The following is a 55086-nucleotide window of genomic DNA, read 5'->3' on the forward strand; positions in this document are numbered from 1 at the left end:
CGGGCACCTCGGCCAGGCGGCAGGCGATATCGACCGCCACCTGCTCGGGCAGCAGACCGCGGTCGACCGTGGATCGCAGACGGGGCAGCCGCCGGTGGATCTGCATCCCGGCCTTCACCAACCGCGCAGCGTGCCAACACGTGAGCTGACACGCCACCACGAGGTGATCGCGTGCCCGGGCCTCCGAATCCAGCCGGGCGTACGCGGGCCGACGCGACCCGGCGCCGGCGCCTCCCTCGTCCGCCTGGGCCTGGGCGGACCGGGCGAACTGGTCGACCAGGACGTGTGCCGCCTCGAGCCGCGTGGCCCCGGCACGGTTCTGCGCCAGCGTCGCGGCACGGGCCGCCTCGCTGACAGCCTCCATGTCGACCATGCCGAGGGGCTCGGGTACGGCGAACAGCGAACTCGTCGTCGTCACCATTCCACCCCCGCCCTGTCGGTGTCGAACTTACATTCGACGATACCCACGCAGGCGGACTAACACAAGGGTTCGATCACGTTCGAATGCTCACCCCAACCGGGTACCCACCCACTCCGCCAGGATCCGCGCGCAGGCGTCGACGCCCTCGACCCACGTGGTGCCCGCGGCCTCGTCGGCGGAGTCCGAGACGTGCTTGACCAGACGCGTCGGTACGCCCAGCATCGCTCCGGTCGCGGCCACCGCGTACCCCTCCATGTCCACCAGGTCGGCGATCCCGGCCAGGCGGTCGCGCACCGGACCGCCGGCAACGAAACTGTCGCCGGTCGCGAGGACGGGTGCGGCCGACCCCCCGGGCCCCGACGGCGCGGCGGCGTGCTCGGGGGTCACCGCGCGCGTGGCGGATAGGGCCAGCGGTGGGCCGTCGTGCCGGCCGGTGACGGCGTGCAGGGCGGGGTCGTCGAAGTCGTGCTGGAACACTGTCACGATCTCGTGCGTGCCCTCCATCCCCGGGTGCAGACCCCCGGCGGTGCCCACGTTGACGAGCTCACGCGGACGGGTCCCGCCACCGAGCGCGTGCGCGACGGCCACGGCCGCGCGCACCTTGCCGACGCCGGTGACGAGCACCGGGAAGTCGGTGACGAAGTGCCGCGCCTCCTGCTCCAGCGCGACGACGACGAGAGGGTGAGCCGGATCGACGGTCCCGATGAGTTCCACGGACCATACGGTAGCCGTCGCCCGGCCCGCCCGATTCAGCCCCCGGAAGGCCCGGTGAGACGATCCCCACCGCCCGGTAGATGACAAGTCCTTCCTCTGCTCTTCATCTCGGCCTCATGTCCCGCACCTACCGTGGAGTCGAACCCACCGAGCCGGAGCATGTGTCAGGGCCCCGGCGCCCCGAGCGAAAAGGTTGCTTTCCATGTCCGTCCACGCCACCACCCCCTCCGCACGACGTCGGGCCCTACTCGCCCTCCCGGTGGCCGTCCTGCTCGTCACCGCCGGGTGCACCTCCGGATCCGGTGACGAACCGGCCGCGGCAGACCAGACCGTCACGGCGACCGTGACCGCCCCGGCCGAGGCCACGCCCGACACGTCCCGGCAGCCCGCCGGGGATCGCCGGGACGCGGCGACCGACGTCGACCGCGCGAACTGCGACACCGAAGTCTCCGGGCAGGACGTCACCGGCGACGTCACCGTCCGTGACGGGCAGACGTGCGTCCTTTCGGACCTCACCGTCACCGGCGACATCGACGTCCTCGGTGGCGGCCGACTCGAGGTTACGAACGTCCGCGTCACCGAGGACATCGAGGCCGAGGGCCACGCCGCCGTCCTGGTCTCCGGCGGCGAGGTGTCCGGCTCGATCGAGCTGGGCTCCGGCGGCGAGGCGACCGTGGAGAACGTCCGCATCGGCGACAGCCTGGAGTCCGAGCGCAACTCCGGCCCGCAGCGGTACGAGGGCAACACGATCGGCGGGGATCTCGAGTGCGAGGCCAATGCCCAGGCCCCGACAGGTGGCGGCAACCAGGTCGGCGGCGAGCGCGAAGGCCAGTGCGCCACGCTCTGATCGGCTGGGTGTTCAACCCCCGGGAGGGTCCCACCAGCGTCGCTCGCCCGCACCCAGCGGTAACCGGGCCACGACCTCGTGGCGAGCTCGGCCCCGCAGCCCCTCGCCGAGGAACGAGTCGACGAGGGCGACCTCGGAGACCTCCCACTCGCTGCTCGAGAAGGTGTCGAGCACCCGCAGCCAGGCGGTCGCGTCGTCGCGGCCGCCGAGCCGGGCGAGCGTGAGGTGCGGACGGAACCGGGCGCCGTCCGGGGCGCAGCCCGACGCATTGGCGGCCGAGCGGACGCCCGCCGCCAGTGCGTTCAGCGGCCGATCCTCGGACTGATCGACCCCCGCCCACAACACCTTCGCCCGCTCGACGGACGGAAACGCCCCCGCGCCGGCCAGTCGTAGCGTGAACGGCTCGTGCTTCCGGGCGACCGCCTCCACCCGCTCGGTCAGCTCGTCGAGGCGCCAGTCGTCGACGTCGGGACAGAACGTCAGGGTGAGGTGCCACTGGGCGGGGTTCGTCCACGTCAGGCCCGGCCGCGGTTCGAGGAACCGCTCCAGTTCCTCGCGGACCCCGTCGGGTGGCATGACCGCGACGAACATCCGATGCCCCATCACTTCACCGCGCCCATCACTACACCGTGGCCCACCGCGCGCCCAGCCACAAGCCCAGCGCGGCGGCGATGATCGTGACGACCATCGTGCCCACCGCGTAGGCCAGCGCCATGCCGACCCGCCCCTCGCGGCCGAGGCGGAGCGTGTCGTAGCTCGCGGTGGAGAACGTCGTGTACCCGCCGAGCAGACCGGTGCCGATCACGGGGACCGCCAGTGACCAGCCCGGCCCTGCGGAGCCCGCGTAGAACCAGCCCACGAGCAGACCGAGGGCCAGTGAACCCGACACGTTGATGAGGAACGTCGCCAGGGGGAACGGGCGGCGCCAGCGCGACGACACCGCCACGTCCAGCACGTACCGCAGTGCCGCGCCGCCGCCCCCGCCCAGCGCGAGCCACCCGGCCAGGACGGCGTCGTCCCACGTCATGGGCACCAGGGTGATGTTCACGTGGCCGCCCGCGCCCGGTCCCGGCGCCCCCGGGACGCCAGAACGATCCCGAGCATCGTCGCCGCCGCGCCCAGAGCCAGCGTGGCGGCGGCGTAGAGGACGGCGACGGGCACATCGCCCCGTTGCATGAGCATCGCGGCCTCCAGGGCGACGAGGGAGTAGGTGGTGAATCCCCCGCAGAAGCCGGTGCCGAGCAGCAGCCGCGTACCTCGTCGTCGTCGTTCCCGGTCCCGACTCGCACCATCGGGTCCACCGGCGTCGGCGAACCGGGTCGCCACATACCCGAGGGCCAACGCACCCACCAGGTTCACGACCAGGGTCGCCACGAGCGCCGGGTCGGGGACCACCAGCGACACCGCGACACGCGCGTAGGTCCCGACGGCGCCACCGACCGCGACCAACGCCACCGCGGCGGGAAACCTCACTGCGTCGGCCCGCTCACGTGGACAGTCCGGCCTCCAGGGCGGCGTCGAGGCCGTCGCGGTCGCCGGTGATCTCCAGTCCTGCGGCGTCGGCACCGACGCGTCCCCACAGCAGCAGCGCGAGGGTCTCCGGCGGCCCCGCCACCTCGACCACGCCCGTGGAGTCGGGGCCCGCACCGTCCGTTGCGGGCAGCTCCCACTCCACCGCACCGAGGGACCCCGCCCCCAGCGGTTCTGCGCCCGTGGCGAGGCCTCCCGCGGCCGCCCCCTCCGGGCCGTGGGGTAGGGCGCGCAGCCGGATCGTCACCGCGAGCGGCGGCACGTGGGCGGCCATGTGCGGACGCATGACGGTGCAGAACTCGTCGACCGTGTCCACGGCGACGTCCTCCGGCACGGGCGTGGTGGCGGCGGCACCGTGCAGGGCGTTCTCGATGTCCCACCGGTGGACGAGGGTCTCGTGGAGCTGGCGCCGCGGCCAGAAGTCGGCGCGGCCCGGGCCGGAGAAGGTCCAGGCGGGGGCGTCGGGGGCCGTGTCGGTGAAGGTCCGGAGCATCTCGGCGGCGCGGCCCGAGTACCAGTCGACGAGCGCGGCGGACCCCTCGGTCGCCGGCGGCGCGGAGTGCTTCACCGGGCTCATCCCCCGGGTCCGCGAGTCGGGCGTGGCCTCGCGGACCGTGGCGCCGCCCCACCAGTTGACGGTGCCCAGGTGGACCACCAGGTCGTGCACGGTCCATCCCGGGCACGTGCCCACCGGGGCGGTGACGTCCACGACGGTCCCGGGCCCGTCCCCGGCCAGCGCGAACCGCACCAGCCCGACCTGCGCCTCGAGCGCGTCGAGCATCCTGGTCTGGCCGAGTCGGGCGGTCACACGCGGGTCGCCTCGTCGGAACCGGGGCGCGATTTACCGTCGGCCCGGCGGCGGGTGAAGTCGATCTGTCGCCCCGCGTTGGACACCGCCACCACGGTGCCGGTGCCGAACATCCCGTCGCGGTCGAACAGCGAGGCCGTGCCCACGGCGACGCCGTCCGAGCTGACGTGCTCGTCGGCCTCGATCCCGATGTCCCCGGACCTCGGCAGCCGGGCCAGTGCCACGGTGAGGTCGGCATTGATGAAGCCGATCCCCTCGTCCCCCCAGTGCGTCATGAGACTCGTGGACTCGGAGACGATGACGGCCCGCTGGAACGCGGACGCCGACTCCCCCACCACCACGTCCAACGGGTGGATCCAGAAGCGCTTGCGCTGGTCGTTCTGATGCGCACCCATGTCGCGGTCCCACGCGGGGCCGGGCTCGCCGCTACCGAAGAACACGTTGCTCCCCGGCCCGGACTCCCCGGGATCCGCGCCGGCCGGTGCCGCGAGCGCCCGTCCGGACCGCCACACTCTGCCCGGCGGCTGTTCACCGCGGCGCAGCTGGACGAACGTGGCGCGGGCGACGGCCTTGTCCCCCTGGATCAGCCGCGCGTCGGCCACGCGGATGCGGTTGCCGCTGCGGATCTCCTCGGTCTGCACGACCAGAGGTTCGTTGCGCACCGGCGCGAACAGGTCCACCGTGAGGCGGGCGGGCTGGAACTCCTCGGCACCGAATTCGTGCTCGAGCGTGCGGGCCGCGGCCACGACGACGGCGGGGCCGTTGACCATGCTGTCCGACCAGGCGCTACGTGCGAAGACGGTGGGGACATAGGCCCCGGACTCGTCGAGGGTGAAGAACGCGCGATCGGTCATCGGGCCACCCCGTCCGTGCCGGTGGCGCCGAGGCCGACCGCGCCGCCCGCCGACCCCGCCGCCCACGATCGCAGGATCGCCGCGAGCTGCGTCTCGAAGTACTGCTCCGCGCTGGGCGAGGACCGCCACACGCTCAGCTCCAGGGACACGACCCCGTGCAGCGACGCCCAGATCGTGGTGGCCGTCTCGTGCACGTCGACGGAGCGGAACACGCCCTCGTCCACGGCCGCGTCCACCACCTCGAGCAGCGGCTCACGCCACAGCGCGTCGACCGGCCCGTCCGCGTTCCCGGCGACACCTGCGCGCGGCGAGCGCACGGGCTCGCCCACGACCAGACCGTAGAGACCCTCGTTCTCCAGCGCCCACCGCCGGTACGCGCGGCACAGCGAGCGCATGTCGCCCTCGACGCTGCCGTGGCGCAGCGACTCGCGCAGGGCGGCGGCGAGTTGGCGGTCGGCCTCGTGCGCGACGGCCGCGAGCAGGCCGGCCTTGCCGCCGAACATCGTGTAGATCGCCGTGGTGGAGGTGCCCTGGGAGGCGGCGAGCGGCCGCAGCCCCAGCGACTCCGGCGCCGCGTCCCGGAGCCGACGCGTGGCCTCGTCGAGGATCCCCCGGCGCAGTGCCTCGTCGTACTGGGCGTGGTTGGGGGCGCGGGTGGCGGCGCGCGGCGAGGAAGGGGTCACCCCGGCAGGGTACGACGACGACGAGGAGATCGGTGTCATAGCGGTGTGGCGTGTCGCCGCAGACGCCGTGATGCCGTTGTCGTGGCTCCGCCATCACACCAGCGCCCCGCGTCGGGCAGGCGCCGCCGAGCACGCCGTGACAACGGTGTCCTACATGCTGTGACGGCGTTTCGAGCCCGGCCGCGGCCGCCTCGCGGAAGCGCGTCCCCACTGTCCTGCGCGTCCCCTCTGACCTGCGCGCCCGCTTCGCCCGATCCGGGCCTGGCTGTGCGCCGTCTTTGGTCGATTCCGGACGCACACCCCGGCGGAACCAGGACTTCGGACGTCGGCTCCGGGCCGGGCCGGGCGACTCCACAGAGCCGGCCGGGTCCCGCACGGTCAGCAGGCGAAGAGAAAGGCCCGCAGCCCCTTGCGGGGACTGCGGGCCCTACTTTCGTGCGCGATTCCGGTTCGCCGCCTCGTCGGGTGTCGGCGGGGTCAGTCGGCGTCCGTGTTCAGTTCGTATCCCCCGGTATCCGTATCAATTGGCCGCGGCGTAGGCGTCCATGATGTCGGACGGAATTCGACCGCGGTCGGAGACCTCGTATCCGTTGTTCCGTGCCCATTCGCGAATCGCCTTGGTATCACCCGAGGATGACGAGGACTTGGCGGCCGCCCGGCGTGCGGGCTTTGCCTTACCGCTCGACGAGACGCGATGTCCGTTCTCCACGTACGGCGCCATGGCCTCGCGGAACTTCTCAGCATTCTCATCACTGAGATCGATCGTGTATTCCTTACCGTCGAACGCGAACGAAATCGTATTGGCTTCGCTGCCGAGATCCGTTCCGTCGAGGTCGTCGATGTACTGCACCTGGAACTGCTGTGCCATGCTTTCTTCCCCCTGGGCCGGTCCTGCTCCGTCTATATGGAGACATTATGCACAGAGAAGTCGCAATACGCACATGTATGTTTTGGATAACACCTCCCGCCGATGTTTTCAGTACTGAACTCTCCGGGATATCCGACAACTGTTCAGTGGTCGATTGACGCGGAATTGTCCCGATATCTCCGGGCAATCAGATCAATGATCTCGGGGTGTGCGCCGAGTGGTGGAGAGACGATATCCCCGCCTGCCGCAGCCATCCGGTCGGCGAAGAAACCGGGGGCGAGAAGGTGGGTCGCCACCGCTATCCGCCGCAGTCCCCCGGCACGGAACCGCTCGACCGCCTCGGCGATGGTCGGGCTCGCCGCCGAGGCGAAACCGGAGGTCACCGGCACACCCAGCAGGTCGGAGAGCGTCCCGGCGAGCGTCCTCGTCTCCGCCAGCGACGACTCGTTCTTGCTGCCCGCCGCCCCCAGCACCACGGCGTCGGCGCCGAATGCCCCCACCGCACCGGACTCGGCGAGGCGCTGCATCAGCGCCCGGACGACCTCCGGCTCCGCGCCGAGGTGTGGTGTCTGGACGACCGGGCCCGGGGCTTCGCGGCAGGCCTGTCCGACGTCGTGCGTGACGTGGAACCCGCGGGCGAGAAACGCGGGCACCACCACGGTCGGCGCCGCGTCGGCGAGCACTCGGTCCGGCCCAGGTGACTGGACATCCACCCAGGCGAGCCGGCAGTCCACGCCGGGCAGCTGCTTACGCGTCTCGAGCAGGACGCGGCCCAGCACGCGGCGGCCGGCCGCCGACCGGGTGCCGTGGGCGACCAGCAGGAGGCGGGGATTCGTACCGAGAGTGCTCACCCCGTCGAGCATGCCGCAATCCGCCTGCGGCGCGGCATCCGCTCGGCGACACTGTGAACATGAACGCAGTCGGCAGGCGGGGTGCGCGGCCCGAGGTCACCGTGGCCAACTGGGAGGCCGTGTACGACTACTACGGGCCGGGGCGGCGCCGGAACGGGTTCACCTATCCGCTGCTGACCCTGGTCGACGCGATCTACCGTCCCCGGCTGCGGATCTCGCCTGACATCGTCTCCGAACTGCACCGTCTCCACGCCGACGGCGTCGGGATCGTGGTCGCTGTCAACCACCCGTCGGCACACGATCCGACGGTGCTGGCCGCCGTGCTGTTCGACAAGCGGATTCGCTTCCTCTGCGAAGGGACGGGCCTGACCAAGGACCCGCTGTTCCGCGGCCCGCTGCGCCCGGTCTTCGAGTACACGGGCACCGTGCCGGTCTTCCGCGCGAAGAACTACCAGGGCACGGCCGCCGACATCCACGACGCCGCCGCGGCCCGACTCATCGGCCTCTGCGTCGACCGGCTCGTCGACGGCGGCGTGGTCTTGACGTTCGTCGAGGGCACCAACTCCTCGGCCGACGACCTGAGGACGCTACGGCTCGACTCGGTGAAGAAGGGCGTCGGGATGATGGTGGCCGGCGCGCGCGAAGCGGGAGCCAGGGTTGCGGTGTTGCCTGTGGGCATCGTCTACCACGGCCGCGAACACGCCAGACTTCCTCCGCGTCACGCCGTCGCGGCCGCCGGCGAACCCGTGCTGTGGGACTCCGGGCCGCCGCCCTCGATCGACGAGGTGCGAAGCGCGGTGCGCGACGGGATCGACGACGCCCTCACCGCCGCCTGGGGTTAGACCGAACCTCTCAGACCACGCCCGGGACGACCTCGAACTCCACCCCGACGGCGTCGAGTTCGCGGGCCCGCGCGGCCAGGGTGGCCGCCGCCGCGATCCGCACGACCCCGTGCCCCGCGGCGAACCGCGTCGCCACCAGTTCGGCCACCCGCGCGGCGGGCAGGTCGGGTCCGGTCTCGATCACCTCGACGTCGTCGTCCAGTTCCGCGAGGAGGCCGGAATCGGCCGCGCCGTCGGTGACCAGGACGTCGGCGGCGTGGACGAGGCGCCGGGCGCGCACGGTGAGCAGGTCACCGTCGCCGGAGCCACCCACGAGCGCCACCCACCCGGTGGCCGGGCGGCGACGCGCGCGCAGTCCGGCCGGCGCGGTGGCCAGCGAGCGTGCCACGTGCCGCCCGACCCGCACGGACCGCCGGGGGTCGCCCGAGTCGACGGCGATGCGCACCATCCCGGCGGGCGTGGTGACGGCCGTGCGGGCGGGCACCCGCACCGAGCCGAGGGCGGCGTCACCCGCGGTGACGCACCAGATGCGGCGCTCCTCGCATAGCGCGGCGATCTCCGCGTCGACCCGGGGGTCGCCGGTGGCGACGTGCACCATCCAGGGAGTGTCCAGGTCGGATGGGGCGAACGGCCTGGTGACGACGACGAGGTGACCGCCCGCCCGCGCGGCCAGGTCCGCCATCGCCGGGTCGACGCGCGGGGCCACCACGCGGAGCTCCGCGCCGGCCTCGAGGAAAGCCACCGCCCGGCGGGCCGAGACCGGCCCGGCCCCGACGAGCAGCACCTCGCGCCCGGCCAGGCCCACGGTGAGCGGGAGCCCGTCCAGCGACGCCGCCGGTGCGGGACCGGCGGGCGGCGCCGAGAGCGCGCTGGTCACAGGTGGATGCCGCACTCGGTCTTGGACGACCCCGCCCAGCGACCCGAACGGGGATCCGCGCCGGCCTCGACGCGGCGGGTGCACGGCTCGCAGCCGATCGACGGGTAGCCGTCGTCGAGCAACGGGTTGAGCAGGCACCCGTGCTCGGCGGCGTAGTTGTGCACGCGCTCCAGGGTCCACGCGACCAGCGGGTTGATCTTGACCATCGAGTGCTTCTCGTCCCACTCGACCATGGCCGCACCGGCCCGGTGGTCCGTGTCCACGCGGCGCAGTCCGGTGATCCACGCCTCGTAGCCGGACAGGGCGGCGTCGAGGGGCTCCACCTTGCGCAGGCGGCAGCACAGCTCGGGGTCGGTCTCGAAGGGGCGCGGGCCGAGTGCGGCCTCGTGCTCGGCGCGGGTCGCCGGGCTGCGCACGTCCACCACGTTGAGTCCGGGCGTCGCCGCGAGGGCGTCGCGGACGCCGACGGTCTCGGAGAAGTGGTAGCTGGTGTCGAGGAACAGCACGTCCACGCCGGGCGCGTGGGGTGCGGTCATCTCCGGAACGACCGTGTTGGCCATCGAACAGGCCACCGCGAGTGCGTCACCGAACGTCTCGCCCGCCCAGGCCAGGACCTCGGCGGGGTCGATCTCGGCGTGGTTCCCGTAGAGGCCGCGGTCATCGAAGCGACGGCCGGCCTCCTCGGCGATCGCCTTGAGCTCGGAGGTGGTGCGCTTCCGGCCGGGGCCGGGGGTGAGGACCGTGCTGCGGGGCAGCAGTTCCAGGGCTACAGCTGTCATACGAGGACCTCCTCGTCTACCCGGTGGGCCCACTCGGCGAAGGTCTCGCCGCCGGCACCGGTCTCCATGTACTTGCGGATCACACGCTCGACATAGTTGGGCAGTTCCGCCGACGGCACGCGGAGTCCGCGGACCGTGCGTCCGAGCCCGCCCGACTCCTGGTCCTGGGACGCCAGACCGCCGCCCAGGTGGACCTGGAAGCCGGGGGTGTCACCGTCGAGCAGCTGACCCTTGAGTCCGATGTCGGCGGTCTGGATGCGGGCACAGCTGTTGGGGCAGCCGTTGAGGTGAATCGACAACGGCGTGCGCAGGGGCGCGTCGTCGGCGAAGCGCCGCTCCAACTCGTCGACCAGCGCGGTGGCCGTGTCCTTGGTGTCGACAAAGGCGAGCTTGCAGAACTCGATCCCGGTGCACGCCATGGTGGCGCGGCGGAACGAGCTCGGGCGGGCGTACATGCCGATCTCGGCCAGGCCGTCGACCAGCTGGTCGACCTTGTCCGGCTCGACGTCCAGCACCAGCAGCTTCTGGTGCGGCGTGAAGCGGACGCGGTGCGAACCGGCGGCCTCGGCCAGATCGGCGACCTGCGCCAGCTTCTCGCCGCCCACACGGCCGACGGTCGGGGCGGCGCCCACGTAGTAGCGGCCGTCCTTCTGCTCGAAGATGCCCACGTGGTCACCGGACCCGACGCCGCGCTTGGGTGCGGGGCCGTCCGGAAGTTCCCGGCCCAGGTACTCGTCCTGCATGATCTGGCGGAACTTCTCGGCGCCCCAGTCCTTGATGAGGAACTTGAGACGTGCGCGGGTGCGCATGCGGCGGTACCCGTAGTCGCGGAAGATGCCCACCACCGCGGCCCACACCTCGGCGGCCTCCTCCTGACGGACGAACACGCCGATTCGGGTCGCGAGCTGCGGGTTGGTGGACAGGCCGCCGCCCACCCACAGGTCGTAACCGGGTCCGAACTCGGGGTGCTCGACGCCCACCAGCGAGATGTCGTTGATCTCGTGGACCACGTCGAGGCTCGGGTGGCCGGTGATGGCGGACTTGAACTTGCGCGGCAGGTTCGAGAACTCCGGTGTGCCGATGTACTTGGCCTTGATCTCCTCGATCACCGGGGTCGGGTCGAGGATCTCGTTCTCCGCCACACCGGCGACCGGGCTGCCGAGGATCACTCGCGGGCAGTCGCCGCAGGCCTCGACGGTGTCGATCCCGACGTCCTCGAGCCGCTGCCAGACCTGCGGCACGTCCTCGATGGCGATCCAGTGGTACTGGATGTTCTGCCGGTCGGAGATGTCGGCGGTGCCGCGGGCGAAGTCGGTCGAGATGCCGGCCAGCACCCGCAGCTGGTCGGTGGTGACCGCGCCGCCGTCGGTACGGACGCGCATCATGAAGTACTCGTCCTGCAGCTCGTCGGCCTCGAGCTTCGAGGTGCGCGATCCGTCCAGGCCCTGCTTGCGCTGGGTGTACAGGCCCCACCAGCGCATACGGCCGGAGAGGTCGTCCGACGGGATCGAGCCGAAGCCCTCCTTGGAGTACGTGTCGAGGATCCGCTGCCGCACGTTGAGCGCGTCGTCCTCCAGCTTGAACTCCTCGTTGTGGTTCAGCGTGAGCTTGCCGTCGATCTTCCACTGCCCCTGAGGCTTGGGAGCCCGCGCAGGACGAGCGGGGCGGGGGGCGGCTGCAGTGTCGGTCATGCCCGCGACAATAGTCAGGACAGACTGGTCTGTCTATCAAGGGTGACCTAAGCTACCCACCCCCCCGCCCACCCGCCTACGCGGTCGCCGCCGGCCACTCCCCAGGGAGGGGCGGCCGACGGAGTGGTGTCAACGTGTCTTAGGTCTAAGTCCCTACCGCCGACCCGAGATCCCCGGCGATACCGAACAGGGTCCCCCAGAGAATCTGGACGACGTGGAACGGGAGGAACGTGGCCGAATCGACGAGCGTCGAGCCGGAATCCTGGACGAGACTTCCGGCCGCCCCGATCGACGACGCGGCGAGGTTTGCGAGGCTTCCCAACATGAGAGCACTCCATTCCGGAGCAGGCCTGGCGATCCGGCGGTTGCGAACCTGTGTCCCAGACGCCCCGCCAGCGAGCCTAGGCATTTATTCACAAACTCGGAACACTGCAGGATAATAGTTAGGTATTCACTTAAGGCGCGGCGGGGTCACGGCACAGCGGTGGCGTGGACCACGTCACCGGTCGTACCGTCTGAGACATGGCCCACATACCGTGGTGCCGCAGTCGAAAGGAAACAACATGGGCTCCTTCTCCAATTTCTGGGGCGACCTCGCTGACGGCTCGCTCGCCATCGCGCCGGGGCCGTTCGGTTCCGCTGCGATCGACGGACTGATCCGTCTCCCCTCGTACATTCTCGAGACCCTTGAGGGCGGAGCGAGGATCTTCGGCTCCTGATCCCGACTCGACACGCCCCGGTGGTTCGCCACCGGGGCGTCTCGCATTTCCGGGCGTGCGTCACATCCCGCAGAAGTCGAGCCAGGTGTCCACCTCACGCCGGGCCTGCTCGCGCCCGAGCACATACGCCTCGGCGAGTCGGTCGACCCGGCGTTCGTAGCTCCTGATCATCACCCGGTGCGGGCGGAAGACCAGCGCGTCACCCGAATCCTCCAGCGCCTCGATCTCGTCGAGCGTCTCGTTGTAGAGGGCCCAGCGGTGCATCAGAGCCTCGCCGACCGCAGGGAAACGGCGGAAATAGGAACGGTAGAACGGCGTCAGCCGACGGGGCGGGATCTTCCGGTACCCGCGCGGCTGGGTCAGCACCACCAGGAACTTGTCGTACCCCGCGTCGCGGGCCGCCGACAGTGGGATCCCCCCGTCGTGGCCCAGCGCCCCGTCGACGTAGTACTCGCCGTCGATGAGTACCGGCGGCATCCACACCGGCATCGTCGACGACGACCGCACCATCCGCATGAGGTCGCTCATCGACGCGACATCGTCCTCGGTCCAGAACACGGTCTCGCCGTCCGAGCAGCGGAATGTCCCGATCCGCGCAGCGGTACCGCTGGCGTCGAACGTCTCGAAGTCATACGGCAGCACCTGGTCCGGCAGGCCCGCCTGTTCATAGATGTATTCGGCGTTGAACAAACCCTTGCCGCGGGCGAAACTGCGCCAGTCGCCGAAATTAGGGTCCGCGGCCATCTCCACGAAACTCTTGCGCGCCCGCACCGCATCGCGGGACACGTAGTTGGCCAGGTGGGAGGCGCCCGCCGAGATCCCGGCGACCAGCCCGGTGTGGATGTCCGCCTCGATCAACGTCTCCACGACACCGGCGGTGTGCACCGCCCGCATGCCGCCGCCCTCGAACAGCAGGGCGACGTCCGGAGCGGTCGGCTCCAGGGTCGCCGGCCGCGCGGGCGCCTGCGCTGCACCCAGCGCGTCACCTGCCCCCGAAGTCATCACCCCTCCACCCTAGGAGGTTCACTGGCGGACCGGTGCATCCGTTACTAGGGTCGATCCGTGACCCAACTCACCGAGCTCGTCGCGAGCATCAACGACGTCTACTGGTACGGCGTCATCGCCCTGCTGGTTCTGGCCGGCCTCTACTTCTCCGTGACGACACTGATCGTCCAGATCCGGATGTTCCCGGAGATGCTCCGGACGATCGTCGAGAAGCCCTCCGACATCGAACCGGACAAGAAGGGCATCTCCGCCTTCCGGGCCTTCACCATCTCCGCCGCCTCCAGGGTGGGGACCGGAAACGTCGCAGGTGTGGCGATCGCCATCACCGTCGGCGGGCCCGGGGCGGTGTTCTGGATGTGGCTCATCGCGATCATCGGCGGCGCCACCGCGTTCATCGAGTCGACCCTCGCCCAGCTGTACAAGATCAAGGGCAAGGATTCCTACATCGGCGGGCCCGCCTACTACATCCGCGACGGGCTGGGCTGGAAGAAGATGGCCGTGGCGTTCGCGGTGATCATCACCGTCACGTACGGCTTCGTGTTCAACGCCGTCCAGGCCAACTCCATCTCGGAGTCCGTCCGAAACCAGTTCGACCTCGAGGGCACCGGTTCCGGCGTCGTCATCGGCGTGGTGCTGGCGATCGTGACGGGCCTCGTCATCTTCGGCGGCGTACGTCGCCTGTCGGCGGTCACCGAGATCCTGGTCCCGGTCATGGCTGCCGCCTACGTCGTCGTCGCCCTCATCGTCGTGGCCATCAACATCACCGAGGTCCCCGGGATGATCTCCCTCATCGTCGGCCACGCCCTCGGCTTCCGCGAGGTCGCGGGAGCCGCGATCGGCGCGGCGATCATGCAGGGCATGCGCCGCGGCCTCTTCTCCAACGAGGCCGGAATGGGCTCGGTCCCCAACGCCGCCGCCACCGCATCGGTCTCCCACCCCGTCAAGCAGGGCCTGGTCCAGGCACTGGGCGTCTACTTCGACACCCTCGTCGTGTGCTCGGCGACCGCGTTCATCATCCTGCTGGCGGACCCCGAGTTCGGTGGGGACAGGGAGGGCATCACCCTCACCCAGGACTCGCTCGCCTCGCAGGTCGGGGACTGGGGCGTGCCGTTCCTCATGGTGGTCATCTTCTTCCTGGCATTCTCTTCGATCCTCGGCAACTCCTACTACGGCGAGGCCAACATCAACTTCCTGCGCGAGAGTCCGCGCGCGATCAACGTCTTCCGGGGGCTCGTCCTGGTCGCCGTGGTCGGCGGGGCACTGGGGTCCGTCGACCTCGTGTGGGGGCTGGCGGATCTGTTCATGGGCTTCATGGCCACCATCAACCTCATCGCGATCATCCCGCTCGGCGGACTCGCCGTGGCGCTGCTGCAGCACTACCTGCAGCAGAAGGCAAAGGGACACAACCCGGTGTTCCACCGTGACGACCTGCCGCGGGCCAGGAACGTCACCGCCTGGGACGGCTCCGACCCCATGACCCACCAGCACGTCGCCGACGAGGCCCGCGACGTCGAGCCCAAGGCGTGACGGCACCGGCCCCTGCCGGTCGGCCCGACCTGTACGGCCGCTTCGCCGGGCTGCCCAAGGCGCACCTGCACGTGCATCTCGAGGCGGCGATGCGCGAGGCGACACTGCGCCAGTGGTGCGGTGAGGACGGGATCGAGGTGCCGCCGCTCGTCGAGTACGCGGACTTCACGGCGTTCCTCGATGCGTACGGCCTGCTCATCGCCCTGTTGCGCACCCCGGAGCGGGTCGAGCGGCTGCTGGATGAGGTGGTCGCCGATGCCGCGGCACAGGGCGTCGTGGCGCTCGAGTTCGCCTCGATCCCCGAGAAGGCGGTGGCGTTCGGATCCGCCGAGGAGGCGCTCGAGTTCGTCCTCCCGGCCGCGGCCGACGCAGGGCGTCGTCACGGAGTGTGGACCGGCTCCATCGTGAGCATCGACCGCGGTGCCGGCCCCGACCACGCGCTGGAGGCGGCCCGGTTGGCCGCGCGGTTCGCCGACCGCGGCGTGGTCGCGGTGGGCCTGGTCGCCGACGAGCGGGACAACCCGGTCGCGGAGGCCGCCGAGGCGTTCGCGATCGCCCGGGACGCCGGACTCGGGGTGGTGCCCCACGCCGGCGAGCTGGCCGGCCCGGAGGAGGTGCGGTCGGCGATCGAGCTGGGTGTGGACCGGATCCAGCACGGCGTCCGCGCGGTGGAGGACCCCCGGGTGCTGGAGCTGCTGGCCGAGCGCGGGACCTGCCTCGACGTATGCCCCACCTCGAACGTCGTGCTGGACGTGTACCCCTCGTTGGAGGAGCACCCGCTGGCGCAGCTGCTCCAGGCCGGGGTGCGCTGCTCGCTGGGCGCCGACGACCCGCTGCTGTTCGGTGTGGACGTCGTGGACGAGTACGTGGCCGCCCACGAGCGGATGGGCGTCTCGGTGGAGCGTCTCGTCCGGGTGGCGCGGGCGTCGATCGAGTCGTCGTTCGCGCCGGACGGCGTCAAGCGGGACGCGCTCGCCCGGATCGGGGCCTGGCGCCTCGACTGAGCGCGGGCCGGACCCCGGGTGGGGTCAGGCACCCGGGTTGGGGTCAGGCGCCGCGGCGGATGCTGTCGGCGGCGAGGATCATCGGCACCTGGAGCGGCAGCCGCCCCCACGCGATCACCTGATACGGCCACACGGGCTTGCGGCGCCACGCGCGGACCATCTGCAGGTTCCCAGGGAAGACACCGATGAACAGCGCGGTCGCGGCCGCACCGCCCAACTTCCGGGTGCCGGGCGCGGCCAGTAGCCCGGCGACCGCCAGTTCCACGACGCCCGAGCCGTAGGTCCACGCGCGCCGACTGCCCGGCAGTTCCGGTGGGATGAGTCCGTCGAACGGCCGGGGCGCCACGAAGTGCAGCGCCCCCATCGTGCCGAGGGCGGCGGGCATCGCCCAGTAGCGGACTGCTCGGCCGGGGGCACCCCTGCGGACGGTTCCTCGAGTGGTCTCGTATCTCATTCGCCCGAGACTACGGGCGCGACGGGCCCCTCACCGGACCTCCGGCAGGACCCGCTCGCCGAGCAACCGCAGTGACTCCCACCCCGCCTCGATCGGGATACCCCCGCACAGCGGGTGGTTGGTGATGAGCCCCAGGTCGCCGTCGCGCACCAGTCGTACCAGCTGGTCGGGGGTCGCCACCACGTAGACGCCCTCGTCGCGGAGCTCGTCGACCGTGCGGGCGTCGGAGTGCACAAAGGAACTCCGGGTGCCGCCGGCGTCGCCCGCGCCGGTCTGCCAGGCGCGGTACCCGAGGGCGTCGGCGAGGAGGTGATGACCGTGCCGCGCCCAGAACTCGTCGGGGTCCTCGGCGCAGAACACCGTCGCGGGGCCGGGAACGGGTTCGACGACGAGGCCGGGCCGGTGCCCGTGGGCGAGGCATTCCGCCCGGTACAGCGCGGTGAGCTCGGGATCGTCGACCTGCGGCTGGAAATGCATGCCGAGACGACCGGCCCGCCGGGCGGCCGCCCCGCCACCACCGAGGAAGATGAGGGGGTGGGGATCGGAGAACGGTCGCGGGGTGGGCGAGGACCGCGGGGAACCGTCCGCCGGGTCGTCGCCGACCGGCTCGCCCCGCCAGGCGGCCAGGATGGTCTCCAGCTGGGCGTCGAGACGGGTGCCCCGGGTTCTCCACTCGCGTGAGTGCAGCGCGTATTCCACCGGGCGGTAACCGAGCCCGAAGGTGAAGCTGACACGGCCCGACGCGAGGTGGTCGAGCACGGAGATGTCCTCCGCGAGGCGGACCGGGTCGTACAGCGGCGCGATCAGGGCCCACACCGTGATGGGGACGCTGCCGGTCACGGCCGCGACCGCCGACGCGGCGATGAGCGGGGACGGCAGGTACCCGTCCTCGGAGGCGTGGTGCTCGGAGAGGTTGACGGCGTCGTGGCCGGTCTCCTCCGCGTACCGGGCCATGTCGAGGGCGGCCCGGTAGCGGTCCCGGCGCTCCTCCGGCCCGGCGCCCGGCGCGCGGAAGTCGAACCGCGTGACGACGTAGACCATCAGCGCCTCCCCGCCTCCGCGGCCCGCGTCACGCGCGGACCACGGCCAGCTCGGTGTACTCGGTGCCCCGCTCGTCGCGCTCCCACCAGGAGTCCCCGGCCGCGTCGGCACCGGCGGCTCCCACGCCCTGCTTGATGAGCTCGCGCTTGAGGATCTTGTTGGTCGCCGTGGTGGGCAGGTCCCCGGCGATGCGGACCCAGCGCGGCCACGCCTTGGGCGACAGGTCCGCCTGCGAGGCGAGGAACTGCTCGAACCCGGCCGGGTCCAGCTCCGAGTCGTGCCGGGGGACGATCGCCGCGGCGAGCTGGTCACCCACCCCGCGCGGATCCGGCAGACCGTAGACGGCGACCCGGGACACGGCCGGGTTGCGCAGGAGGATCTCCTCGACGATGCCGGTGGCCATGTTCTCGCCGTCGACCCGAAGCCAGTCCCCACTGCGCCCGGCCAGATAGACGTAGCCGTCCGCGTCGCGGTAGGCCAGATCGCCCGACCAGTACATCCCGTCCCTCATCCGGTCCGACGTCGACGTGTCGTCGTTGTAGTACCCGGCGAAGAACCCCGCCCCCTCGGTGTTCACGAGTTCACCCACGCACTCGTCGAGGTTGGTGACGGCCCCGTCGTCGTCGAACACCGCGCGGGGACACTCCTGACCGGTCGCGGGGTCGTACACGGCGACCCCCGGGAACGGTTCCCCGATGGACGCGAGAGGCGAGTTCTCGGTCCGCACGATGATCACCGCGAGCTCGGTGGAGCCGTAGGCGTCGCGGACCTCGCACCCGAACCGCTGCGCGAACGCGGGGATGTCCTTGGCCGCCGCCTCGTTGCCGAACGCGGCGCGGAGCGTGGTCTCGGCGTCATCCGGCCGCGGTGGGGTGTCGAGAATGTACGCCAGCGGTTTTCCCACGTAGTTCATATAGGTCACGCCGTAGCGGCGGATGTCGTCTCCGAAGCGTGACGCACTGAACCGGCGGGCCAGCACCATGGTGGCGCCGGCCGCGATCGCCGGGGAGAAGCCGCTCATGATGGCGTTGGAGTGGAACAGCGGCATGGACAGGTACAGCACGTCATCGGAGGTCAGGCCGAAGGACGGGGCGAGGTTCTCCCCGGACATCGTCACGGTGAAGTTGCCGACCCGGACCGCCTTGGGATCGCCCGAGGTACCCGAGGTGAAGATGAGCATGAACGGGTCCATGGCCTCCACCGGCGGGGGGTTCTCGGGCGCAGAGGCCGCGGCCACGAGAGCGGCCCACTCCTCCGAGTCGGTGTCGATCACGCTGACGTCACCCAGGTCCAGCCCGTCGAGCAGGGGACGCAGCTCGCTGTCCGTGAGCAACACCTGACAGTCGGATCTGCGGATGTCGCGTGCGAGGCCCTCTCCGCGACGCGTCGCGTTGAGCCCGACGGTCACGTATCCGCCGAGCGCGCCGGCGGCCAGTGCGTAGAGCATCTCCGGGGTGTTCTCCAACAGGGTCGCCACGTGGCGGGGGCGGGCCGAGTCCGGCTGAGCGTTGTCGAGCCGGGTGCCGTCGAGCACCCCGGTGATCACACCGGCCCGCTGCTGGGCACCCCGGATGTAGTCACGCCAGGTGATCGAGGTGTCCTCGTAGCGGATGGCGACCACATCCGAGTCGGCGTGGCGGAGGAGTTGTTCGCGGACGGTGTCGGCCATGTGGGAATTCCTTCACAGGAGGCGGTGTGATCTGGATCATAGCCACAGCGCTGACACTCGTCAGGCGATCGCGGCCGGGAACCGCCCGAGAGCTCTGCTTTCTGCGCCGGGGGCGCGGGCGCCTCTACTGTGGCGGACACCCGAACTGGACAGTTCGAACCTCGAATCCGACTCGATCACCGGGAGACCACACATGGACGTCGCCGCCGTCGCCGCCACCGCACCGGACGCGCCTCTGGAGAAGACCACGATCCGGCGTCGGGACACCGGCCCGGGCGACGTGCTCATCGAGATCGAGTACGCCGGCATCTGCCACTCCGACATCCACCACGTGCGCGGCGAGTGGGGTCAGACCACCTACCCCGTGGCGCCCGGGCACGAGATCGTCGGCATCGTCCGCGAGGTCGGGTCCGACGTCACCCGGCACGCGGTGGGCGACCGCGTGGGTGTCGGGTGCCTGGTCGGCGCCTGCCACGAGTGCGCCTCGTGCGAGGCCGGTCAGGAACAGGAATGTGAGCGCGGGTCCGTCGCGACCTACGGCTCCCCGCTGCCCGAGAGCCACCCCGAGGGCCCGGTGACGAACGGCGGCTACTCGACCCACATCGTGGTCGAGGAGCCCATGGTGGTGTCCGTCCCGGACGGGCTCGACCCGGCCGCGGCGGCGCCGCTGCTGTGCGCGGGGATCACCATGTTCTCGCCGCTGAAGCAGTGGAACGTCGGCCCGGGCACGCGGGTCGCGGTGATCGGCATGGGCGGGCTCGGGCACGTCGGCGTGAAGCTGGCCGTGGCCATGGGCGCCGAGGTGACGGTCCTGTCGCAGACCACCTCCAAGCGGGACGACTCGCTGCAGTACGGCGCCGTCGAGCACTACGCGACCGCCGGCGACGAGGGCCGGGCCACACTCCGGGACCTCCGCGGCACCTTCGACGTCATCCTCAACACCGTGTCGGCGAGCCTGCCGATGGACCGGTACCTCGCGCTGCTCAAGCCACGGGGGGCGCTGGTCAACATCGGCATCCCGGCCGAGCCCATGTCGGTGCGGGCCGGGTCCGTCGCCGCCGGCCGCAAGATCCTGACCGGCTCCATGATCGGCGGCATCCCCGAGACCCAGGAGATGCTCGACTTCTGCGCCGAGCACGGGGTCACCGCCGAGATCGAGCTCATCTCGGCGGACAAGATCAACGAAGCGTACGACCGCGTCGTGAGCTCGGACGTCCGGTACCGGTTCGTGATCGACGCCAAGACGTTCTAGGGGACGGCGTCAGCGCCAGCCGAGGAACGTCATCCCGAACGCCATCACCGCCCAGGCGATGCCACAGAGGATGACGGTCTCCTTGGTGTATCCGTTGTTCCACGAGCGGGCGAACAGTCGCTTGAACTCGAGCCATCGCCCCGCCCGATAGCCGGTCTCGGGTTCGAGAGCCGGATATTCGTACGGGCCCTCCCGGTTGCCGAGTGGTTCACGTCGTCCGTCATCGTCCCGCGTCGCCATGTCACCCGTCCGAACGTTCATCGAACAGCTCTTCGTGCACTGCGTCGCCGGCTTTCTGACCCAGGTAGGTCCCCACGGCAGCGCCTATCCCCGCTCCGACGAACGTGCCCACCGGCCCGAAAATCGACCCTGCAGCGGCGCCGGCCGCGGCGCCACCGAGCATTCCGCCACCCAGTGCACCAGCGGTCTCCCATACTGCTTCGCCGACCGAGGTCTTTCCCTCGGCGTGGGCCTTCAGGCCGTCGTACACCGTGAGCCCGCCACCGAGCGGCCCGGCGACCCTACCGAGTCCCCGCAACCCCGTCGCCGCGGCTCTCCCGAAGTCGTCCGGGACCGGGTTGAGCGTGTGCCTCCCCCGGGTCCGGGGATCGAGCTCATCGGCGACGTCCGGGTAGCCCCCTGACGCGGCCCCCGTCATCGCGTCCACACCGCGACCCGGCCACGGGTCGTCCGGGCCCGGGATCGGCGACCGGTCGACCTCCGGCGGGATCGCGGCGTGGAGCCGGGCGGCGATCCGGTCGATCTCCCGTCCGTAGTGCTCATCGAGAGAGCGCACGGTGTCGACCGCGGAGCTGATCGCCTCCGCATGTTCCTCGACTGTCGATTGATCGATGTCGCCGCGACCCGACACCGGGCGCACCGACGATTCGCCCACCTGGAGTCCGGCTGCCCCGGCATCGGCGATCCGATCTCGGACCGCCTGCACTGCCGGCCCCAGCGCAGCCTGCGAGCCCCGGAGAGCATCGGCCAGATCCTCGAGTCCGTCAGCCAGCGTGCTGACGTGCGACTTCTCCCGTTCCACGGTGTCGAGGACGGCGTCAGCAGCCTGCCCGTCCCAGCCGTCATCCAACGTCGATGCACCGTCGACCAGGTACCTTCGGATGCCCTCCGCCACCTTGCCCTGCCGCCCGACGTCGCCGGCGGCGCCCGCCAGTGCGGACACGTCCCATCGACGAATGTCGCCGACTGTACGACTCACCGCCGGGCCACCGTTCCGAGGAGAGCCGCGAAGTCCTCATCCTCGGCCTCGAGGAACCGATGCGCCTCGGCCGCGAAGTCGGCCAGGCCACCGAGCCGACCCGCGATTCTCGAGGCGCACACCGCGGCCGCGCCGCACGCCCGGTCCAGCGCCTGCTCGATCGCCGACCCGCCCGGCAGACCTCCGCCCAGCTGCGCCGCGACCTCGGCGAACGTCACCTCTGCGGCCGCCTCCCCACAGTCGCGGAACACCGAGACCGCGCTCGCGATCCTCCCGGCGTCCGCCCTGATCGTCCCGTCGGGCACGAGCCCTCCTCGTCGTCGTTCCGGTCCACTTCCGGGACGCCCCCGTGGCGTCCTCACCATGTACGACGCGCGCCCCACGCCGAACGGTTCCCTCGTGTCGTACCCGTGGTGTGTACTCGTAAGCGTGGAGGGAGGACCGGTCACCACCGGCTCCACCCACGACCCGGCGGCGTCGCCCGGCGCCGGGACCTCTCCCTCGAGGAGTGCACCATGTCGCTCACCTGGACCCCCACCACCGACCGCGCGCTCGCGGTCGCCGCCCGCTGCCACGCCGGTCAGACCCGCAAGGACGACCCGACGCCCTACATCGCCCACCCGGTCGCGGTCGCGATGATCGTGTCGGACTTCACCGACGACGAGGACGTGGCGGTCGCCGCACTCCTCCACGACGTGTTGGAGGACGTGCCGCCGTCGGTGTACTCGGCCGACGACATGACCGCCGAGTTCGGTGAGCGGGTCACCGAACTCGTGCGCGGCGTGTCGGAGGAGAAGACCGCCGGCGAGGAGACCCCGCCGTGGCGGGTGCGCAAGGAGGGTTACCTCGCGCGGCTGGCCGAGGACACCCACGAGTGCCTGCTCATCTCGGCCGCCGACAAGATCCACAACCTGCGCTCGATGGTCACGGCGCACGACCGGCTGGGCGGTGACATGTGGGGCCTCTTCAACGCCGGTCCGGAGGAGAAGTTGTGGTTCTACCGCGCGATAGCCGACGCCGTCGCCGAACGGCTCGGTGACTGCACCGCCTCGCGCGAGCTCCGCCGGGCGGTCGACGACGTGGCCGCCCTCGCGCCGGTGGGATGACCATGCGTGATCAGCGCTCCGGCCCGGGAAGCGCACCGCTGCGCCCGGTCGAGGACCCCTGGGACAGCTTCGAGGCCACACTCGCCGGACATCTGCGCCGACCGGAGACGGCCGGCGCGATGGAGTTCAGCGCCCCGTCCGACTCGTCCGGAGCGCGCGGACGGTGCGTCGTCCAGCTCGCGCCGGACGGCGCCCTCGCCTGGGTGACCGTGCGCCACGCCGGGCACCCCCTCTCGGAGGAGATGGCCGCCCAGGCCTCGCCCACCGCGCCCGTGCCCATCGCGCGCGCGGTGGTCGACGCGTGCCGCGATCGGCTCGGGGTGCCGCACCCCCAACTGCTGACCCTGCGCTGCCAGGGCACCGTCGGGCGGCACACCGGGGCGCTGCGGCTCCTGCGGTCCGACTCGGTGCCCGTCGGCAACGACCCCGCCGACTACCCGAACCCCATCGACGTGGCGGTGGAGGTGGCCGACCACGAGGACGCCCGGGATCGGTTCGAGGTGATCGTCGAGCGGGTCACCGGTGGGTCGTGCGTGGTCGACGATCGGGGGTACATCGTCTTCGACCACGTCGGCCACCCGATCCAGGTGTCGTTCACCGTGGACGATCCCTACGCCCGCATCTGGGCATGGGTCGTGCGGGGCGTCCGCTCCCGGTCCGACGCCGCGCTCGAGGTGGCACGGCTCAACCGGGACGACGATCAGACGTCGTGGATCCTCGACGGTCGGCACGTCCTGCAGCGGACCACCGTCCCGGTCGCCCCTCTGCTCCCCCGGCACGCCCAGGCGGCGCTCGAACACTTCCTGTTCACGTTCTCCACGACCCGGGACTCGATCGCGGCGAGGTTGGGGCCCCGGTAGCGGCACAGACGAAAGCCGGCGCATTCGGTGTGAACCGAATGCGCCGGCTCTCTCCGGCGACCCTGACGGGACTCGAACCCGCGACCTCCGCCGTGACAGGGCGGCGCGCTAACCAACTGCGCCACAGGGCCGTGCTCGTGGCACGGGATAGGAGAGTAGCGGACCCCGCGAGCACGCTCTCGACCACCCCGTCAGTCGGCCCAGAAGGACACCATCGGCTGGCTCGAGATCAGATCGCCGCTCTGGTAGATCCGCATGCCGGACGAGTCGATCGAATAGAGGACGTCGTTGTTGGCCACCATTGCCGAGCCACCGGAGACCGCGGGATCGTCCACCTCCACCCCGGCCCCGCCGGCCGAACCGCGGTAGTAGTACCGGCCGTTGTCCGGGTTGACGCAGATGGAGAACGAGGCCTGGGTGGTGCGGCCGATCATCGTCGCCGGATCCCCGGCGTTGCACCGTGACTGCGCGTTGTCGACCCATCCGGAGGAGTCCGCGCCGGCGGGGTACCCGGCACTACGTGGCGTGCGGGGCAGCGGGGCCTCGCGGGTGACGGTGACGGTCTCGCGCTCCGGCGCGGTGGTGAACGCGGTCTCCGTCACCGGAGGCTGCGAGGTCGCCGCCGGCGAGGACGACGACGAGGAGGACGACGCCGCCTGCCCGGACCCGTCGCCGGCGCCGCCGCCCGGGCGCAGGACCAGGTAGGCGATCGCGCCGAGGAGAGCCAGTGCCAGGACCGCCAGGACGGCGATGACGGCGATCACCGCGCCCGAGCCCCCGCGCTGTGGCTCGGGCCCGTACCCGGGCCCCGGCCATCCCTGCGGTGGCTGTGAGCCCTGCGCCCCGTTGTCCCAGCCATACGACATCGGCGGTGCCCCCTCGCTTCGCGCTTCCCCGGATGGGCCGGTCTGACCGGACGGTAGCAGCAGTATCCGACTCCGTCAGCGGCGATAAGAGACAGTCCACCCCGGGAATGTCGGACCCGTGCGGCACCATGGCGGTGTGACCGCAGCCCAGGTTCGTCCCAACGCCCTCGCCGCCGAGGTGCACCGCCTCCGCGGCACCGACCCCCTCGGCCGCATCACCGTCCTCGTGCCCTCGTTCGGGGCGGCCAGGGACCTCGTCCGGGCGTTGGCGCTCAGCGGCGGGGCGGTCAACGTGGCGGTGCGGACCGCCTCCCAGGTGATCAGCGAGCTCTCGGCTCCCGTGCTCGCTCCGAGAGCCGCGCTCCCGTTCCAGCTCCTGGCCGCAGCCGTCGAGAAGGCGTTGGACACCGACCCGGGGCACCTCGAGACGGTGGCATCCGAGCCCGTCACCGGGCAGGCGGTCGCCCAGGCCTGCCAGCGGCTGGGAACCGTCGAACCGGGGTCCGTCATCGCGGAGACCCGCCTGCACTCGGAGGTCCTCCGGTTGGCCGACGAGGCCCACGCCATGACCGGCGCCGCCTACTACACACCGTTCGAGGCCGTGTCCGTCGCACTGGGGCGTCTGGACGAGCTGGGCCGTATCGTCCTCGCCGCGCCGTTGCGCGGCACGCAGGCCGAGCGCAGGCTCCGGGTCGCACTGGAACAGCGGGGTATCTCCCCCCTACCCGGTACCGGGTCCGACCATCTGGCCTCCGCTGCGGAACCCGGTGCCGAGAACGCGGTCACCGGCACCCACGTGCTCCACGCGTCGGACTCCGATGACGAGGTGAGGGCAGTGGTCCGCTTCGTCCGGTCGCGCCTCGCGGACGGGGTCCCCGGCCACCGGATCGGTGTCTACTACCCGTCGCCGGATCCCTACCTGCGCCTCCTCCACCGGGCGTTCGCCGAAGCCGGGATCGCCGTCCACGGCCCCTCCGACACGGGTCTCGGCCGTTCCGCCGCCGGCCGCACCCTCGTACGGCTGCTGGGCCTGGACGCCGACCGGATGCCCCGCGCCGAGCTCCTCTCGATCGTGGCCGAGGGCGCGATCACGGCGTTCGATGACGCGGGCGCGATCGTCTCCTCCCGGCGGCTGGAGATCCTCACCCGGACGCGATTCCCCGTCATCGGTGGCGGCGACTGGGACCGACTGGCAGAGCAGCTGCGGGCCGAGCCGAACGCCCTCGCCGAGTCCGATCGGGCCGCAGCTGCCGCTCTGCTGCGACTGATCCGGAACCTTCGTACCGGACTCGCCGCCGTCGACGCCGCGCGTACCTGGACGGAGTCCGCGGAGGCCGTCACCGGCCTGGCCGCGTCGCTGTTCCGCCAGGGCCCCGACCGGGCCGCCGTCCTCGCTGTCCTCGGTTCCCTCGGTGATCTGGACACCGTCGCGCCCGCGATCACCCGGGATCGCCTCGTGAGCGCGGTCGCGTCCCGCCTGGACCCGATCCGTGACCGGGTCGGCGAGGAGGGAGCCGGGGTCGCCCTGGGGCCGATCGACGACGCCGTCGGCCGCGACCTGGACACCGTGTGCGTCGTGGGCATGGCGGAGGGCCTGCTCCCCGTCCTGCACAAGCCCGACCCGCTCGTACCCGAGGGCGCGGTCGAGCCCCCGTCCTCCGAGATGCTCGACGAGCGGTACCGGGTTCTCCAGATGGCTCTGGCCGCCGGCGCCGAGCGCCGGATGTGTTCGTTCCCCCGGGGGTCGATGCGAGGAGGCGGCAACCGGATCCCGTCCCGCTGGCTGCTGCCCACCCTGTCCCGACTCGCCACGAAGACCGTTCATGCCACCAGGTGGCAGACGGACGTCGACGGATGCCCGGGTGTCACCGCGGTGCCGTCGTTCGTCGACGGGGTGCTCACCCCTCCGGCCGCCCTCGGTTCGGACCCGGCCACCCTCACCGAACTGCGGATCCGGAAACTCTCCACCAACGGGTGGCTGGCCCGGGCCGACGCCCCCGGGTTGCTCGCCCGCGCCCACGAGATGCGTCAGGACCGTCGGCGGGGGCGTTTCACGCGGTTCACCGGGAACGTCTCGTCTGCTGCCGAACTGCTCACCGTCCTCGACCATCCCCTGTCGCCGACCAGGTTGGAGGACTGGGCCCAGAGCCCCTATCTGTTCTTCCTCTCCACGGTGCTGCGGGTCCGGACCCTCGATGATCCGGCGATGGACATCGATATGGACCTCCGCGACTACGGCATTCTCGTGCACGCGATCCTCCAGCGCTACATCTCCGATCGACTCGAGACCGGGTCCGGACCCGACCGCGACCTGCTGATGAGAGCACTGCGCAGTGAATGCGAGGTCGCGATCGCGACCTCGCCCGGCCTCGTCGCCTCACTGTGGCGCCAGCGGGAGATCCTGCTCGCAGCCGAACTCGACCGGTGGTTCGCCGAGGACGAGGCGGATTTCGAGACCGGGTGGCGCCCGGAAGCGACCGAACTCGAATTCGGGCGTCGGGACGCCGATGGCCCGGTCGTCGAGATCCCGTTCGAGGTGACCACCTCCCGGGGGACGACATCATTGTTCCTCTCCGGGTCCATCGACCGGCTCGATAAGCGGGCGGGCGCACTGCGGGTCACGGACTACAAGACCGGCAAGCCCCCCGGACAGGACGACCGGCCGACAGAGGACGATCCCACCATCTCCGGCACGCGATTCCAGCTACCGCTCTACGCCGCCGCAGCAGAGACGGCCGGCGATCTGCCGGTCCGCGAGGTGCGGTACTGGTACTGCACCGAGCGCGGGGAGTTCGAGCGGATCTCCCTCGGCGTCTCCGTCGAGGTGATGGACAAGGTCCGCGAGGACGTGGGCAATCTGGTGGACGCCCTCCAGCGGGGATGGTTCCCGCTCCGGGGTGGCCGTGGTTCGTCCCGCGACCTGGCGAACCTCATCGGAGGTGCGGAACTCGACCAGGCCTGGACGGAACTGTCCACCCGCGAGCCGCTCGCGTCCCACCCCGCGTTCACCGGCCTCGTCGCCGTCGACCCGACCGAGAACGAATCGGAGACCTCCTCATGAGCCACTTCCCCGACGAGGCCGCCCGTCTCCGCGTGCAGTCGGACACCTCCGCGACCCTGTTCGTGGAGGCCGGCGCCGGCACCGGCAAGACCCACGCGCTGGTCGAGCGCCTCAGCACCCTCCTGCTGAACGACGCCGTGCGCGTCGAACAGATCGCCGCGATCACCTTCACCGAGAAGGCGGCCGCCGAGCTCCGCGACCGCCTCCGCGTGAAGCTGGTCGAAGAGCGCGCGGACGGCGAACACCGCGCCGATGCCGCCCTCGCAGGACTCGACACCGCCGCCATCGGCACGTTGCACTCCTTCGCCCTGCGACTGCTCTCGGAGAATCCCCTCGAGGCGGGGATCCCGCCGAGGGTCACCGTCCAGCAGGACACCGCCGAGGCCGCCGCCGTGGAAGCCATGTGGCAGGAGTGCGCGACCCTCCTGTTCGGGAGCGGCCCGTCCGCCGCCCGGTCGGGCAACCTGGCGCGAGCCGTCGACGACATGCTCGACGCGGGCGTGAGCCCCACCGCCTTCCGCGAGGTCGTCGAGGCCCTGCACCGGGACTGGGACCGCCTGCCCACCGATCCGCTGTACACCGGGGCCGTCGAACTACCCGTCTCCCCTGACCTGGCGAAGGTCATCGACGCCGTCGGGTCGATCGTCGGGTGGCGGGACTCCTGTCAGGACGAGACGGACAAGCTCTACGCCGTCCTCGGCGAGCACGAAGCCTGGCTGGCGAACCTGCAGGACGCTACGACGGACCCGTCCGCGTCACCCTCATGGATGGAGCTGCTGAGGCAGCAGGTCAAAGTCGGCAACGTCGGCAAGGGCGCCAGCTGGGGCGGCGCCGACGTGGTCAAGGGCATCAAGGAGGAGATCAAGCAACTCCACGGTGTCTGCAACGCGCTCCTCGCAGAGCATTGGCGCCCACGCATCGCCGTCGTGCTCGACGTCCTCATCCCGGTGGTTCGCCGGCACGCCGCCGACCGGCAGCGTCACGGCACGCTGCAGTTCCACGACCAGCTCGTCCTGGCGCGCGAACTACTCCGGAACCCGACGGTCCGCGAGCGGGTCCGGGAGCGCTACCGGCGGATCCTCATCGATGAGTTCCAGGACACCGACCCCATCCAGTTGGACATCGCCGAGCTCCTCACCACCGCAGCCGACGGTTCCGGCCCCGAGCCCGGCCGTCTCTTCACCGTCGGGGACCCCAAGCAGTCCATCTACCGGTTCCGCCGCGCGGACATCGGCACCTACCTCCGGGCTCGGGGCAGCAGCGGGTCCGGTGTCGAGGTCGAGCGGTTGAGCACCAATTTCCGGTGTTCGCGCCCCGTCCTGAACTGGGTCAACGACGTGTTCTCCGAGGTGCTCACCCCCTCGGACGGCGTCCAACCCGAGTACCGCGACCTCGAACCCGCACCGACGAGGCCGCGGTACGACCCCGCCCACGGTCCGGCTCCGTTCGTCTTCCGCACCGCGGATGTTCCGGAACACTGCCCACCCGACTCGAAGGAGACCACCGAGCGCCAGTGGACCGAGGCCTCCGATGTGGCGAGGGTCATCGCCACCGCCATCAGGGAGGGCTGGACCCACGAATCGAAGGACGGACAGCAGACCCCGCTACGACTGGGCGACATCGCGATTCTGCTCCCGTCGCGCGGGTCGCTGCGCATGCTCGAGACCTGCCTGGACCACGCCGGGATCGACTACCGCGCCGAAGCGTCCTCGATCGTCTACGGGACACCCGAGATCCGCGACCTCCTCCTGGCCGTGCGCGCCCTGGCCAATACCGCCGACGAAGCCTCCCTCGTGGGTGCGCTGAGGTCTCCCCTGTTCGGCTGCGGTGACGACGACCTCCTACGCTGGCGCGCCGCCGGCGGCACCTGGGCTCCCGGCGCACCGGCACCGTCGGGCCTCGCGACGTCCCCCGTCGCGGAGGCGATGGACTACCTCTCCGCGCTGCCCCGCGACACCCGTCGCCCCGGCGAGCTACTGGAGAAGCTCGTTCACGACCGCATGGTCTTCGAATCGGTCGCCGAATCCCCCCGCAGGCACGACCTGTGGCGACGGATCCGGTTCGTGATCGAGCACGCCTGGCAGTGGGAGGAGTCCGCCGCCGACCCCTCTCGGGCCGACCTGCGCGAGTACGCCGACTGGGCGTTGACACTGACCGCCGAGGACGCGCGCGTCCCCGAGCCCGCCATCCCGGAGATCGGGGTGGACGCCGTCCGCATCACCACCATCCACGCGTCCAAGGGTCTGGAGTACCCGATGGTCATCGTGGCCGGGATGAGTCGGGGCTGGCCGACCAACCAGGGCCGGCTCCTGTGGACCGACGATCAGCCCGCCCTACCCGCGGTCTCCTTCTCCGCTGCGGTCCGCGACCCCGCGTTCACCACCGCAGCCGACCTGGAGAAGCAGCACGCCCGCGCCGAGCGCATCCGCCTGCTCTATGTCGCCACGACCCGCGCGGAGAGCCGCCTCGCCGTCTCCGGCCACGGCTACATCCTCAACAAGAGCGGCAAACCCAAGGCCGACGTCTGGGGTGCCCTCCTCGGATCGGTGGTCGAGGACGCCGATGCTCCCCCTCTGATCGACTACGGCGAGAACCTGCTCGAGCCCGCCCCCGCGCCCGCCGTCGACGTGCCAGAGGAATCGGCGTGGACCGAACGCAGCCGACAGATCTCGGCGAGGTCCGCCGAGCGCGCCGGCTGGTCGGCGACCCGGATCGTGCACCCGGACGCCGCTGCCGGGCCCGTCGGAACCGATGACGACGCCCGCGACGACGAGGCTCGGGAACCGCGCCCGCTTCCCGAACTGCTGGCCTCCGCGCTGCGCGATCGGTTCGGACCCTCCCCGACACGGCCGGAGGAGCTCCCTCCCGCACCGCGGGGCACCCCGCTGGCCTCCGGACCCGACGTCGGCACCGCCGTGCATCACCTCGCCGAGCACACCGACCTCAGTCGACTGCTCGGACCGACCGCTGACCCCGTCTCCGCGATCGCGGATTGGGAACGGTGGGCGGCCGACCAACTGGTGGCCCTCGGGTCGGGAGGCGGGCTTCGCGGGAGCCGCAACCCCGAAGCCGTCGCGGAGATGGTCTCCGTCGCGAGAACTGCCCTGACCTCCGAGCCCGTCCGACGCGCGGCGGCCCGGACCCACTGGGCTGAGCTGCCCGTGGCGGGTCCGCTCAGCACCGCCGATGGGACGACGGTGGCGGTGGACGGGGTCGTCGACCTCGTGATGGAGGAAGCCGACGGCTCGTTGACGATCATCGACTACAAGACCGACGTCGCCGTCACCGTCGGCACCGTCGACGAGTACCTACTCCAGCTGTGCGCCTACGCCGAGCTGCTCGGTGGCTCCGTCGGCAGATCGGTGGGGCGGATCGAGCTGGTCTTCTGCCGCGGGGCCCGCCCGACGGTGGTGGCCCGCGACCTGGGCTGACGGGGCGGCCCGGGGGGCGGGGCGGGTACCGACGAGGTCAGCCCAGGTTGGTCCACACCACGCGGCCGTCCACGACCGCGGCGAGTGCCGAGTCGCACGGTGCACCCACCGTGACGGCCTGGTAGAGCTCGACCAGCAGGTCCACGACCGAGTCCCATATCCGGTGCAGCGGTTGACCCCCACCGTAGGCCCAGACCGAGCCTGCGTCCGGACCGGCGCGATAGGAGACCGCGTAGCCGTACCCGCTGCGCTCGGCCAGCGGCCACAACCGACCCGCCCACGTCGCGTCACCACCCGGCTCGGACCCGAGAGTGCCGCTGCCCATCGCCGCCTCGAACCGCGCGGCCTGCACGGCGAATCCCCGCGCGGCGCTCAGCGGGTCCGCGAACGGGAACAACCCCTCCACCGTCTCGAGACCGGTCCTGCTCAGGTGCCACAACAGGGTGCGGATGCCGGTGGCGTCATCGACGCCGCAACTGTCGAGAAGCGCGCCGGACGAACTGCCCGAAAACCGGGGATCGTCACCCGGCCCGCTGTCTGCCCGGACGGTGTGCGGCGTCACCCGGAGAAGCTCGGCGATCGCGTCGGTCAGCTCCCCGATCTGCTCGTCGAGCACCGCCGAAGTGTCGTCCTGTCGCGCCATCGACCGCCGCCGGGAGCTCGATCGGCCACCGGCGTCGGACGGAGTGTGGGACGCGATGTCGGGATCCCGCGGCTCGGGCACCGATGGGTCCGGGTGAGTCGCGGGCCCGGCAGGTGACCAGGGCGCCTGCATCGCCGAGCTGATGCGCGCGAGAGCGCCGTCGAACTCCTCGCCCCACTCGCTGCCGCCGGTCCAGGCCTCGTCGGCAACCGGGGCCATGTCGGTGGGGAGGCCCGCTGGGGCTACGTCGGCGGGGAGGCCCGCCGGGGGCACGTCGGCGGGGAGGCCCGCCGGGGGCACGTCGTCGCGGATGGCGGGCAGTATCCCGGTGACGTCGGCCAGCAGGTCAACTCGCGCCCGGCGGCTCTCGGCCATGCGCGAGCGCTCCGAGCGGGTGAACGCCATCACCGGCAGGGTGAGCAACAGGGCGGCCTGACGGCCGGTGAAGCCGAAGCCCAGCTTGAGAGCCCGGCGCGCCGCGACCGGGGATTCGGCGTCGCGGATCACCGCCATGACCCCGTCCAGGTCCTCACACGCACGGAGGATCGCCTCCGCCTCGTCCCAGGCCCGCCCGATGTCGTCACCGGGTTCGAACCATCCTCCGACAGCGCGCGCAGCGCCCACGACAACCCCCACTTCTGTCGACGAACCACGCGTCCGCCCCCCGAGATCCCCGGGAATCCTACGCCCGCCCGCGCCCCCGTGGCGGATCCAGGACGGCCCCTCCACTGCGGCCGCCGGAAGGGCGGGAAGGTCGCCGCATGTGACCGATCTCTCCCCGCCCATGCGAGGGCCTGACCAGCGCCGACAGTGCAGAAAGCGAACGCTCAGCTATCACCGAAGTTCACGCCGGAGTCAGTACGTAGGGTCCGAGGTATGCGCACCACCCTGATGCTCGAGGAACGGCGGCCGGACGACACCGGCACGGCGCCCCCGGACGTCGACACCAGCGCTGGCGACAGCAGTGTCGACCTCAGCAGTGTCGATGTCACCAGTGCCACCGTCTTCCCGGCGCCCCTGACGACGATCATCGCCGCCCTCGCGGGCGGGCTACTCGGGACCGCCGCGGTCTACGGGGTCGCCTCCCGGCTGGCCGGTTCCCTCACCGCGGTCGCCGCCATCATCATGGTCTTCGCCGTCACCCTGGCCGGCCCCCGCGTCCACGCCGCGGCCCAAACCGAACTCGGCCGGACGGTCGCGGTCGTGCTCCAGGCGATCGGGTTCGGCGGCGTCGTCGGCGCGCTGGTCATCGCCGCCTGAGTCATCCCCGCCCGGGTCACGCCCGCCCGAGTCATCCCCGCCTGAGTCGGGCCGACAATTCGTCCACGGCAGCGTCGTCCATGCCGGCGCCCTCCACGAGATACCGCCGCGCGTCGCCGAATTCCCTGGCAAGGGCGTCCAGGGAGAGGCGGAGGTTGGCCTCCTCGACACCGATGAGCACCTCGATGGCCTCGAGTTTGTCGGGCATCTCGGCCTGCACGTAGGTGCGGACGGAGGAGACGAAGTCCGCGGACATCTCCCTGGTCAGCAGGTAGTCGGCCACCACGTCCTCCTCGCGCACCCCGGCGAGCAACTGGAGCAGTGCGGAGATCCAGCCGGTGCGGTCCTTCCCGGCCGTGCAGTGCACGATCGCCGGGCCGGACGACACCGCCACCGCGTGGACGGCACGCCCGAACGCCCGGCGCTCGTGGTCACCCACCACGAACCGCTCGTAGGTCGAGGCCATCTCGCGGCGCGCCTCCTCGGCCCCGCCCAGTCCGGACGCGGTGAGGGTCGCGGCGGAGGTGTGACCACCCAGGACGTCGACGGGCACGTACTCGGCCCCGGCGGGGACCACGTCGGGATGCTTGTCGATCTCGGCGCCCGTGCGCAGGTCGACGACGGTGGAGACGCCGAGCCTCTCGAGAACCGCGAGGTCCTCGTCGCCCACGGCGAGGGTCGTGGACCGGTAGACGACCCCGCGGGCCATCGAACCGGACGGACGGAGTGCGTAGCCCGGGCCGGCCACGTCCCGGAAGTTGTGGACGCTGGTGAGTCGGACCTCGCTGACGACGAACCCGTCCCGGTCGAGACCGACCTCGTCGTCGTCGGATCCCCAAACGACACCCGATTCCACGTCCACGTCGACGTTCCCGCCCTGTTCGCCGACCATCCCACGCCCCTGTTCGATCCCCGCGCGCCCACGTGGCGCGCCATCGCCTCGTTCCTACCTGATGCCGGCCGGCCGCGCCCACCGGGTGGGCCCCGGCGACCGTAATGCTGACACCTGTCAAAGTTGCTGGCCGTTTCGCCTGTGCGCCGTGGCCGGGTCGCCTACTCTCCGAATTCATGACCACAGCAGCCTTCAATCCCGGCCACTCCATGCAGCACGCGACCTTCGGCGACATCCTGCTCGAGCGTTCCACCGACGACCATCCGGGGCTGCTGTTCGAGGACTCGGCGTGGACCTGGAGGGAGTTCGTGGCCGAGGCCGCCGTCCGTGCGGAGATCCTGCGCGGCTGGGCGGAGCAGCACTCCGACTCGTACGCGGACCGACCCGACCCCTACCGGCACCTCCACGTGGGCATCCTGCTGGAGAACGTGCCCGAGTACCTGTTCACCCTGTGTGGTGCGGCGCTCGCCGGCGTGACCGTCGTCGGCATCAACCCCACCCGACGCGGCGCCGAGCTCGCCTCCGACATCCGGGGCGTGGACTGCGACGTGATCGTCACCGACTCCGACGGCGCCGCCCTGCTCGCAGGCCTCGACACCGGCGCCGCCGCGCACCTCGACATCGACTCCGAGCAGTGGCGCGGCCTGCTCGACGGTCACGCCGGCGCCGAGCCCCAACTCCACCCCACCGAGGCGCGCGACCCCCACACCCTGCTCGCGCTGCTGTTCACCTCCGGCTCGACCGGCGCGCCCAAGGCCGTCATGTGCTCGACCGGCCGCATGGCGATGATGGGCACCATCAACTACCGGGGTCTCGTCCGCGACGACGTGGCCTACAGCGCGATGCCACTGTTCCACGGCAACGCCCTCTTCGCCGCGTTCGCCCCGTCGGCGTACGTGGGCTGCACCTTCGCCATGCGCCGCAAGTTCTCCGCCTCCGGGTTCCTCCCCGACGTGATGCGGTTCAACGCCAGCTACTTCAACTACGTCGGCCGGTCACTGTCCTACATCCTCGCCCAGCCCGAGGTGCCCGAGGAGAAGCAGACGCGCCTGCGGGTCGTGTTCGGCACCGAGGCCTCCGTCCACGATCGGACCGAGTTCGAGCGTCGTTTCGGCGTGACCCCGCTCGAGTCGTACGGCAGCAGTGAGGGCGGCGTGGTGATCAGCCACACCGAGGACACCCCGCCCGGCGCGCTCGGCGTGGCCGGCGCCTACATGGACGTGGCCATCCTCGACCCCGACGGCGCCGAGTGCCCCGCGGCCGAGTTCACTGCCGACGGTGGGCTGGTCAATGCCGGCGAGGCGATCGGCGAGATCTGCAACCTGACCGGCGCGAAACTGTTTGAGGGCTACTACCGCAACCCGGAGGCCACCGCCGAACGCAACATCGGCGAGGTCTACCACACGGGCGATCTGGGTTATCGCGACGCGGACGGCTTCTTCTACTTCGCCGGCCGCTCCGGTGACCGGATCCGCGTGGACAGCGAGAACTTCTCGGCCGGGCCCGTCGAGCGCATCCTCGACCGGTTCCCCGGCGTGCTCGTGGTGGCCGTCTACCCGGTCCCGGACCCGCGCACCGGCGACCAGGTCATGGCCGCAATCCAACTCGAACCCGGAGTTCGGTTCGACCCGGCCGCGTTCGGTGAGTTCTGCCGCACCCAGCCCGACATGGGGACCAAGTGGGCGCCGCGCTTCGTCCGCGTCATGACCGAGATGCCGGTCACCGCCACCCGCAAGATCTCCAAGCCCAGCCTGCGACGCGAGTCGTGGATCGAGCCCGGCGAGGTCTACCTGCGCGGCGGCGCGGCGGGCGACGACGACGTCTACCGGCCGCTCACCGACGCCGACCGCGAGGCCCTGCTCGCCGAGTACGAGCTCCACGGGCGCCGGCCGGCGGGGGTCTGAGCGCGGCGGGTCAGCGCAGCGGGAGTCAGCGCAGGACCCGCAGCTGGAACGGGTAGTTGATCGTCCGTCCCCGGGTAGCGCGAACGGTGCCGATGACGTGGCCGATGATCTGCGCGAGGAAGGACACCGCGAGCAGGACGAGGCCGATGGGCAGGCCGATCACCGTGAGGATGAAGATCCACCCCACGATGCTCATGATCCACAGGCCGAGATTGAAGTTGAACGACCCGGCGGCGGCCTGGCGCACGAACGGGCTGCGGTCCTTGTAGATCAGCCACATCACGAGCGGGCCGACGAACGAGAGCCACCCGGCCGACAGCGCCATCGCGATGAGGCTGGACGCGTGCGCCAGGGCCGCGGGGGTCCGGTCATCCGGGCCGACGGCCGGGGCCTGCTGCCCGTGCTGGGAGTAGTCGTACTGGTGGAAGCCGGGCTGCTGGGTCATTCCCCCAGTGTGCTCGCCGGACGGGATCCGCGCATCGGGGATGTCCCCGGTATCGATCCCGGGTCGCGGCAGCGGCGGGGGATCGGCGGCGGCCCGGGAGTACCCCGATCGACTGGCCGATGGTGCCGGTGCGGGCCACGATTAACCGTCGTATGGATTCGAGCCGCGGTTCGGTTGCACCAGTTGAAGCTAACAGCCTCCTTAATCCAGGGACAGCCCCCGCACCAGGACACGGTGCGAGGGCTGCTAGTTCCCGACGCTCAGTAGTAGTACCCGCCGCCGAACCCCTCAAGCGAGGCCAGGCTTCCCGTGAGCGATCCAATCGCCGCGAACTGGCTGGCAAGGTAGAGGGCCGGCGCAAGCACGATGGACCCGACGACGGCCCCAATCTGCTCAGCGCCGGTACCGGGCAGACCCGGGAAGAGCGGGATGTTGAGGTCGATCGGCGGCATAAGAACTCCTAAATGTTGTGGAGGTTCGCATATTAGGACATTGGTCCGACAAGGGGCAAGAGAGGCCCTCCGAGAACGGCAACGGACCACCGAGTGCAGCATTGACGTTCGAGTTCGCCACATGGCATTACGGGACCACGACCCGGCGCCAATCGTCCATCCACAACTCCAGGTCGCGAAGCCCGTAGTCCTCCCGGCGGGCCGTGTCGAGCATCGTCACGTTGTGGCCTAGACCGCTCGAGCGCGTCGGCTTACGAGGAACTTGACGGGGCGTGTGGATAGTCCCCGGATCACGCAGGGAGTACGTGCGGTCGTGCCCCAGATGACCGCTCGATCACCAAGGCAGTCCCGAGCGCGGGGGTTCGGCGGCGAGATTCACGCGGCTGTCATATGCCGCGCCTACTGTGGCAGCCATGGCCGATCCCACCAGATCCGACGTGCCCGCCACCGCCTCGGACGTGCCCGAGCCGGGCGACTCCGATCGGCTCGACGACGCCGTGCGGCCGCTGCGCGATGACGTGCGTTTCCTCGGAGCGGTGCTCGGCGACACGGTGCGCGACCAGGCGGGCGAGAGGATCTTCGACCTGGTCGAGACCGCGCGTCGCACCGCGTTCGCCGTCCGCCGTTCGGAGGCCGACCGGGACGAGGTGGCGGGCCTGTTCACCGACGTGTCCGCCGACGAGATGATCCCCGTCATCCGCGCGTTCTCCCTGTTCGCCCTCCTGGCCAACGTCGCCGAGGACCTGCACCAGGAGCGTCGTCGCCGTATCCACACCGCGGCCGGTGAACCCCCGCCGGACGGGGACCTCGAGACCACCTGGGCGCGACTGGCCGAGTCCAGCCCCGACCCCGCGAGGCTGGAGGCCGTGCGAGCGACGGCCCGGGTGGCCCCCGTGCTCACGGCGCACCCCACCGAGACCCGCCGACGTTCGGTCTTCGAGATCACCCGGCGGGTGCTGGACCTCATGCGCCGCCGCGACGGGCTGCGGGCCGGGGAGCGGGATCGGGTAACCGACGCCGAACTCGACCGGGTCGAACGGGATATCCGCCGACAGGTGCTCACGCTGTGGCAGACGGCGATCATCCGCAGCCAACGCCCCCGAATCGAGGACGAGGTCCTGGGTGGCCTGCAGTATCACGAGGCCACGCTCATGGAGGTCATCCCACCGCTCAACGCGGAGATCGCCGAGCGCCTCGGGTCCGGGGACCGCCCCGTCGTGCGCCCCGGCTCGTGGATCGGCGGGGACCGGGACGGCAACCCGTACGTCACCGGCGACGTGGTGCGCTTCGCCACCGAGCAGGCCGCCGCGCTACTGCACCGCCACTACACGGAGGAACTGCGGCTGCTCGAGCGGGAGTTGCCCATGTCGCGGCGGATCGTGGAGGTGCCCACCGCGTTGCGCGACCTCGCGGACTCGATGGTGGAGGCCGACGGGGAGCTCGCCGCCGCACGCGAGGACGTGCCCTTCCGTCGCGCCGTGCGGGTGGTCCGCCGTCGGCTCGCCGCGCGGGTGAGGTCCTCGTCGTCGTCACCCGGGTCGTCGCCGGACGCGATCGGTCACGACGACGACGAGCCCTACACCTCCCCGGCGGAGATGCTGGCCGATCTGGATGTCATCGACGCCGCGCTCGGGTCCTGCGGTGGCGACCTGGCGCGGTCGCCGCGTCTGCGGGACCTGCGGTGGGCGGTACGGACGTTCGGGTTCCACCTGCAGGCACTCGACATGCGGCAGAACTCGGAGTCGCACGAGGAGGTGCTCACCGAGTTGTTCGCGCTGGCCGGGGTGAGCGAGGACTACTCGGCGCTGGACGAGGGCGCCCGTGTGGAGCTGCTGCTGCGCGAGCTCTCACACGACCGGCCGCTGCTCGGGCCACGCGCGGAGCTGTCCGAGCTGGCGACCAAGGAACTCGGGGTGATGCGCGCGGCCGCGGCGGCGGTGGACCTGCTCGGCCCCGAGGTGGTCCCGCACTACATCGTGTCCATGTGCGGGACGGTGTCGGATCTGCTGGAGCCGGCGGTACTGCTGCGCGAGGTGGGGTTGTTCTCCGGCGACCCGGCGGAGCCCCGCTCGAGCGTTCGGCTCATCCCGCTGCTCGAGACGATCGACGACCTCGCGGCGGGGCCGGACATCCTCGACACGGCGCTGGCGATCCCGCAGTTCCGGGCACTCATCCGGGCGCAGGGCGACGTGCTGGAGGTGATGCTCGGCTACTCGGACTCCAACAAGGACGGCGGGTACCTGGCCGCCAACTGGGCGCTCTACCAGGCCGAACGCGACCTCGCCGAGGCCGCGGCGCGCGCGGACGTGCACCTGCGCTACTTCCACGGTCGCGGCGGGGCCGTCGGACGGGGCGGCGGCAACTCCTACGAGGCGATCCTGGCCCAGCCGCCGGGCGCGGTGCAGGGCGCACTGCGGATCACCGAGCAGGGCGAGGTCATCTCGGCCAAGTACTCCGAGCCGCGCCGGGCGCGCCGCAACCTCGAGGCGCTCGTGGCGGCGACGCTCGAGGCCTCGCTGCTCGACGTCGAGGGGCTGGGCGAGCGGGCCGGGGAGGCGTACGCGGTGATGGCCGAACTCGCGACCCTCGGGCGGGAGGCGTACGCCTCGCTCGTCCACTCGGACCCGGGGTTCATCGAGTACTTCACCACCTCCACCCCGGTCGCGGAGATCGGCGAGCTCAACATCGGGTCCCGCCCGTCCTCGCGCAAGCAGACCTCGAGCGTCGAGGACCTGCGGGCGATCCCGTGGGTGCTGTCGTGGTCTCAGTCGCGGGTGATGCTGCCGGGTTGGTTCGGTGTGGGCACGGCGCTGCGGCGGTGGGTCGACGCCGAGGGCGAGGCCGCAGCGGAGGAGCGGCTGACCACGCTGCGTCGCCTGTACGACGACTGGCCCTTCCTGCGCACGACCCTGTCCAACATGGCGCAGGTGATGGCCAAGGCCGACATGGGGCTGGCCGGCCGGTATGCCGAACTCGTCCCGGACGCCGAGGTGGGCCGGCGGATCCACGGGGTGCTCACCGACGAGTTCGACCTGACCCGCGAGATGTTGCTGGAGATCACGGGGCAGGAGACGCTGTTGGACGACAACCCGGCGCTGGCCCGCTCGGTGCGCAACCGCTTCCCCTACCTCGAACCGCTCAACGTGCTGCAGGTCGAGCTACTGCGCCGCTACCGCGCCGGGGACTCCGACCCGGCGGTGCGGACCGGCATCCAGCTGACGATGAACGGCCTGGCCACGGCTCTGCGCAACTCCGGCTGACGCGGCGTCTCAGCCCAGCTGACGGCGGGTCAGCGGGATGAGCATCACGCACACGACCGCGACGGCGGCGATCCACGGCACCGGCCCGCCCAGCGGGGAGACGGCGGCGATGACGTACGGCGTCGCCATCCCGAGGTAGGCCAGGACGTAGAACACCGCGACCATCGCGGCGTGCTCTTCCGGGCCGGACAGCAGTTCGACCTCGACCAGGCCACCGACGAGCAGGGTGCCGTAGGCGGCGCCCAGCAGGACCGAGACGGGGACCATCAGCAGCGCGCGCAGCGGCAGACCCGCGGCGGCGGCCAGCCCGGCACCGGCGGCCATCCCCAGCGCCGCGGCGACCAGTCCGGCCACCGGCACCCTCCACGGGGCCGCGGCGGAGGCGAGACGGCGGGCGGCGGGCTGCACCAGTACTCCGGTGCCGAGGGTGATCCCCGCGAGCAGCCCCGCGTACAGCACGGGCATCCCGGCGGCGTCCCCGCCCAGGAGGCCGGCGAGGACGATAAACGACATCGACGCGCACCCGAACACCAGTGGCGCCCACGGGGCCACGCCGAGGGCGAAACGGCGGGTCCGCGCGCTGTGCGGGAACAGTGGCGCGCGGTTCGCGTCCGGCGCGGGACGGAAGGGGTCGGGGGCGCTCCAGGCCAGGACCAGGGCCACCACCCCGAGCACCAGGTGCGGTAGGTAGGGCGTGTACTCGGGCGCGGGCAGGAACTGACCCACGATCCCCGCGACCAACGCACTGAGCCCGAAGCCGCCGGACACCGCCACCGCCGCCCGTCTCGCTCCCGCCCCGGGCGGCCCGGACTCGGACAGCTCCCGGATCCACGCCCCGCCCGGCCCGAAGGCGGCCCCCGAGGCCACCCCGGCGAGGAAACGTCCCAGGTACAGCCACAGGGGGTCATTCGGCCCCAGGAACATCACGACGGTCGCCACCAGCGACAACACGAGGACCGGCCGCATGAGGCGGCGCCGTCCGTTGAGGTCGGACCAGCGACCGGCCACGACCAGGGCGGGGATGAGGCCGACGATGTAGATCGCGAACATCGCCGTGACGTCGTTCTGACCCAGGCCCAGCTCGTCCTGGTACATGGTGAGCAGGGGGGCGTACTGGTTGGCTCCCCAGCCGACCGCGAACATGGCCAGCGCCGCGCGGGCCCAGTCCCGGGCTCCCACCGTCTCCACCGGCCGTGTGCTCATGGGGTGAGAACCTATCCCGCGCGCGCCTCAGACGAGCGCGGTGCCCACGAACGCCACCCCCACCACCACGAACAACCCGCTGGCCACGAGGTCGACCACCGGCAGCAGTCGTCCGACCCGCTCGTTGACCACCCGGTGTGAGGCGACCAGCGCCAGTCCCCCGAACCAGGCCAGCGCCACGGCGATCATCCCGGCGACCAGCGCCACCGACCAGACCGCGGACACCTCGTCGCGCAGGAACGGGGCGAGGACCGCGCCGAAGAACACCAGGGCCTTGGGATTGGCGAGATTGGTGACCAGGCCCCGGGTGAAGTCCGCCCGCGGCACCAGATCCGCTACCCCGATTCGGGATCCGCTATCCGAATCCGGGTAGCGGATCCCGATTTCGAGTAGCGGATCCGGTGGTGGGGTGGTGGGTGCGGCGGTGGCCGTTGGTGGGGTGGTGGGTGCGGCGGTGGCCGGTGGTGGCGTGGCACCGCGCGCCCGCCACCAGCCCCGTAGGCCGAGCACGCCGAGGGCGGCGAGCAGGATCCCGCCAGCGATCTGGAGCCCGGTCATGACCTGCGGGTACACGCGCACGAGCGTCGCGACACCGGCGAAGGCGGCCGCGAGCCACACCGAGAGGCCGGTGACGATCCCGAGCGCGGTGGCGAGCCCCTGACGTCGTCCGGTGAGGGCGCGTTGGAGGACGACGACGACGTCGGGCCCCGGCGAGACGACCGCGATCGCCCAGACCCCGAACAGGCCGAGGAGCTGCGCCGCGGTCACGCCGCCGCTTCCATCTCGAGAAGACGCCGTTTGGCCGCGAGCCCGCCCCGGTACCCGCCGAGCCCGCCATCCGAGCGCAGGATCCGGTGACACGGCCACACCAGCGGCAGCGGATTGGTCGCGCAGGCCGTGCCCACCGCCCGGACGGCGCCGGGCCGGTCGAGTTCGGCCGCGAGCTGGCGGTACGTCGCGGTCCGGCCGTACCCGATCCGCGCCAGGTGCTGCTGGACCTGCCCGCGGAATCCGCGGGCGAGGCGGGTGTCGAGGGGAAGGTCGAAGTCGCGGCGTCGGCCGGTGAGGTACTGGTCGATCTGGGTGGCGGCCTCGTCGAGCACCGGCGATTCCGGCGGGGCGGCGAGGACCCGGGGGCCGACCCGGCCGGCCAGCATCTCGAGGACCGCGCCCGGGTCCTCGACCTCGAACGCCACGTACACCAGCCCGACCGGGGTGGAGGCCAACAGCAGTCCGCCGATCGGTGAGTCGACGGTCCGGTACGCCACGTCGACCAGGCCCTCGCGCTCGGCGTCGCGGGCCAGCCGCTCCCGCAGCCGGGCGGTGTCCGCGGGGGCGGAACGCAGCACCGCGGTCACGATGGCCGCGGAATCGTGGATCGGGTCGGTCATGGCATCTCCTCGGTCACGGCAGGTCCTCGGTCACGGCATCTCCTCGGTCACGGCAGGTCCTCGGCCGCGGAATCGACGGTCCGCGTGGTCCCCGGGGGCGAACATCGTGCGAAGGCGGGCGATCCCGTCCGCGGCCGCGCGCCGGGCCGCCGCCTCGGTGCCGCCGGTGAGCTCGGCGATCTCGGCATAGCGGAGCCCGCCCAGATACCGGTAGGCCACACACACCCGCTGCCGGGTGGGCAGGGCGGCGACCGCATCCCAGATACGCGGGTCGCCCACCTCGTCGTCGTCGACCCCGGCCGCTCCCCGGGCCCCCGCCGGACGCGGTGCACGGGCGTCGAGAACGGCGACGTCGTCGGCGGCCCCGCTCGGGGCGGCCTCGCGCACCGAGCGCCGCACCACGTCCACCGCGCGGCGGTGCGCGACCCGGACCAGCCACGCCTCGACGTCGGTGTCGTCGGGCAGCTCGGGCCAGGCGCGGAGTGCGGAGAGAAAGGTCTCGGACCAGGCGTCATCGGCGTCGGGGCCCGGGCCGAGGACGGCGCGGCACACCCGCAGCACGGTGGGACCGTGACGGTCCACCGCGGCGTCGAACGCTGCCCTCATGTGTGTCGATCCTGCCCTCGTGGCTGCTGCCGGGTGCGGGCGCCCCGGAGACGGGGCGCGCGATGGTCACCGGGTAGTCGCGCGGGGCTCCGATTTCGTGAGGCGCAGCGGTTCCCCATCGCCCGCGCGGGACGCATACTTGTCTCACCGTCACGCCCCGGGGGGTCTGAAATGCTCGGTTCCGGCACACGCCCACGCCCGTCCGGCCGTCGCCCGGCGCGCCGATCCGGTAGCTCCCGACTGGCCGGCGCGCTCGCCGCTCTGTCGCTGGCGATCCCCGTCGCGGCCTCGGTGGGCGCCGTGCCGGCCCGGGTGGCGGACCAGTTCGTCCCCTCGGCCGGGGCGCAGGCGCAGCTCGGACCGCTCGGCGACTACCTGCGCGACCTGGACCCCGCGGGCGAACTGGGGCCGTACGTCACCGAGGCCCTGAACGGGATCAACGGCCCGCTCGGCAACCCCGGTCCGCCGGCCGGAGTGGACGCGCCCGTCACCTGCCGACCCACCCCGGCGCATCCGCGGCCGGTGATCCTCGTCCACGGGACCTTCGACAACGGTGCCAACACCGCGCCCCGCCTCGGTGAACCGCTGCGCCGACAGGGGTTCTGCGTGATCGCCCCGACTCTCGGCGCCTACGCCGGCAACCCGGCGCGAGGCGGACTCGACTCGATCGTCGGCGCGTCGGGACCGCAACTCGCCGGGGTGATCGACCACGTCCGTGCCGTGACCGGGGCGCAGCAGGTCGACCTCGTGGGCTACTCGCAGGGCGCGGCGATCGCCGGCTACACCACCAAGGTGCTGCGGCCGGGCGCCGTGAACCGCGTCGTCTCCGTGGGCGGCTACTGGGGCGCCGACAACAGCGGCCTCCTCCCCCACCAGCTGCCGCGCGAGGTGGCGGGCCTGGGCCTGTGGGCCGCCAACCTCCGCGGGATCGCCGAACTGTCGCCGGGCAGCCCGATGATCACCGCCTGGTACGGGTTGGACCGCACCCCGTTCCTGCCCGGCGTCGGGTACACGCTCATCGCCACCCGCGGCGACCACCTGCTCCCGCCCGAGCGCAGCTTCGTGCCCGGGCCGGGCGTGCGGTGGGTCGTCCCCGAGGACGCGTGCGGGGGCGGGCCCACCTCCCACGGCGGGATCGCGGTCGACCGGCGCACCCACGGGATCGTCGCCGGCGCGCTCGGCGGCGCGGGAGGCTGCTGAGGTCGCTAGTCGGCGGCGCGGTCAGCGCGGGTCGCGGGTGTGACGCTGGTAGAGCTCGAACGCGTCCCGCAGGCCGAGACCCGGGTGGGCGACCCGCAGCCGCCGCACCGCGTCGATCTCGCCCGACGATCCGCGCACGGCAGCGGTGATCTGATCGGGGCGGACGGAAGCGGCGATTCGGCGTGAACGCTCCTCGTTCCTGCCACCGAGCCACCAGCTGTGCGCCGCGGCACCGATGAGCAGCACGGCCAGCGCGGCCCACAGCAGCACGTCCAGCATCCCGGCCCGGCCGGAGAGCATCTGCTCGACCGCGATCACGAGCGCTCCGAACCCGCCGAGTCCGGTGGCGACCACGTACGCCACCGTCGTCCTACCCCGCGACCGCGTCACCGGCTCGATCGTCGCGCCGGCCCGGTCCGGGGTCCGATCCGACGGGCGGGGAGCCGTCACGAGCGGCCCTCGTCGTCGTCGACCTCTCCACCGGCGAGGTGACGCTCCACCCGCTCCACCTTCCCGCGCAGCTCCCCCGAACGGCCGGGCCGCAGGTCCGCCTTGAGCACCAGGCTCACCCGCGGCGACACGGCCAGGACGGCGTCGGTGGCGGCGCGGATGACGGGCATGACCTCGTCCCACTCGCCCTCGATGGTGGTGAACATCGACGTGGTCTCGTGGGGCAGGCCCGACTCCCGGACCACGCGGACCGCGTCCGCGACCGCGCGACTCATGGAGGCCGAGTCGTCCGCGGTGGACGTGGGGGCGACGGAGAACGCGAACAGCATGGCACCAACCGTAATCCCGTCGGGCCCCGCGCGCAGATCGGCGGCACCGGGCGATACCTACGTCACAGACCCACGTCACACGCCACCGTCACAGCCGCGAGACCGTCTGCGGCACACCCGCGGTGTACCCGGCCTCGGCGAGCAGCTCCCGGACGCGCGGGATGACCTTGCGGCCGTAGAGGTCGATGGAGGTCATGAGGTCGTCGTGCGGGGTCGGGCCGCTGGCGTACTTGAGGTCGAAGCGGTCCAGTCCCAGCGTGCGGACGGTGGTGGCGATCTTCTGCGCGACGGTCTCCGGGGAGCCGACGTACATGGCACCGGAGCGGACCTCGCGGTGGAAGTCGGCCTCCACCGCATCGCCCCAGCCACGCTCCCGGCCGATCTGGTTGCGGTTGGTCAGCCAGTGCCGCTTGGACAGCTCGGCCGCCCGGGCGTCGGTCTCGGCGACGAAGCCGGGCGAGTGGACGGCGATCGGCAGGCGCGGTGCGTCCGTTCCCGCCGACCCCGAGCCCGACCCCGAGCCCGAGAGCTGGGCATTGGCCTCGCGGTAGAGGTCGGCGAAAGGGGCGAACCGGCCGGCGGGGCCACCGATGATCGCGAGCATGAGCGGCATCCGGTAGCGGGCCGCGCGCACCACGGACTCAGGGCTGCCGCCGACGGCGATCCACGCGTTCAGACCGTGCTCGGTCTTGGGGTAGACGTGCTGGTCCACCAGCGGCGGCCGCAGCTCACCGGACCACGTCACCGGCCCCTCGGGCAGCAGCGCGGCGAACAGGTCCAGCTTCTCACTGAACAGCTGCTCGTACTGCTGGAGATCGAAGCCGAACAGCGGGAACGACTCGGTGAACGAGCCGCGGCCCAGCACGACCTCGGCCCGGCCGCTGGACAGGGCGTCGATCGTGGCGAAGCGCTGGAAGACGCGGATGGGGTCGTCGCTGGAGAGCACCGTGACCGCCGAGCCCAGCGTGATGCGTTCGGTGCGCGTGGCGATACCGGCGAGGAGGACGTCCGGTGCCGAGACCGCGAAGTCCGGGCGATGGTGTTCGCCGATGCCGAACGCGTCGACGCCCACCTGATCGGCCAGGACGGCCTGCTCCACGACGTCGCGCAGGACCTGCGCGTGGTGGACGGGGCGACCGTCGCGGTCGACCGTGGTGTCACCGAAGGTGTCGAGGCCGAAGGCGACACCCCGGGTGGAGGAGACACCGTGGGTGGAGGGCGACGACGACGAGGTGGGCGTCGCGGGATCGTGGGCGGAGGCCGGGGAATTCATGCGGCCAGCATAGTTGATCCGTCACCTATGTGGCGCGGGAGTGTCTCGTCCCGTCACCGGGGCCTCCCCCCTCCTGGCTCGGGAGGCGCGCACGTACCGGGCGATCATCCTGTCCATCACCCCGGGTGCGAGCCGCTGCAGACGCCACGTGGCGCGGGCGCGGGCGGGTTCGACCACGAGCGCGCGATTGCGGTCGACCCCCTCGAGGACACGGGCCGCCAACCGGTCGGGATCCATCGGGCGTCGCACCCCCTGGCCGTCGAGATAGAAGTGACGGCCGTCGAAGCCGTCCAGCTCGCCCTTGTCGAGAATCGCGGTGTCGACCGCGGCCGGGCACACCACCGTCACGCCCACCCCGTGTCCGGCGGCCTCGGCGCGCAGGGACAGCCCGAGTCCGACGACCGCGTGTTTGGTCATGGCGTAACTGGTGATCAGTCCCGCCGGGCACAACCCACCCATCGACGCGGTGAGCACGATCGCCCCGACGCCGCGGTCGATCATGTGCGGGTACGCGGCGTGCACGCAGTGGACCACCCCACGGATGTTGACGTCGATGATCGCGTTCCACTGCTCGAGGGTGAGCTTGTCGGTGTCGCCGCCCCAGGTGATGCCGGCATTGGCGAACATCAGGTCCAGCTTGCCGCGAGTGGCGACCACCTCCTCGACGAGGGCCGACACGGCGGCGGCGTCGGTGACGTCGAGCTGCGCCGGTTCCGCACTCCCGGCGCCCGCCGACCCGGTGCCGGGGCCGGACCTCGTCGTCGTCACCTCCTCGACGACCCGACGCGCGGCGGCGAGATCGATGTCGGCCACCACCACGTGCGCGCCCGCCGCGACGAGGGCGCGGCTGAGGGCCGCACCGATCCCGGATCCGCCGCCGGTGACGACGGCCGACGCCCCCGCGAGCCGCGGGCCCCGCAGCGCGGTCACGAGAACGCCCTGGTCGCCAGCCCGAGCACGTCCGGGTAGCGGCGCAGCTGGGCGCCGCCGTCGACCGCGAGGTCCTCGCCGGTCATCCAGTCCGCCGCGGCGAGGTGCAGCACGGCGCGGGCGACGTCCTCGGCGGTCCCCCGGTGGGCGATCGCGGAGTTCTCCGCGTACTCCTCTGCCAGGCCCGGGATCTGCAGGACGGGTTCGGTGAGCGGCGTGACGAGGAACCCCGGCGACACGGTGTTGACCCGGACCCCGCGCTCGCCCAGCTCGAGTGCCGCGACCTGGGCGAGCATCACCAGGCCCGCCTTGGCGGCACAGTAGGCCGCCATCCCCCGGCCGGGCTGCCGCGCGTTGAGGGAGGCGATCGCGACCATGGACCCGCCGTCGCGGACCACCCGGCCGCCGTGCTTGAACACCAGGAACGCGCCGGTCAGGCACACATCGACCACCCGGCGGAACTCTGCGGTGTCGTGGTCGGTGACCAGACCCAGTGTGCTGACACCGGCCGTGGTCACCACCAGGTCCGGGGCGGCCCCGGCGAACAGCGCCTCCACGGACGCCTCGTCGATCACGTCCACGGCCCGGGCCGTGTGGGCCGATCCGACGCCGCGGAAGGACCCGAGCTCGGTCACGCGGGCGACGGCGAGGTCCGCGTCGAGGTCGGCGATCGTGACCTGCCAGCCGTCGGCGGCGAGAGCCCGGGCAGTGGCCCAGCCGATGCCCGAGGCGCCTCCCACGATGATCGCGGACCGGCCCGGGCCGCCCACACCGGCACCGCCCGAGTCACTCTCACCCCCGGCAGACGACGAGTGGTGGCGGTCGGTGTCCATGGGGCCTCCAGTAGGGTTCGCGCCGAGCCCGGGGTGGCGTGTCCCACCCGGGCAGAGGAAGCTGTTGACGACCGTCAAGACGCGCCATAGTGTGATCCGCGCCATAGCTCTCTCGTCGGCGAGTCTGCCTCGCCGAGGGATCCGCCGAAGGGGTTCGCATGACATCCACCTGCCAGATCGCCGTGATCGGCGCGGGCATCAGCGGCCTGACGACGCTGAAGATGCTCCGCGACTACGGGATTGACGCGGTGTGCTTCGAGGCGTCGGACCGGATCGGCGGGAACTGGGCGTTCGACAACCCCAACGGGAGCTCGAGCGCGTACCGCTCCCTGCACATCGACACCTCCAAGCACCAGCTGAGTTTCCGGGACTTCCCCATGCCGGAGGAGTTCCCGGACTTCCCCCACCACAGCCAGATCAAGCAGTACCTCGACGACTACGCCGAGGCCTTCGACCTGCTGCCGGCCATCGAGTTCGAGACGCGGGTCACCCGGGCCGAGCGGCTGCCGGACGGCGGGTGGGAACTGACCACCGCACGCACCGGCTCGGCCGCACAGGAGGCCGGCGGCGGGACCGAGACCCTGCACTTCGACGGCCTCGTCGTGGGCAACGGGCACCACTGGGACCCGCGCTTCGCAGACTTCCCCGGCGAGTTCACCGGGGAGATGATCCACTCGCACGCCTACATCGACCCGTGGGATCCCCTGCACCTCATGGACAAGAAGATCCTCGTCGTGGGCCTGGGCAACAGCGCCGCGGACATCGCGGTCGAGCTGTCGTCCAAGGCCATGCGCAACGAGGTCACGCTGTCCACCAGGTCGGGCGCGTGGATCGTGCCCAAGTACATCGCCGGGAAGCCGGCCGACAAGTACTTCGCGACCTTCCCGTACATCCCGTACTCCTGGCAGCGCAAGGCCATCCAGGCGATGCAGCCGATGTCGGCCGGGCGGCCGGAGTCCTACGGACTGCCCACCCCCAACCACAAGTTCTTCGAGGCCCACCCCACGCAGTCGGTCGAGTTGCCGCTGCGACTGGGTTCCGGAGACGTCGTCGCCAAGGGGAACATCGCACGACTGGACGGCCGCACCGTCCACTTCGAGGACGGCACGAGCGACGAGTTCGACGTGATCATCCAGGCCACCGGGTACAACACCACCTTCCCGTTCTTCGACCGCGACTTCCTCAGCGCCGACGACCACAACCACGTCCCGCTCTACAAGCGGATGTTCACCCCGGGCATCGAGGATCTCGTCTTTGTCGGCTTCGCCCAGTCCACCCCGACGTTGTTCCCGTTCGTCGAGGCCCAGGCCCGCCTCGTCGCCGCGTGGGCGGCGGGCCTGTACCGCACGCCACCGGTCGCGGAGATGGAGCGGGTGATCCTGGAGGACGAGAAGAAGTACATCGGCCACATGCTGGACACCCCGCGCCACCAGCAGCAGGTGGACTACTTCCTCTACGAGCGGGACCTGCGGACCCGCGAGATCCCGCGGGGGCTCGAGCGCGCCCGCGAGCGCGGCACCGCCCTGCGCGCCCGGGTGACGACGTGACGCCGGCCGCCCCGTCGGCGAACACCTCCCCGCGCGGCGACCGCCGCCGCGAGGCCCTGCTCGCCGCCCTCGACGACCGGTTACGCACCACCCCACTGGACGACATCTCGGTGGCCGACCTCACCGTGTCCGCGGGGATCACCCGGTCCGCGTTCTACTTCTACTTCGACTCCAAGGCCGCCGCCGTGGGCGTCCTGCTGGCCGCCGTGCAGGACGAGGCGCAGGCGGCGGTCGAGACGATCGTGGGGGGCGAGGGCGACTTCCGCCCGCGTGTCGCCCGTGCCCTCGAGAAGCTCACCGACCGCGTGTTGGAGAACGCCCACATCTACCGGGCCCTGCTCACCGCCCGGAGCAAGCACGCGCAGACGCGCGCCCTGTGGGACGAGGGCCGCCGGGTGATGGCCGCCCCGGTCGCCGAGTTCCTGCGCGCGGAACGTGAGACCGGTCGAGCACCGGACGGTGTGGACGCGGACGCGCTCGCCGTGGGGCTCATCCACATCAACGAGACCGTGCTCGAGCGACTGGCCTTCGACACCGACGGCCCCCGCGAGCCACTGCTGTCCGTCGCCACGGACATGTGGGTCCGCGCGCTGTACGGCCGACCCGACCCCGCGGTGGACGCCGCAGCAGCCCCAGGGAGAACCGCATGACCAGCCCCGTCGACATCGCCTTCCGCTCCGGATCCGGGGCCGACGCCGCCGAGTGCCGCGGATGGTTCCTGCCCGCCGCCGGCGCGGGCGCCCCCGACGACGGTGGTGACGCGCGACGCCCATGCGTGGTGCTGGCGCACGGACTGGGCGGGACCGCCGACTCCGGGCTCATGCCGTTCGCCGGGGCGTTCGCGGCCGCCGGGTACCACGCGCTCGTCTTCGACTACCGCGGCTTCGGTCGCTCCGATGGTCAGCCCCGCCAGGTCGTCTCCCCCGCGCGCCAGCAGGACGACTACCGTGCGGCGATCGCCGCGGCGGCCGCCCGGCCCGACGTCGACCCGGAGCGCATCGTGCTGTGGGGTTGCTCGCTCGCGGGGGGCCACGTCATGGAGGTGGCGCGCGGCCGGGACGACGTCGCCGCCGTCATCGCGATGATCCCCCTGGTCGACGGGCGGGCCGCAGCCCTGGCCGCGGCCCGCCAGCACACGCCCGCCTCGCTCCTGCGGGCGACGGGTTCCGCGATCGCCGCCAGGGCGGTGTCGGCGGCGGGTCGCCCCGAGCCGCTGCTCCCCTTGGTCGGCCCGCCCGGGTCGGCCGCACTGTTGTCCCTGGACGGGTACGAGGAGGCCTACACCTCGGTCGCCGGGCCGACCTGGCGGAACGAGGTGGGCGCCTCCATCGGCACCGAGCTGGGCTCGTTCCGGCCCGGCCGGCACGCGGAAGACCTCGTCGTCGTCCCCGTGCTGGTCCAGATCGCCGACCTCGACCGCAGCGCCCCGCCGCACGCCTCCGCCACGGCCGCCTTCGCCGCGCGGGCCGAGGTCCGCCACTACCCGGGCGATCACTTCGACCTCTTCGCCGGTCGCCCGTGCCACGACCGGGCGGTCGAGCACGCGCTGCACTTCCTGCAGCGGCACGTCGGCTGACCCCGCGGCCCGGTGAGCGCGGGAGCCCCCGAGAATAGTTGTTGACACGTCATAGAGCGCGACCTATAGTGGGTGACACAACAAGCACTCGTCCGGCCCGCCGGGCGGGCAACCCCACCCCAAGGAGTCACCATGACCACCAACCTCACCGACCTGACCGGCACCTGGACCCTCGACGACACGCACACCCGGTTGGGCTTCGTCACCCGCCACGCGATGGTCACCAAGGTCCGCGGCTCGTTCAACGACTTCACCGGAACCGTCACCGTCCCGGCCGAGGGCATCGAGGGCGCCACCGCCCAGGTCACCATCAACGCCACCTCGATCGACACCCGCAACGCTGATCGGGACGGCCACCTGAAGTCCAACGACTTCTTCGACATGGAGACCTACCCCGAGATCACGTTCACCTCTACGAAGATCGCCGCCAACGGCTCGGGCGGCGTGGACGTGACCGGCGACCTCACGATCAAGGGCACGACCAAGTCCGTGACGATCCCCTTCGAGTACGCGGGCACGGCCACCGACCCGTTCGGCAACCTGCGCGCGGGCTTCGAGGGCACCACCACCCTCAACCGCAGCGACTTCGGCCTCACCTGGAACGCCGCGCTCGAGACCGGCGGCGTGCTGGTCTCGGAGAAGGTCACCCTCGAGATCGAGGTCTCGGCCATCAAGAGCGCCTAACCGCTCGCCCGCCACGGTGGCGGGCTCACGCCTCCACCGCGCGACGACACCGCCCCCCACCTGGTCTCAGGCGGGGGGCGGTGTCCTGCGTTCCGCGCGCGTCAGGTCAGGAGACGACGACGAGGACCGCGGTGTGCGACCCGTCCTCGTCCTCCCAGGTCGCCGTGAGCGTGCCCGGTGAGCCGACGAGCGGGCCGTCGGCCTCCGCGTCGTTCTCCTCGGACACGACGCGGATGACCCGCAGCTCCGGGTCGTCGCCCTGGGTGATCCCGTCACCCCCGCCGCGGACGTTCACCGGCGACGGGGTGATCGACCCGTCCTCCACCTGGAGATGATCGGCCGCGACGTCCCGGTGACTGATCACCCGGCGGACCTCGGCGAGGTAGACGGGATCGGCGGAGGCGTCGTAGACCCAGCGTCGGCCGAGCACCGAGTGCTCCATCTCGCCGACCAGAGTGGCGCCGTCGAGCTCGGAGCCCCGGTAGGTCACGGGTACGTGGAAGGTGCGCGAGCCGTCGGTGAGCAGGAAGCACTCCATCCCGACCTCGCCGGCGGGGTCGACGAACCGGTAGGCCGTCACCTGCTCGAGGACCTCCGGGTCACCGTCGAACCAGTCCTGGTGGCGGACCCACGCCCGGAGCAGCTCCAGCTTGCCCGGGTTCAGGACGGCGTCATAGATCTCGGCAGTTCCACTCATGCGTCAAGAGTCCCCGAATTCGTCCGGCCCGGCAAACGATCACCAGGCCGGGTGGATGTATGAAGAAGAATTCGCGGAGCACTCGTTCCCCCTGCGTATCGCCACCAGCCGCCACCCACCGACCCCAGCCGGTGTGACGACCATCACAGCCAAGCCGCAGGGGCGGCGGTTACGGTTGCCGCCATATCGCTGGGAGACCCCCGGAATCCCGAGAGAAAGGTGCGACCCACATGAAGAAGACCATCGCAGTGATCGGTTCCGCAGCCGCCCTGTCCTTCGCCGGTGCCGGCCTCGCCGCCGCCGAGGAGGCCAACGACCAGATCCAGGGCACCGACACCACCCTGACGGAGGTCACCGAGGAGGACCTCGACGAGGTCGAGACCCCCGCCGAGGTCTCCGCCATCGCCGAGCAGCTGTGCGGCACCATCTCCGCCTACGACTTCCTCGGCTCGGCCGAGGGTGTGGTGCCCGGGCTGAGCGGCGAGGAGTGCGAGGCCAACGCCACCGCCGCGGTCGGTGCCGCGTTCACCGGTGACATCGCCGGCGCCATCGACATCCTCCGCGGCATCGACGCCGAGATCCCGGGCGATGACGACGAGACCGCGGATGCCGGCTCGGCCGAGCTGCTGGGCTCGCTGGCCGGCGGTGACGTCGAGGGCGACGAGCCCGCCGACGACACCGAGCTGCCCGCGTTCGGCTCCTGATAGCGACTCGCGCGGCGGCTGCGACCAGCCGCTGACAGGCGTAGTCATCCGACTCGGCCCCGGCCCCCCTCGAGGGAGCCGGGGCCGAGTTTTTCCGCCCGCCCGGGCCGTCAGCTGTGGGGCTCCGGCGGATGAGGCTCCTGCAGATGGGCCCCCGCCGCCACGAGGTCGCTGAGCGTCTCCGGGTCGATGTGCCCCGGCCGGGTCTCGGTCATGAACTCCACGATGATCCGCTCGACAGCCGCCGGGTCTTCGACGTGCGGGTAGTGGCCGGTCCGCTCCACGATCGCCAGGCGGCTGCCGGGGATCGCTTCGTGGGTGGCGTGCCCGTGCGACATGGGGATGATCGGGTCGCGGTCGCCCCAGATCAACTGGAACGGCAACTGCCCGGCCAGGTGCAGCCGGTTGGCCGCCGACACCGCTTGTCCCTTGTTGTCCACGACCGCGCGCAACGTCTTGAAGAACGTCTTGCGGTGACCCGGCCTGCTGAGCGAGTCATAGGCCGACCAGGACTCGGTGATCGCGTCCGCACGGATGCCCAGGCCGGAGAAGAAACGCCCCACCGAGTTCCCGGCGTTGACGAAGACCGGGGCCGCGCCGACCGTCAACAGGAGCTCGGCGCCGGGGACGGCCAGCATCCGGAGGATCCAGTTGACCTCCTTGCCCAGGCCGCCGCTGCCGATCAGGACGATCCGCTCGCAGTATTCCGGGTACTGGTAGACGAACTGCATGGCGACGCCGCCGCCGAGCGATTGCCCGATGACCGTGCATCGCTTGATGCCCTTGACCACCAACAGGTCGCGCAGGGCGGAGGCCATCGCGCCGAGCGAGTAGTCGTCGAAGTCGAGTGAACTCTCCCCGTGACCGGGCAGGTCCGGGGCGATGACGTGGAAGTGGGCGTCCAGACGCGGGATGAGTTCGCGCCAGGTGGTCGAGCTGCCGGCCATGCCGTGGATGAGCAGGATCGTCGGCTTGCCCTCGCCGGCACCCGCCTCGCGGTAGGCCAGCTCTCGTCCGTGGAGTGTCGCGGTCTGCATAGTGATTCCCCCTCGGGGACGGCCTCCCGCGCCGTATCTCGTCGCAGGGAGCACCTACCGTCATTGTGCGCCCACGGCGACGTCGACGCAGTTCCCCGCGTCACATACGGGCGGAAAATCTTCGGATCAGCCGCCTGTGCCGGTGGCGGAACAGCGCACTGACCACCATCCGCACCACCGACCCCGGCAGCACCGTCCGGGGTTCGGCCCGCAGGGAGTCCGTCACCCGGGTGGAGCCGTCGGGCAGGGCCTCGAGCTCCCGTCGGTGCTCCCAGACGCGGCACGAGCCCAGGCTCGAACGTTCCCGGAAATACCGGGGCGCCTCCAGCTCGGTGACCACCAGGTCGTCGAATTCCACCGGGACGACGCCCGCCAAGAGGATCCACGCCCGCCCCGCCGGCCGGCCCAGCGGGAGGTCCGCGATCGACGCCCCCCGCAGCGACCTCGGGAACCGCATCGTCAGGAGCGGGCCGAACTCGTCCGCTACCCCCTCGGCGGTGACGACCCGCGCCCACACCCGGTCCCGGGGCGCGGGCACGACGCTCGAGCGCACGACCTCCACGCCGGGGGTCCGAGCAGCGGCCCGCCCGTCATCGCGGCGCATGGTCAGGGACCCTCACGACCGGTTCGGCGGGATCGGGATCGTCGTCGTGCCCGGTCTGGAGCGCCTCGTCGTCGTCCCCCCGGATGTCCTCCCCACCGTCGGGTCCGGACACCTCGTCGCGCCCGGGCACCAACCCCGGCCCGAGGTCCGCGTCGCCGTCGTCCGAACCGCCGCCGTCCGCGTCGCC

General features: G+C 71.6%; 57 protein-coding genes, 1 tRNA gene and 1 pseudogene (1 of these 59 only partly in view). 19 read left to right on the plus strand and 40 right to left on the minus strand.

Going from position 1 to position 55086, the window contains the following annotated elements:
* Positions 1 to 421 (minus strand): annotated as a pseudogene (locus tag AC3DE3_RS16660) (HNH endonuclease); the annotation flags it as partial.
* Between the two features lie 87 nt (positions 422 to 508).
* Entirely contained in the window at positions 509 to 1135 is a 627-nt protein-coding gene (locus AC3DE3_RS16665; RefSeq protein WP_488370756.1) for a nucleosidase, read from the minus strand.
* A gap of 202 nt (positions 1136 to 1337) precedes the next feature.
* Here AC3DE3_RS16665 and AC3DE3_RS16670 point away from each other — a divergent pair, with 202 nt between their 5' ends.
* Complete coding sequence (locus tag AC3DE3_RS16670; protein WP_488370757.1) at positions 1338 to 1982, plus strand: hypothetical protein; 645 nt, start codon at positions 1338 to 1340, stop codon at positions 1980 to 1982.
* A gap of 12 nt (positions 1983 to 1994) precedes the next feature.
* Here AC3DE3_RS16670 and thpR read toward each other — a convergent pair whose 3' ends face one another.
* The 8 genes from thpR to AC3DE3_RS16710 form a co-directional block, all read right to left on the minus strand.
* Positions 1995 to 2573 (minus strand): RNA 2',3'-cyclic phosphodiesterase, encoded by a 579-nt coding sequence (thpR, locus tag AC3DE3_RS16675; protein ID WP_488370758.1) that lies wholly within the window; start codon positions 2571 to 2573, stop codon positions 1995 to 1997.
* A 31-nt stretch (positions 2574 to 2604) separates the two neighbouring features.
* Positions 2605 to 3030, minus strand: coding sequence for a fluoride efflux transporter CrcB (gene crcB, locus AC3DE3_RS16680; RefSeq protein WP_488370759.1), 426 nt, complete (start codon positions 3028 to 3030; stop codon positions 2605 to 2607).
* Positions 3027 to 3455: a fluoride efflux transporter FluC gene (locus tag AC3DE3_RS16685; protein WP_488370760.1), complete on the minus strand. Its 429-nt coding sequence runs from the start codon at positions 3453 to 3455 to the stop codon at positions 3027 to 3029. The genes crcB and AC3DE3_RS16685 overlap by 4 nt, the downstream gene beginning before the upstream one ends.
* 13 nt (positions 3456 to 3468) lie before the next feature.
* Positions 3469 to 4320 (minus strand): maleylpyruvate isomerase N-terminal domain-containing protein, encoded by an 852-nt coding sequence (locus tag AC3DE3_RS16690; protein ID WP_488370761.1) that lies wholly within the window; start codon positions 4318 to 4320, stop codon positions 3469 to 3471.
* Complete coding sequence (locus AC3DE3_RS16695; RefSeq protein WP_488370762.1) at positions 4317 to 5174, minus strand: acyl-CoA thioesterase domain-containing protein; 858 nt, start codon at positions 5172 to 5174, stop codon at positions 4317 to 4319. The genes AC3DE3_RS16690 and AC3DE3_RS16695 overlap by 4 nt, the downstream gene beginning before the upstream one ends.
* Positions 5171 to 5857, minus strand: coding sequence for a TetR/AcrR family transcriptional regulator (locus AC3DE3_RS16700; protein ID WP_488370763.1), 687 nt, complete (start codon positions 5855 to 5857; stop codon positions 5171 to 5173). Before AC3DE3_RS16700 ends, AC3DE3_RS16695 begins: the two co-directional genes overlap by 4 nt.
* A gap of 520 nt (positions 5858 to 6377) precedes the next feature.
* Entirely contained in the window at positions 6378 to 6725 is a 348-nt protein-coding gene (locus tag AC3DE3_RS16705) for a histone-like nucleoid-structuring protein Lsr2 (protein WP_260486256.1), read from the minus strand.
* Positions 6726 to 6868: 143 nt separating this feature from the next.
* Positions 6869 to 7576, minus strand: a complete 708-nt coding sequence (locus AC3DE3_RS16710; protein WP_260486255.1) for a sirohydrochlorin chelatase — start codon at positions 7574 to 7576, stop codon at positions 6869 to 6871.
* Positions 7577 to 7635: 59 nt separating this feature from the next.
* Here AC3DE3_RS16710 and AC3DE3_RS16715 point away from each other — a divergent pair, with 59 nt between their 5' ends.
* On the plus strand, positions 7636 to 8418 hold the full coding sequence (locus tag AC3DE3_RS16715; RefSeq protein WP_260486254.1) for a lysophospholipid acyltransferase family protein: 783 nt from the start codon (positions 7636 to 7638) through the stop codon (positions 8416 to 8418).
* 10 nt (positions 8419 to 8428) lie between these two features.
* On the opposite strand, the gene AC3DE3_RS16720 is transcribed toward AC3DE3_RS16715, so the two are convergent.
* The 4 genes from AC3DE3_RS16720 to AC3DE3_RS16735 form a co-directional block, all read right to left on the minus strand.
* Positions 8429 to 9295 (minus strand): NAD(P)-dependent oxidoreductase, encoded by an 867-nt coding sequence (locus AC3DE3_RS16720; protein ID WP_488370764.1) that lies wholly within the window; start codon positions 9293 to 9295, stop codon positions 8429 to 8431.
* Positions 9292 to 10074, minus strand: coding sequence for a phosphoadenylyl-sulfate reductase (locus AC3DE3_RS16725; protein WP_488370765.1), 783 nt, complete (start codon positions 10072 to 10074; stop codon positions 9292 to 9294). The genes AC3DE3_RS16720 and AC3DE3_RS16725 overlap by 4 nt, the downstream gene beginning before the upstream one ends.
* Positions 10071 to 11765, minus strand: a complete 1695-nt coding sequence (locus AC3DE3_RS16730; protein WP_488370766.1) for a nitrite/sulfite reductase — start codon at positions 11763 to 11765, stop codon at positions 10071 to 10073. Before AC3DE3_RS16730 ends, AC3DE3_RS16725 begins: the two co-directional genes overlap by 4 nt.
* A 145-nt stretch (positions 11766 to 11910) precedes the next feature.
* Positions 11911 to 12090 carry a hypothetical protein gene (locus AC3DE3_RS16735; RefSeq protein ID WP_488370767.1) on the minus strand — a complete coding sequence of 60 codons (180 nt, stop codon included), beginning with the start codon at positions 12088 to 12090 and terminating at the stop codon, positions 11911 to 11913.
* Positions 12091 to 12328: 238 nt separating this feature from the next.
* Between AC3DE3_RS16735 and AC3DE3_RS16740 the strand changes: the two genes are divergently transcribed.
* Positions 12329 to 12484, plus strand: coding sequence for a hypothetical protein (locus AC3DE3_RS16740; RefSeq protein ID WP_488370768.1), 156 nt, complete (start codon positions 12329 to 12331; stop codon positions 12482 to 12484).
* Between the two features lie 60 nt (positions 12485 to 12544).
* Here the strand turns inward: AC3DE3_RS16740 and AC3DE3_RS16745 are convergent, their stop codons facing one another.
* Positions 12545 to 13486, minus strand: coding sequence for a patatin-like phospholipase family protein (locus tag AC3DE3_RS16745; RefSeq protein WP_488370769.1), 942 nt, complete (start codon positions 13484 to 13486; stop codon positions 12545 to 12547).
* Positions 13487 to 13546: 60 nt separating this feature from the next.
* Here AC3DE3_RS16745 and AC3DE3_RS16750 point away from each other — a divergent pair, with 60 nt between their 5' ends.
* Together AC3DE3_RS16750 and add are read left to right on the plus strand one after the other, a co-directional pair.
* Entirely contained in the window at positions 13547 to 15016 is a 1470-nt protein-coding gene (locus tag AC3DE3_RS16750; RefSeq protein ID WP_260486248.1) for an alanine/glycine:cation symporter family protein, read from the plus strand.
* The gene (gene add, locus AC3DE3_RS16755) at positions 15013 to 16020 is read left to right on the plus strand and encodes an adenosine deaminase (protein ID WP_488370770.1); all 1008 of its coding nucleotides are present in this window, start codon (positions 15013 to 15015) and stop codon (positions 16018 to 16020) included. Before AC3DE3_RS16750 ends, add begins: the two co-directional genes overlap by 4 nt.
* Before the next feature lie 43 nt (positions 16021 to 16063).
* On the opposite strand, the gene AC3DE3_RS16760 is transcribed toward add, so the two are convergent.
* From AC3DE3_RS16760 to AC3DE3_RS16770, 3 genes are read right to left on the minus strand one after another with little or no spacing between them, the layout of a single operon-like run.
* Positions 16064 to 16474: a DoxX family protein gene (locus tag AC3DE3_RS16760; RefSeq protein ID WP_396118741.1), complete on the minus strand. Its 411-nt coding sequence runs from the start codon at positions 16472 to 16474 to the stop codon at positions 16064 to 16066.
* Between the two features lie 30 nt (positions 16475 to 16504).
* Entirely contained in the window at positions 16505 to 17515 is a 1011-nt protein-coding gene (locus AC3DE3_RS16765; RefSeq protein ID WP_488370771.1) for an LLM class flavin-dependent oxidoreductase, read from the minus strand.
* Positions 17516 to 17543: 28 nt separating this feature from the next.
* On the minus strand, positions 17544 to 19184 hold the full coding sequence (locus AC3DE3_RS16770; protein WP_260486245.1) for an AMP-binding protein: 1641 nt from the start codon (positions 19182 to 19184) through the stop codon (positions 17544 to 17546).
* Between the two features lie 193 nt (positions 19185 to 19377).
* Between AC3DE3_RS16770 and AC3DE3_RS16775 the strand changes: the two genes are divergently transcribed.
* Positions 19378 to 20436 carry an NAD(P)-dependent alcohol dehydrogenase gene (locus tag AC3DE3_RS16775; RefSeq protein WP_488370772.1) on the plus strand — a complete coding sequence of 353 codons (1059 nt, stop codon included), beginning with the start codon at positions 19378 to 19380 and terminating at the stop codon, positions 20434 to 20436.
* A gap of 9 nt (positions 20437 to 20445) precedes the next feature.
* Here AC3DE3_RS16775 and AC3DE3_RS16780 read toward each other — a convergent pair whose 3' ends face one another.
* The 3 genes from AC3DE3_RS16780 to AC3DE3_RS16790 are packed head-to-tail and all read right to left on the minus strand — an operon-like array spanning position 20446 to position 21960.
* Complete coding sequence (locus AC3DE3_RS16780; RefSeq protein WP_488370773.1) at positions 20446 to 20697, minus strand: hypothetical protein; 252 nt, start codon at positions 20695 to 20697, stop codon at positions 20446 to 20448.
* Positions 20678 to 21655 carry a WXG100 family type VII secretion target gene (locus tag AC3DE3_RS16785; RefSeq protein WP_488370774.1) on the minus strand — a complete coding sequence of 326 codons (978 nt, stop codon included), beginning with the start codon at positions 21653 to 21655 and terminating at the stop codon, positions 20678 to 20680. Before AC3DE3_RS16785 ends, AC3DE3_RS16780 begins: the two co-directional genes overlap by 20 nt.
* The gene (locus tag AC3DE3_RS16790) at positions 21652 to 21960 is read right to left on the minus strand and encodes a hypothetical protein (protein ID WP_260486241.1); all 309 of its coding nucleotides are present in this window, start codon (positions 21958 to 21960) and stop codon (positions 21652 to 21654) included. Before AC3DE3_RS16790 ends, AC3DE3_RS16785 begins: the two co-directional genes overlap by 4 nt.
* 210 nt (positions 21961 to 22170) lie before the next feature.
* Between AC3DE3_RS16790 and AC3DE3_RS16795 the strand changes: the two genes are divergently transcribed.
* Entirely contained in the window at positions 22171 to 22761 is a 591-nt protein-coding gene (locus AC3DE3_RS16795) for an HD domain-containing protein (RefSeq protein WP_260486240.1), read from the plus strand.
* A gap of 2 nt (positions 22762 to 22763) precedes the next feature.
* Positions 22764 to 23621 (plus strand): T3SS (YopN, CesT) and YbjN peptide-binding chaperone 1, encoded by an 858-nt coding sequence (locus tag AC3DE3_RS16800; protein WP_488370775.1) that lies wholly within the window; start codon positions 22764 to 22766, stop codon positions 23619 to 23621.
* A 57-nt stretch (positions 23622 to 23678) separates the two neighbouring features.
* Here the strand turns inward: AC3DE3_RS16800 and AC3DE3_RS16805 are convergent.
* A tRNA-Asp gene (locus tag AC3DE3_RS16805) sits at positions 23679 to 23752 on the minus strand.
* Between the two features lie 60 nt (positions 23753 to 23812).
* Positions 23813 to 24487, minus strand: coding sequence for a hypothetical protein (locus AC3DE3_RS16810; protein WP_260486238.1), 675 nt, complete (start codon positions 24485 to 24487; stop codon positions 23813 to 23815).
* Positions 24488 to 24623: 136 nt separating this feature from the next.
* Between AC3DE3_RS16810 and AC3DE3_RS16815 the strand changes: the two genes are divergently transcribed.
* Both AC3DE3_RS16815 and AC3DE3_RS16820 read left to right on the plus strand, forming a co-directional pair.
* A complete protein-coding gene (locus AC3DE3_RS16815) occupies positions 24624 to 27548 on the plus strand; it encodes a PD-(D/E)XK nuclease family protein (RefSeq protein WP_488370776.1) in 2925 nt (974 codons plus the stop codon).
* Positions 27545 to 30979 carry a UvrD-helicase domain-containing protein gene (locus AC3DE3_RS16820; protein ID WP_488370777.1) on the plus strand — a complete coding sequence of 1145 codons (3435 nt, stop codon included), beginning with the start codon at positions 27545 to 27547 and terminating at the stop codon, positions 30977 to 30979. The genes AC3DE3_RS16815 and AC3DE3_RS16820 overlap by 4 nt, the downstream gene beginning before the upstream one ends.
* 37 nt (positions 30980 to 31016) lie before the next feature.
* Here the strand turns inward: AC3DE3_RS16820 and AC3DE3_RS16825 are convergent, their stop codons facing one another.
* Positions 31017 to 32246, minus strand: coding sequence for a DNA gyrase subunit A (locus tag AC3DE3_RS16825; RefSeq protein ID WP_488370778.1), 1230 nt, complete (start codon positions 32244 to 32246; stop codon positions 31017 to 31019).
* A 252-nt stretch (positions 32247 to 32498) separates the two neighbouring features.
* Here AC3DE3_RS16825 and AC3DE3_RS16830 point away from each other — a divergent pair, with 252 nt between their 5' ends.
* Positions 32499 to 32882, plus strand: coding sequence for a hypothetical protein (locus tag AC3DE3_RS16830; RefSeq protein ID WP_488370779.1), 384 nt, complete (start codon positions 32499 to 32501; stop codon positions 32880 to 32882).
* Positions 32883 to 32913: 31 nt separating this feature from the next.
* On the opposite strand, the gene AC3DE3_RS16835 is transcribed toward AC3DE3_RS16830, so the two are convergent.
* Positions 32914 to 33774: a tyrosine-protein phosphatase gene (locus AC3DE3_RS16835; RefSeq protein ID WP_260486233.1), complete on the minus strand. Its 861-nt coding sequence runs from the start codon at positions 33772 to 33774 to the stop codon at positions 32914 to 32916.
* Positions 33775 to 33950: 176 nt separating this feature from the next.
* Between AC3DE3_RS16835 and AC3DE3_RS16840 the strand changes: the two genes are divergently transcribed.
* A complete protein-coding gene (locus AC3DE3_RS16840; protein ID WP_488370780.1) occupies positions 33951 to 35678 on the plus strand; it encodes an AMP-binding protein in 1728 nt (575 codons plus the stop codon).
* 25 nt (positions 35679 to 35703) lie between these two features.
* Here AC3DE3_RS16840 and AC3DE3_RS16845 read toward each other — a convergent pair whose 3' ends face one another.
* Positions 35704 to 36123 (minus strand): DUF4870 domain-containing protein, encoded by a 420-nt coding sequence (locus tag AC3DE3_RS16845; RefSeq protein WP_260486231.1) that lies wholly within the window; start codon positions 36121 to 36123, stop codon positions 35704 to 35706.
* 260 nt (positions 36124 to 36383) lie between these two features.
* Positions 36384 to 36575: a hypothetical protein gene (locus AC3DE3_RS16850; protein WP_260486230.1), complete on the minus strand. Its 192-nt coding sequence runs from the start codon at positions 36573 to 36575 to the stop codon at positions 36384 to 36386.
* Positions 36576 to 36988: 413 nt separating this feature from the next.
* Here AC3DE3_RS16850 and ppc point away from each other — a divergent pair, with 413 nt between their 5' ends.
* Positions 36989 to 39835 carry a phosphoenolpyruvate carboxylase gene (gene ppc, locus AC3DE3_RS16855; RefSeq protein WP_488370781.1) on the plus strand — a complete coding sequence of 949 codons (2847 nt, stop codon included), beginning with the start codon at positions 36989 to 36991 and terminating at the stop codon, positions 39833 to 39835.
* Positions 39836 to 39844: 9 nt separating this feature from the next.
* On the opposite strand, the gene AC3DE3_RS16860 is transcribed toward ppc, so the two are convergent.
* From AC3DE3_RS16860 to AC3DE3_RS16875, 4 genes are read right to left on the minus strand one after another with little or no spacing between them, the layout of a single operon-like run.
* Positions 39845 to 41038, minus strand: a complete 1194-nt coding sequence (locus AC3DE3_RS16860; RefSeq protein ID WP_260486228.1) for an MFS transporter — start codon at positions 41036 to 41038, stop codon at positions 39845 to 39847.
* 27 nt (positions 41039 to 41065) lie between these two features.
* Positions 41066 to 41806, minus strand: a complete 741-nt coding sequence (locus AC3DE3_RS16865) for a LysE family translocator (protein ID WP_260486227.1) — start codon at positions 41804 to 41806, stop codon at positions 41066 to 41068.
* Positions 41803 to 42429 (minus strand): methylated-DNA--[protein]-cysteine S-methyltransferase, encoded by a 627-nt coding sequence (locus AC3DE3_RS16870; protein ID WP_260486226.1) that lies wholly within the window; start codon positions 42427 to 42429, stop codon positions 41803 to 41805. The genes AC3DE3_RS16865 and AC3DE3_RS16870 overlap by 4 nt, the downstream gene beginning before the upstream one ends.
* Positions 42430 to 42459: 30 nt before the next feature.
* Positions 42460 to 43035, minus strand: a complete 576-nt coding sequence (locus AC3DE3_RS16875) for an RNA polymerase sigma factor (protein WP_488370782.1) — start codon at positions 43033 to 43035, stop codon at positions 42460 to 42462.
* Between the two features lie 171 nt (positions 43036 to 43206).
* Between AC3DE3_RS16875 and AC3DE3_RS16880 the strand changes: the two genes are divergently transcribed.
* Positions 43207 to 44235 carry an esterase/lipase family protein gene (locus tag AC3DE3_RS16880; protein ID WP_488370783.1) on the plus strand — a complete coding sequence of 343 codons (1029 nt, stop codon included), beginning with the start codon at positions 43207 to 43209 and terminating at the stop codon, positions 44233 to 44235.
* A gap of 21 nt (positions 44236 to 44256) precedes the next feature.
* Here AC3DE3_RS16880 and AC3DE3_RS16885 read toward each other — a convergent pair whose 3' ends face one another.
* The 5 genes from AC3DE3_RS16885 to AC3DE3_RS16905 all read right to left on the minus strand — a co-directional run bounded on the left by AC3DE3_RS16885 (position 44257) and on the right by AC3DE3_RS16905 (position 48050).
* The gene (locus AC3DE3_RS16885; RefSeq protein WP_260486223.1) at positions 44257 to 44685 is read right to left on the minus strand and encodes a hypothetical protein; all 429 of its coding nucleotides are present in this window, start codon (positions 44683 to 44685) and stop codon (positions 44257 to 44259) included.
* Entirely contained in the window at positions 44682 to 45014 is a 333-nt protein-coding gene (locus tag AC3DE3_RS16890) for an MTH1187 family thiamine-binding protein (RefSeq protein ID WP_260486222.1), read from the minus strand. The genes AC3DE3_RS16885 and AC3DE3_RS16890 overlap by 4 nt, the downstream gene beginning before the upstream one ends.
* An 88-nt stretch (positions 45015 to 45102) precedes the next feature.
* Positions 45103 to 46287 carry an LLM class flavin-dependent oxidoreductase gene (locus AC3DE3_RS16895; RefSeq protein ID WP_488370784.1) on the minus strand — a complete coding sequence of 395 codons (1185 nt, stop codon included), beginning with the start codon at positions 46285 to 46287 and terminating at the stop codon, positions 45103 to 45105.
* A gap of 21 nt (positions 46288 to 46308) precedes the next feature.
* Positions 46309 to 47217, minus strand: a complete 909-nt coding sequence (locus tag AC3DE3_RS16900) for an SDR family NAD(P)-dependent oxidoreductase (protein WP_488370785.1) — start codon at positions 47215 to 47217, stop codon at positions 46309 to 46311.
* Positions 47214 to 48050 carry an SDR family NAD(P)-dependent oxidoreductase gene (locus AC3DE3_RS16905; protein ID WP_488370786.1) on the minus strand — a complete coding sequence of 279 codons (837 nt, stop codon included), beginning with the start codon at positions 48048 to 48050 and terminating at the stop codon, positions 47214 to 47216. Before AC3DE3_RS16905 ends, AC3DE3_RS16900 begins: the two co-directional genes overlap by 4 nt.
* Before the next feature lie 158 nt (positions 48051 to 48208).
* Between AC3DE3_RS16905 and AC3DE3_RS16910 the strand changes: the two genes are divergently transcribed.
* The 4 genes from AC3DE3_RS16910 to AC3DE3_RS16925 all read left to right on the plus strand — a co-directional run bounded on the left by AC3DE3_RS16910 (position 48209) and on the right by AC3DE3_RS16925 (position 51857).
* Entirely contained in the window at positions 48209 to 49597 is a 1389-nt protein-coding gene (locus tag AC3DE3_RS16910; protein ID WP_488370787.1) for a flavin-containing monooxygenase, read from the plus strand.
* Positions 49594 to 50247: a TetR/AcrR family transcriptional regulator gene (locus AC3DE3_RS16915; protein ID WP_488370788.1), complete on the plus strand. Its 654-nt coding sequence runs from the start codon at positions 49594 to 49596 to the stop codon at positions 50245 to 50247. The genes AC3DE3_RS16910 and AC3DE3_RS16915 overlap by 4 nt, the downstream gene beginning before the upstream one ends.
* The gene (locus tag AC3DE3_RS16920; RefSeq protein WP_488370790.1) at positions 50244 to 51173 is read left to right on the plus strand and encodes an alpha/beta hydrolase; all 930 of its coding nucleotides are present in this window, start codon (positions 50244 to 50246) and stop codon (positions 51171 to 51173) included. Before AC3DE3_RS16915 ends, AC3DE3_RS16920 begins: the two co-directional genes overlap by 4 nt.
* Before the next feature lie 132 nt (positions 51174 to 51305).
* Entirely contained in the window at positions 51306 to 51857 is a 552-nt protein-coding gene (locus AC3DE3_RS16925; protein ID WP_260486216.1) for a YceI family protein, read from the plus strand.
* 106 nt (positions 51858 to 51963) lie between these two features.
* Here AC3DE3_RS16925 and AC3DE3_RS16930 read toward each other — a convergent pair whose 3' ends face one another.
* Positions 51964 to 52554 carry a maltokinase N-terminal cap-like domain-containing protein gene (locus tag AC3DE3_RS16930; protein WP_260486215.1) on the minus strand — a complete coding sequence of 197 codons (591 nt, stop codon included), beginning with the start codon at positions 52552 to 52554 and terminating at the stop codon, positions 51964 to 51966.
* 230 nt (positions 52555 to 52784) lie between these two features.
* Between AC3DE3_RS16930 and AC3DE3_RS16935 the strand changes: the two genes are divergently transcribed.
* Entirely contained in the window at positions 52785 to 53258 is a 474-nt protein-coding gene (locus AC3DE3_RS16935) for a hypothetical protein (RefSeq protein WP_488370791.1), read from the plus strand.
* Positions 53259 to 53368: 110 nt separating this feature from the next.
* On the opposite strand, the gene AC3DE3_RS16940 is transcribed toward AC3DE3_RS16935, so the two are convergent.
* From AC3DE3_RS16940 to AC3DE3_RS16950, 3 genes are all read right to left on the minus strand, one after another.
* Complete coding sequence (locus AC3DE3_RS16940) at positions 53369 to 54295, minus strand: alpha/beta fold hydrolase (RefSeq protein WP_488370792.1); 927 nt, start codon at positions 54293 to 54295, stop codon at positions 53369 to 53371.
* A 100-nt stretch (positions 54296 to 54395) separates the two neighbouring features.
* Entirely contained in the window at positions 54396 to 54899 is a 504-nt protein-coding gene (locus tag AC3DE3_RS16945; RefSeq protein WP_488370794.1) for a hypothetical protein, read from the minus strand.
* Positions 54886 to 55086, minus strand: partial view of an AI-2E family transporter gene (locus AC3DE3_RS16950; RefSeq protein WP_488370796.1) — the end only. The gene runs 1107 nt beyond the window's last position; 201 of the gene's 1308 nt are visible here — the last part of the coding sequence; its start codon lies off the right edge, out of view — the gene reads right to left on this strand; it ends in the stop codon at positions 54886 to 54888. Before AC3DE3_RS16950 ends, AC3DE3_RS16945 begins: the two co-directional genes overlap by 14 nt.

The sequence above is a fragment of the Dietzia sp. IBK-p2-16D genome (assembly GCF_057773085.1).

What these genes read in the sequence shown, in the direction of transcription:
- AC3DE3_RS16795 (WP_260486240.1), top strand. Translation starts at nt 22,171, where the DNA reads ATGTCGCTCACCTGGACCCCCACCACCGACCGCGCGCTCGCGGTCGCC.
- thpR (WP_488370758.1), bottom strand. Translation starts at nt 2,573, where the DNA reads ATGTTCGTCGCGGTCATGCCACCCGACGGGGTCCGCGAGGAACTGGAG.
- AC3DE3_RS16705 (WP_260486256.1), bottom strand. Translation starts at nt 6,725, where the DNA reads ATGGCACAGCAGTTCCAGGTGCAGTACATCGACGACCTCGACGGAACG.
- AC3DE3_RS16870 (WP_260486226.1), bottom strand. Translation starts at nt 42,429, where the DNA reads ATGACCGACCCGATCCACGATTCCGCGGCCATCGTGACCGCGGTGCTG.
- AC3DE3_RS16880 (WP_488370783.1), top strand. Translation starts at nt 43,207, where the DNA reads ATGCTCGGTTCCGGCACACGCCCACGCCCGTCCGGCCGTCGCCCGGCG.
- AC3DE3_RS16745 (WP_488370769.1), bottom strand. Translation starts at nt 13,486, where the DNA reads ATGACTTCGGGGGCAGGTGACGCGCTGGGTGCAGCGCAGGCGCCCGCG.
- AC3DE3_RS16775 (WP_488370772.1), top strand. Translation starts at nt 19,378, where the DNA reads ATGGACGTCGCCGCCGTCGCCGCCACCGCACCGGACGCGCCTCTGGAG.
- AC3DE3_RS16735 (WP_488370767.1), bottom strand. Translation starts at nt 12,090, where the DNA reads ATGTTGGGAAGCCTCGCAAACCTCGCCGCGTCGTCGATCGGGGCGGCC.
- AC3DE3_RS16820 (WP_488370777.1), top strand. Translation starts at nt 27,545, where the DNA reads ATGAGCCACTTCCCCGACGAGGCCGCCCGTCTCCGCGTGCAGTCGGAC.
- AC3DE3_RS16835 (WP_260486233.1), bottom strand. Translation starts at nt 33,774, where the DNA reads ATGGTCGGCGAACAGGGCGGGAACGTCGACGTGGACGTGGAATCGGGT.
- AC3DE3_RS16925 (WP_260486216.1), top strand. Translation starts at nt 51,306, where the DNA reads ATGACCACCAACCTCACCGACCTGACCGGCACCTGGACCCTCGACGAC.
- AC3DE3_RS16810 (WP_260486238.1), bottom strand. Translation starts at nt 24,487, where the DNA reads ATGTCGTATGGCTGGGACAACGGGGCGCAGGGCTCACAGCCACCGCAG.
- AC3DE3_RS16800 (WP_488370775.1), top strand. Translation starts at nt 22,764, where the DNA reads ATGCGTGATCAGCGCTCCGGCCCGGGAAGCGCACCGCTGCGCCCGGTC.
- AC3DE3_RS16895 (WP_488370784.1), bottom strand. Translation starts at nt 46,287, where the DNA reads ATGAATTCCCCGGCCTCCGCCCACGATCCCGCGACGCCCACCTCGTCG.
- AC3DE3_RS16765 (WP_488370771.1), bottom strand. Translation starts at nt 17,515, where the DNA reads ATGGTCTACGTCGTCACGCGGTTCGACTTCCGCGCGCCGGGCGCCGGG.
- AC3DE3_RS16860 (WP_260486228.1), bottom strand. Translation starts at nt 41,038, where the DNA reads ATGAGCACACGGCCGGTGGAGACGGTGGGAGCCCGGGACTGGGCCCGC.
- AC3DE3_RS16740 (WP_488370768.1), top strand. Translation starts at nt 12,329, where the DNA reads ATGGGCTCCTTCTCCAATTTCTGGGGCGACCTCGCTGACGGCTCGCTC.
- AC3DE3_RS16715 (WP_260486254.1), top strand. Translation starts at nt 7,636, where the DNA reads ATGAACGCAGTCGGCAGGCGGGGTGCGCGGCCCGAGGTCACCGTGGCC.
- AC3DE3_RS16850 (WP_260486230.1), bottom strand. Translation starts at nt 36,575, where the DNA reads ATGCCGCCGATCGACCTCAACATCCCGCTCTTCCCGGGTCTGCCCGGT.
- AC3DE3_RS16830 (WP_488370779.1), top strand. Translation starts at nt 32,499, where the DNA reads ATGCGCACCACCCTGATGCTCGAGGAACGGCGGCCGGACGACACCGGC.
- AC3DE3_RS16945 (WP_488370794.1), bottom strand. Translation starts at nt 54,899, where the DNA reads ATGCGCCGCGATGACGGGCGGGCCGCTGCTCGGACCCCCGGCGTGGAG.
- ppc (WP_488370781.1), top strand. Translation starts at nt 36,989, where the DNA reads ATGGCCGATCCCACCAGATCCGACGTGCCCGCCACCGCCTCGGACGTG.
- AC3DE3_RS16940 (WP_488370792.1), bottom strand. Translation starts at nt 54,295, where the DNA reads ATGCAGACCGCGACACTCCACGGACGAGAGCTGGCCTACCGCGAGGCG.
- AC3DE3_RS16920 (WP_488370790.1), top strand. Translation starts at nt 50,244, where the DNA reads ATGACCAGCCCCGTCGACATCGCCTTCCGCTCCGGATCCGGGGCCGAC.
- AC3DE3_RS16905 (WP_488370786.1), bottom strand. Translation starts at nt 48,050, where the DNA reads ATGGACACCGACCGCCACCACTCGTCGTCTGCCGGGGGTGAGAGTGAC.
- AC3DE3_RS16890 (WP_260486222.1), bottom strand. Translation starts at nt 45,014, where the DNA reads ATGCTGTTCGCGTTCTCCGTCGCCCCCACGTCCACCGCGGACGACTCG.
- AC3DE3_RS16840 (WP_488370780.1), top strand. Translation starts at nt 33,951, where the DNA reads ATGACCACAGCAGCCTTCAATCCCGGCCACTCCATGCAGCACGCGACC.
- AC3DE3_RS16875 (WP_488370782.1), bottom strand. Translation starts at nt 43,035, where the DNA reads ATGAGGGCAGCGTTCGACGCCGCGGTGGACCGTCACGGTCCCACCGTG.
- AC3DE3_RS16930 (WP_260486215.1), bottom strand. Translation starts at nt 52,554, where the DNA reads ATGAGTGGAACTGCCGAGATCTATGACGCCGTCCTGAACCCGGGCAAG.
- AC3DE3_RS16780 (WP_488370773.1), bottom strand. Translation starts at nt 20,697, where the DNA reads ATGAACGTTCGGACGGGTGACATGGCGACGCGGGACGATGACGGACGA.
- AC3DE3_RS16935 (WP_488370791.1), top strand. Translation starts at nt 52,785, where the DNA reads ATGAAGAAGACCATCGCAGTGATCGGTTCCGCAGCCGCCCTGTCCTTC.
- AC3DE3_RS16910 (WP_488370787.1), top strand. Translation starts at nt 48,209, where the DNA reads ATGACATCCACCTGCCAGATCGCCGTGATCGGCGCGGGCATCAGCGGC.
- AC3DE3_RS16670 (WP_488370757.1), top strand. Translation starts at nt 1,338, where the DNA reads ATGTCCGTCCACGCCACCACCCCCTCCGCACGACGTCGGGCCCTACTC.
- AC3DE3_RS16845 (WP_260486231.1), bottom strand. Translation starts at nt 36,123, where the DNA reads ATGACCCAGCAGCCCGGCTTCCACCAGTACGACTACTCCCAGCACGGG.
- AC3DE3_RS16760 (WP_396118741.1), bottom strand. Translation starts at nt 16,474, where the DNA reads ATGAGATACGAGACCACTCGAGGAACCGTCCGCAGGGGTGCCCCCGGC.
- AC3DE3_RS16725 (WP_488370765.1), bottom strand. Translation starts at nt 10,074, where the DNA reads ATGACAGCTGTAGCCCTGGAACTGCTGCCCCGCAGCACGGTCCTCACC.
- AC3DE3_RS16770 (WP_260486245.1), bottom strand. Translation starts at nt 19,184, where the DNA reads ATGGCCGACACCGTCCGCGAACAACTCCTCCGCCACGCCGACTCGGAT.
- AC3DE3_RS16695 (WP_488370762.1), bottom strand. Translation starts at nt 5,174, where the DNA reads ATGACCGATCGCGCGTTCTTCACCCTCGACGAGTCCGGGGCCTATGTC.
- AC3DE3_RS16730 (WP_488370766.1), bottom strand. Translation starts at nt 11,765, where the DNA reads ATGACCGACACTGCAGCCGCCCCCCGCCCCGCTCGTCCTGCGCGGGCT.